48 protein-coding genes and 1 pseudogene are annotated in these 48,861 nt (G+C 70.7%); 26 read left to right on the top strand and 23 right to left on the bottom strand.

The features are described 5' to 3' along the window. Positions 1-421 (bottom strand): annotated as a pseudogene (locus tag F0L46_RS01145) (hypothetical protein); the annotation flags it as partial. A gap of 130 nt (positions 422-551) precedes the next feature. Continuing rightward, on the bottom strand, positions 552-1,193 hold the full coding sequence (locus F0L46_RS01140; protein WP_188311809.1) for a polysaccharide deacetylase family protein: 642 nt from the start codon (positions 1,191-1,193) through the stop codon (positions 552-554). Between the two features lie 217 nt (positions 1,194-1,410). On the opposite strand from F0L46_RS01140, the gene F0L46_RS01135 reads away from it, so the two are divergent. Further along, the gene (locus F0L46_RS01135; protein ID WP_149815183.1) at positions 1,411-2,382 is read left to right on the top strand and encodes a glycosyltransferase family 2 protein; all 972 of its coding nucleotides are present in this window, start codon (positions 1,411-1,413) and stop codon (positions 2,380-2,382) included. A gap of 249 nt (positions 2,383-2,631) precedes the next feature. Further along, positions 2,632-2,904 (top strand): hypothetical protein, encoded by a 273-nt coding sequence (locus tag F0L46_RS01130; protein ID WP_149815182.1) that lies wholly within the window; start codon positions 2,632-2,634, stop codon positions 2,902-2,904. A gap of 17 nt (positions 2,905-2,921) precedes the next feature. Here the strand turns inward: F0L46_RS01130 and F0L46_RS01125 are convergent, their stop codons facing one another. From F0L46_RS01125 to F0L46_RS01105, 5 genes are all read right to left on the bottom strand, one after another. Continuing rightward, complete coding sequence (locus tag F0L46_RS01125) at positions 2,922-3,230, bottom strand: vWA domain-containing protein (RefSeq protein ID WP_149815181.1); 309 nt, start codon at positions 3,228-3,230, stop codon at positions 2,922-2,924. A 481-nt stretch (positions 3,231-3,711) separates the two neighbouring features. After that, positions 3,712-5,118, bottom strand: coding sequence for an FAD-containing oxidoreductase (locus tag F0L46_RS01120; RefSeq protein WP_149815180.1), 1,407 nt, complete (start codon positions 5,116-5,118; stop codon positions 3,712-3,714). A gap of 91 nt (positions 5,119-5,209) precedes the next feature. Continuing rightward, on the bottom strand, positions 5,210-5,584 hold the full coding sequence (locus F0L46_RS01115; RefSeq protein WP_149815179.1) for a cupin domain-containing protein: 375 nt from the start codon (positions 5,582-5,584) through the stop codon (positions 5,210-5,212). A gap of 80 nt (positions 5,585-5,664) precedes the next feature. After that, positions 5,665-6,147 carry a DUF6130 family protein gene (locus F0L46_RS01110; protein WP_149815178.1) on the bottom strand — a complete coding sequence of 161 codons (483 nt, stop codon included), beginning with the start codon at positions 6,145-6,147 and terminating at the stop codon, positions 5,665-5,667. A 38-nt stretch (positions 6,148-6,185) separates the two neighbouring features. Then, positions 6,186-6,836: a VOC family protein gene (locus F0L46_RS01105; RefSeq protein WP_149815177.1), complete on the bottom strand. Its 651-nt coding sequence runs from the start codon at positions 6,834-6,836 to the stop codon at positions 6,186-6,188. Positions 6,837-7,222: 386 nt separating this feature from the next. Between F0L46_RS01105 and F0L46_RS01100 the strand changes: the two genes are divergently transcribed. Continuing rightward, positions 7,223-7,957: a hypothetical protein gene (locus F0L46_RS01100; RefSeq protein WP_149815176.1), complete on the top strand. Its 735-nt coding sequence runs from the start codon at positions 7,223-7,225 to the stop codon at positions 7,955-7,957. Positions 7,958-8,192: 235 nt separating this feature from the next. On the opposite strand, the gene F0L46_RS01095 is transcribed toward F0L46_RS01100, so the two are convergent. Continuing rightward, on the bottom strand, positions 8,193-9,383 hold the full coding sequence (locus tag F0L46_RS01095; RefSeq protein ID WP_188311807.1) for a CaiB/BaiF CoA transferase family protein: 1,191 nt from the start codon (positions 9,381-9,383) through the stop codon (positions 8,193-8,195). A 121-nt stretch (positions 9,384-9,504) separates the two neighbouring features. Here F0L46_RS01095 and moaD point away from each other — a divergent pair, with 121 nt between their 5' ends. After that, positions 9,505-9,756 (top strand): molybdopterin converting factor subunit 1, encoded by a 252-nt coding sequence (gene moaD / locus F0L46_RS01090; RefSeq protein ID WP_188311806.1) that lies wholly within the window; start codon positions 9,505-9,507, stop codon positions 9,754-9,756. Here the strand turns inward: moaD and F0L46_RS01085 are convergent. The 7 genes from F0L46_RS01085 to F0L46_RS01055 form a co-directional block, all read right to left on the bottom strand. Further along, positions 9,684-10,520 (bottom strand): HesA/MoeB/ThiF family protein, encoded by an 837-nt coding sequence (locus F0L46_RS01085; RefSeq protein WP_149815173.1) that lies wholly within the window; start codon positions 10,518-10,520, stop codon positions 9,684-9,686. The genes moaD and F0L46_RS01085 overlap by 73 nt on opposite strands. Then, on the bottom strand, positions 10,498-11,001 hold the full coding sequence (locus F0L46_RS01080; protein WP_210247584.1) for a SufE family protein: 504 nt from the start codon (positions 10,999-11,001) through the stop codon (positions 10,498-10,500). Before F0L46_RS01080 ends, F0L46_RS01085 begins: the two co-directional genes overlap by 23 nt. Positions 11,002-11,027: 26 nt before the next feature. Beyond that, on the bottom strand, positions 11,028-12,158 hold the full coding sequence (locus F0L46_RS01075; RefSeq protein WP_149815172.1) for an anhydro-N-acetylmuramic acid kinase: 1,131 nt from the start codon (positions 12,156-12,158) through the stop codon (positions 11,028-11,030). A gap of 87 nt (positions 12,159-12,245) precedes the next feature. After that, positions 12,246-12,452, bottom strand: a complete 207-nt coding sequence (locus F0L46_RS01070) for a hypothetical protein (RefSeq protein WP_240539799.1) — start codon at positions 12,450-12,452, stop codon at positions 12,246-12,248. Beyond that, complete coding sequence (locus F0L46_RS01065; RefSeq protein ID WP_149815170.1) at positions 12,437-13,210, bottom strand: radical SAM protein; 774 nt, start codon at positions 13,208-13,210, stop codon at positions 12,437-12,439. The genes F0L46_RS01070 and F0L46_RS01065 overlap by 16 nt, the downstream gene beginning before the upstream one ends. 338 nt (positions 13,211-13,548) lie before the next feature. Beyond that, positions 13,549-14,580 (bottom strand): DegT/DnrJ/EryC1/StrS family aminotransferase, encoded by a 1,032-nt coding sequence (locus F0L46_RS01060; RefSeq protein ID WP_149815169.1) that lies wholly within the window; start codon positions 14,578-14,580, stop codon positions 13,549-13,551. Then, on the bottom strand, positions 14,577-15,758 hold the full coding sequence (locus F0L46_RS01055) for an acyl-CoA dehydrogenase family protein (protein WP_149815168.1): 1,182 nt from the start codon (positions 15,756-15,758) through the stop codon (positions 14,577-14,579). The genes F0L46_RS01060 and F0L46_RS01055 overlap by 4 nt, the downstream gene beginning before the upstream one ends. Before the next feature lie 218 nt (positions 15,759-15,976). Between F0L46_RS01055 and F0L46_RS01050 the strand changes: the two genes are divergently transcribed. Continuing rightward, complete coding sequence (locus F0L46_RS01050) at positions 15,977-16,987, top strand: Rossmann-fold NAD(P)-binding domain-containing protein (protein ID WP_149815167.1); 1,011 nt, start codon at positions 15,977-15,979, stop codon at positions 16,985-16,987. A gap of 251 nt (positions 16,988-17,238) precedes the next feature. Beyond that, positions 17,239-18,105: a GntR family transcriptional regulator gene (locus tag F0L46_RS01045; protein WP_210247583.1), complete on the top strand. Its 867-nt coding sequence runs from the start codon at positions 17,239-17,241 to the stop codon at positions 18,103-18,105. Positions 18,106-18,168: 63 nt separating this feature from the next. On the opposite strand, the gene F0L46_RS01040 is transcribed toward F0L46_RS01045, so the two are convergent. From F0L46_RS01040 to nagA, 3 genes are read right to left on the bottom strand one after another with little or no spacing between them, the layout of a single operon-like run. Next, on the bottom strand, positions 18,169-19,653 hold the full coding sequence (locus tag F0L46_RS01040) for a ThiF family adenylyltransferase (protein ID WP_149815166.1): 1,485 nt from the start codon (positions 19,651-19,653) through the stop codon (positions 18,169-18,171). Then, the gene (locus F0L46_RS01035) at positions 19,650-19,910 is read right to left on the bottom strand and encodes a hypothetical protein (RefSeq protein WP_149815165.1); all 261 of its coding nucleotides are present in this window, start codon (positions 19,908-19,910) and stop codon (positions 19,650-19,652) included. The genes F0L46_RS01040 and F0L46_RS01035 overlap by 4 nt, the downstream gene beginning before the upstream one ends. 3 nt (positions 19,911-19,913) lie before the next feature. Continuing rightward, on the bottom strand, positions 19,914-21,089 hold the full coding sequence (gene nagA, locus F0L46_RS01030; protein ID WP_149815164.1) for an N-acetylglucosamine-6-phosphate deacetylase: 1,176 nt from the start codon (positions 21,087-21,089) through the stop codon (positions 19,914-19,916). Between the two features lie 89 nt (positions 21,090-21,178). Between nagA and murA the strand changes: the two genes are divergently transcribed. From murA to F0L46_RS01010, 4 genes are all read left to right on the top strand, one after another. Further along, the gene (gene murA, locus F0L46_RS01025) at positions 21,179-22,438 is read left to right on the top strand and encodes a UDP-N-acetylglucosamine 1-carboxyvinyltransferase (RefSeq protein ID WP_149815163.1); all 1,260 of its coding nucleotides are present in this window, start codon (positions 21,179-21,181) and stop codon (positions 22,436-22,438) included. Between the two features lie 5 nt (positions 22,439-22,443). After that, positions 22,444-23,316, top strand: coding sequence for a glucosamine kinase nucleotide-binding domain-containing protein (locus F0L46_RS01020; RefSeq protein WP_149815194.1), 873 nt, complete (start codon positions 22,444-22,446; stop codon positions 23,314-23,316). Positions 23,317-23,583: 267 nt separating this feature from the next. After that, a complete protein-coding gene (locus tag F0L46_RS01015; RefSeq protein ID WP_149815162.1) occupies positions 23,584-24,480 on the top strand; it encodes an N-acetylmuramic acid 6-phosphate etherase in 897 nt (298 codons plus the stop codon). 8 nt (positions 24,481-24,488) lie between these two features. Next, entirely contained in the window at positions 24,489-25,490 is a 1,002-nt protein-coding gene (locus F0L46_RS01010) for an SIS domain-containing protein (protein WP_149815193.1), read from the top strand. Between the two features lie 3 nt (positions 25,491-25,493). On the opposite strand, the gene F0L46_RS01005 is transcribed toward F0L46_RS01010, so the two are convergent. From F0L46_RS01005 to F0L46_RS00995, 3 genes are all read right to left on the bottom strand, one after another. Next, on the bottom strand, positions 25,494-26,309 hold the full coding sequence (locus tag F0L46_RS01005; protein WP_149815161.1) for an ABC transporter permease: 816 nt from the start codon (positions 26,307-26,309) through the stop codon (positions 25,494-25,496). 230 nt (positions 26,310-26,539) lie between these two features. Next, positions 26,540-27,490 (bottom strand): ABC transporter permease, encoded by a 951-nt coding sequence (locus F0L46_RS01000; RefSeq protein WP_149815160.1) that lies wholly within the window; start codon positions 27,488-27,490, stop codon positions 26,540-26,542. Between the two features lie 84 nt (positions 27,491-27,574). After that, positions 27,575-29,095, bottom strand: a complete 1,521-nt coding sequence (locus F0L46_RS00995) for an ABC transporter substrate-binding protein (protein WP_149815159.1) — start codon at positions 29,093-29,095, stop codon at positions 27,575-27,577. A 271-nt stretch (positions 29,096-29,366) separates the two neighbouring features. Here F0L46_RS00995 and F0L46_RS00990 point away from each other — a divergent pair, with 271 nt between their 5' ends. From F0L46_RS00990 to F0L46_RS00980, 3 genes are all read left to right on the top strand, one after another. Further along, on the top strand, positions 29,367-30,332 hold the full coding sequence (locus F0L46_RS00990; protein WP_149815158.1) for an ABC transporter ATP-binding protein: 966 nt from the start codon (positions 29,367-29,369) through the stop codon (positions 30,330-30,332). After that, positions 30,329-31,336: an ABC transporter ATP-binding protein gene (locus F0L46_RS00985; protein ID WP_240539798.1), complete on the top strand. Its 1,008-nt coding sequence runs from the start codon at positions 30,329-30,331 to the stop codon at positions 31,334-31,336. The genes F0L46_RS00990 and F0L46_RS00985 overlap by 4 nt, the downstream gene beginning before the upstream one ends. Before the next feature lie 97 nt (positions 31,337-31,433). Beyond that, positions 31,434-32,345 (top strand): NAD-dependent epimerase/dehydratase family protein, encoded by a 912-nt coding sequence (locus F0L46_RS00980; RefSeq protein WP_210247582.1) that lies wholly within the window; start codon positions 31,434-31,436, stop codon positions 32,343-32,345. A gap of 48 nt (positions 32,346-32,393) precedes the next feature. Here F0L46_RS00980 and F0L46_RS00975 read toward each other — a convergent pair whose 3' ends face one another. Beyond that, positions 32,394-33,377 (bottom strand): sensor histidine kinase, encoded by a 984-nt coding sequence (locus tag F0L46_RS00975; protein WP_188311805.1) that lies wholly within the window; start codon positions 33,375-33,377, stop codon positions 32,394-32,396. Positions 33,378-33,681: 304 nt separating this feature from the next. Here F0L46_RS00975 and hisD point away from each other — a divergent pair, with 304 nt between their 5' ends. The 8 genes from hisD to F0L46_RS00935 all read left to right on the top strand — a co-directional run bounded on the left by hisD (position 33,682) and on the right by F0L46_RS00935 (position 41,795). After that, a complete protein-coding gene (hisD, locus tag F0L46_RS00970; RefSeq protein WP_149815154.1) occupies positions 33,682-34,989 on the top strand; it encodes a histidinol dehydrogenase in 1,308 nt (435 codons plus the stop codon). Then, positions 34,986-35,750: an SDR family NAD(P)-dependent oxidoreductase gene (locus tag F0L46_RS00965; protein WP_149815153.1), complete on the top strand. Its 765-nt coding sequence runs from the start codon at positions 34,986-34,988 to the stop codon at positions 35,748-35,750. The genes hisD and F0L46_RS00965 overlap by 4 nt, the downstream gene beginning before the upstream one ends. Then, positions 35,747-36,805 carry a LacI family DNA-binding transcriptional regulator gene (locus F0L46_RS00960; protein WP_149815152.1) on the top strand — a complete coding sequence of 353 codons (1,059 nt, stop codon included), beginning with the start codon at positions 35,747-35,749 and terminating at the stop codon, positions 36,803-36,805. The genes F0L46_RS00965 and F0L46_RS00960 overlap by 4 nt, the downstream gene beginning before the upstream one ends. Positions 36,806-36,822: 17 nt before the next feature. Next, positions 36,823-37,806: an ester cyclase gene (locus F0L46_RS00955; protein ID WP_149815151.1), complete on the top strand. Its 984-nt coding sequence runs from the start codon at positions 36,823-36,825 to the stop codon at positions 37,804-37,806. Positions 37,807-38,125: 319 nt separating this feature from the next. Further along, positions 38,126-39,148 (top strand): cupin domain-containing protein, encoded by a 1,023-nt coding sequence (locus F0L46_RS00950; protein WP_149815150.1) that lies wholly within the window; start codon positions 38,126-38,128, stop codon positions 39,146-39,148. After that, a complete protein-coding gene (locus F0L46_RS00945) occupies positions 39,145-40,290 on the top strand; it encodes a cobalamin-independent methionine synthase II family protein (RefSeq protein ID WP_149815149.1) in 1,146 nt (381 codons plus the stop codon). The genes F0L46_RS00950 and F0L46_RS00945 overlap by 4 nt, the downstream gene beginning before the upstream one ends. Positions 40,291-40,293: 3 nt before the next feature. After that, a complete protein-coding gene (locus F0L46_RS00940) occupies positions 40,294-40,995 on the top strand; it encodes an alpha/beta fold hydrolase (protein WP_149815148.1) in 702 nt (233 codons plus the stop codon). A 32-nt stretch (positions 40,996-41,027) separates the two neighbouring features. Then, complete coding sequence (locus F0L46_RS00935; protein ID WP_149815147.1) at positions 41,028-41,795, top strand: HpcH/HpaI aldolase family protein; 768 nt, start codon at positions 41,028-41,030, stop codon at positions 41,793-41,795. Here the strand turns inward: F0L46_RS00935 and F0L46_RS00930 are convergent. Continuing rightward, positions 41,792-42,826 carry a nuclear transport factor 2 family protein gene (locus F0L46_RS00930; protein ID WP_149815146.1) on the bottom strand — a complete coding sequence of 345 codons (1,035 nt, stop codon included), beginning with the start codon at positions 42,824-42,826 and terminating at the stop codon, positions 41,792-41,794. The genes F0L46_RS00935 and F0L46_RS00930 overlap by 4 nt on opposite strands. Before the next feature lie 140 nt (positions 42,827-42,966). Between F0L46_RS00930 and F0L46_RS00925 the strand changes: the two genes are divergently transcribed. The 5 genes from F0L46_RS00925 to urtA all read left to right on the top strand — a co-directional run bounded on the left by F0L46_RS00925 (position 42,967) and on the right by urtA (position 48,831). Further along, positions 42,967-44,094 carry an ABC transporter ATP-binding protein gene (locus F0L46_RS00925; RefSeq protein WP_149815145.1) on the top strand — a complete coding sequence of 376 codons (1,128 nt, stop codon included), beginning with the start codon at positions 42,967-42,969 and terminating at the stop codon, positions 44,092-44,094. Continuing rightward, the gene (locus F0L46_RS00920; protein ID WP_149815144.1) at positions 44,091-45,305 is read left to right on the top strand and encodes an ABC transporter substrate-binding protein; all 1,215 of its coding nucleotides are present in this window, start codon (positions 44,091-44,093) and stop codon (positions 45,303-45,305) included. The genes F0L46_RS00925 and F0L46_RS00920 overlap by 4 nt, the downstream gene beginning before the upstream one ends. A 52-nt stretch (positions 45,306-45,357) precedes the next feature. After that, positions 45,358-46,386, top strand: coding sequence for a carbohydrate ABC transporter permease (locus F0L46_RS00915; RefSeq protein WP_149815143.1), 1,029 nt, complete (start codon positions 45,358-45,360; stop codon positions 46,384-46,386). Positions 46,387-46,395: 9 nt separating this feature from the next. Further along, positions 46,396-47,325 carry a carbohydrate ABC transporter permease gene (locus F0L46_RS00910; protein WP_149815142.1) on the top strand — a complete coding sequence of 310 codons (930 nt, stop codon included), beginning with the start codon at positions 46,396-46,398 and terminating at the stop codon, positions 47,323-47,325. Between the two features lie 267 nt (positions 47,326-47,592). Beyond that, positions 47,593-48,831 carry an urea ABC transporter substrate-binding protein gene (gene urtA / locus F0L46_RS00905; protein WP_240539803.1) on the top strand — a complete coding sequence of 413 codons (1,239 nt, stop codon included), beginning with the start codon at positions 47,593-47,595 and terminating at the stop codon, positions 48,829-48,831. Positions 48,832-48,861 lie beyond the last annotated feature (30 nt).

Raw genomic sequence — 48,861 nt, 5'->3', positions numbered from 1 at the left:
GGCGCAGGTTGGCGGCGTTGCGCGCCATGAGGGTCGACCAGGTCTCGACCACGAAGGCCACCTTGGTCCGGCAGCGCTCGCGCCAGCCCTCCAGCCGCTCAACCTCGGCAAGCCCGGCCTCGAACTGGCAGACCCAGAACAGGAGGTCGTAGTCGCGGGTGAGGGGCGTGGGCTGCATGGTGGGGGCCGCGGGCCGGCCCAGGCCCGCGCGCAGGCGGGTGATGCCGCGGCGGACGATCTCCTGGGCGAGGTAGGCGTTGCTGGCGGGGCCTGCCCGGAAGGCGGGGGTGGCCTCGGGAGCGAGGAGGTCGGCGCCCTCGCAGGCCGCCACCACGGAGCAGAACTCGTAAGCCTGGGCCGAGAACGGGTACTTGAGCGTGTTGTAGTTGGAGGCCACCAGGACACGGCGCTCTTGGACCATCGATTCCACCCTTCCCGAATGCGGCCTCGCGCAGCCCCTTAGAAGATTCCGCTCACCTTGGCGAATGCGATTGCGCCGTGCGGCGTCGCTGCCCCGCAGCCTGGCCGCAGCCGCGCCGCATGAGGGCCGATCAGTACTGGAAGCGGGACAGGCCGAGCGACCGGCACGCCGCGTCCCAATCGTCGAGGTGCCCGTGGCAGAGAGCGCCGAAGGTCCAGACAGGATCGCCGTGCTCGATGTTCAGCCGTGGGACCGCAAGCGGATCGACGCCGGGCGTGACGGCCCCCATCTGGGAGGTGAAGGCGATGGAATAGCCGGCCGCCTCCAGGGCGCTTCGCGTCTCGGGGGAGATCGACTGCTTGTTGCCGTAGGGGTAGGCGAACATCTCGACAGGGGAACCCGTGATGTCCTGCAGGATGCGCCGGGACAAAGCCGCCTCGCTCTGCAATTGCTCGGCGTCGAGCTTTGCCATGTGAGGGTGGCTCCGCGAGTGCGAGCCGACGACGAAACCCTGATCGACGCTCGACTTGAGTTGCGCCGCCGTCATGTGATTGTCCGACCCGATCCGATCCGTGATCGCGAACAACACGGCTTCGACGCCGTACTTGCGGAGAATCGGCAGGGCGACAGCGTAAACGCTTGGGTCGCAATCGTCGATCGTGACGATAATCCCGCTAGTTCGGCCGGCGCTTCCGTTGAGGACACCGGCGACGGATTCGGGCGAGATGAAAAGATCTTCCTTCGCGGCCCATGCTATCTGTTTCTCGAACACGTCCGCGGATATGGTCCATGGATCCGTGTCGTCGCCGAAGCGGTGATATGTCAGGACCCTTATGTTGGCTTGACTGGGGCGAAAGCTCGTTCGCGCGGACAAAGCGAGACGAAGGGCCTTTTTTGCCATCCAACGCATATTATTTATTTCGGATCCACCAGCCGGCACGCGTATCCTCGCAATCTGTTGAACCGGAAAAGTTCACGCTCTATAAGGCATGATCGTGATTGCTTCGGCAACGTCGCGGGCGGGAGAGATGACCGTGGATTCGCTGGTTTCGGTCGTCGTGCCGGTCTACAACCGAGGCACCGAACTCCTGGCGGCTGTCGACTCCGTTCTCAAGCAGTCCTACACCTCCATCGAGATCGTCGTCGTCGACGACGGCTCCACCATCGATATCGGAGCGCTCGTCCGGGACGCGTTTCCGGACGCGCCGATCAGGGTCGTCAGGCAGGCGAACGCGGGAGCGGGCGCGGCACGCAATCGTGGGATCGACGAAGCACGCGGCGTCTACACCGCGTTCCTGGATTCCGATGACGTCTGGCTCCCCTGGCATCTCGAGAACGCCGTCGGCCTCCTCGCCGGGAAGCGCCCCGCGGAAGGCACCTGCGCGGCCTTCGCCCCCATCATAGCGGACCGGGGCGGCGACTGCAGCCTCGTGCGCCCGCATCGTGCCCCCCGCGCGGGCGAAAACCTGTCGACCTATCTGATGTGCGACCGGGGCTTCGTCCCGACGAGCACGCTCGTGCTGCCGACGGAGTTCGCGCGACGGGTCCGATACGAGCCGATCGCGCGCTATGGCGACGACACCGACTTCGCCATCCGCCTCCATCTGGCCGGATGCACGTTCGTGATGTGCGAGCAGCCGGGCGCCCTCGTCTACGACCAGAACGGCAGCGAGCGGCTGTCGCTCTCCCGGTACGAGATCGCCGATTTCAGGTGGCTGGAGAACATCAAGGACAGCATCCCGCGCTCGGCCTATCTGGGTTATCGGGGCTGGCACGTCGCCAAGATGGTGGCGAGAACCAAGCCGTGGATGGCCGCGCGCATGTTCGCCGTCGCGGTCGCCGGCCGAGCCTACCGGCCGACGCTCGCCGTCGCCATCGCGGCGCAGATCATGCTGCCGGCCCGGCTCTATCGAAAGGTCTCCGACCTCATCATCTCACGGCTCCACGTCAGCCGCCTGTGAGGTCCGACGACCGGGCCTGCCGGTCGCTCCACGCGCCTGGCATCCCGACCGGACGGCGCGAGGCACCTTGAAACGTCGCCGAGACGGGGACGTCAGGGCTGCGTGGCGGGGCTTGGACACGTGGCGGACGAGCTTATCGCTGTCTCGGCGCGTCGAAAACGGCACCGGCTGCGTTGTCCTCGTGCGAGGGATCCCGGACGAAGCTGGCGGTGACGCCTGACGGGACGCGTTCCCCTCGGGAGATGCGTCATGGTCCCCATTTTGCTCGCCGCCTTCGCCACCGGTCTCGGCACGGCCGGCGTGCTCGCCTGGCATCATGGGCTCTGGATCGGGGCGCTGAGCCTGCCCTTGGCCGTCCTCCTGTGGGCCTTGGCCCTCATCCGCCTCGCAGCCCGGCACAGGCGCAAGGGCGGCATCGACCGGGAGATCGACAGGATGATTGCCGAGATGCGAAGAGCGTCCGCGACCGCTGGGCGCCTCGAGCCGCGCCCGCCCCGGGGCAAGCCCCCGGAGGCACCATAGGCGCGGCGCCACGCGCCTTATCCGGGCCGCGTCCGGTAGGCGAGCGCCGCCCGCGCCCGCAGGAGATCGTCCTGGAACATCCGCGCTTCCTCCGCCGACACCCCGAGACGCCTCGCGAGGGCGTCGCGGGCCGCCTCGCTTTGCGCGATGTCGAGAGCGGCCAGGAGCACCCGCTCGCGGGCGCGGATCGTCCTTCCCGGAACGGTGGGAATGCGCTTCGCGACGAACAGGATCAAGCTCACGAGTTCCGTCGCCTCCCGCGACCAGGCAGGCAAACCCATGCGGCCGGTGAGCCTGTAGGCCCATCGCCGGGCCTCAAACCACATGACGTTCCCCGGCCGTCGTGGCTCGCCGCCAGGCGGACGGGTTGGTGGCGATCAGCGCGCGGCGACACGCGACGAGCGCCGGGAGAAAGCGCTTGAAGAGGGGCATCCCAAGATCCCGAAACGAGCTCGCGCCCGACCTTGCGGCCGGCTTGACATCGGTTCAGATCGGGATGGGCTAGGTCGGGCTGACGGGAACGCGACGTTGCCCGTGCCGGCTGGCGATCCGCGTCACGCGGCTCGCGGCGGGACGGGGGCGGCAGAGGCGAATGCGGGCGATCCCACTCCGCAGGCTGCGGCGGTCCTGGCATGCTTCAGGGCGATGGGACCGCGAACGCACGACGCTGCCTCTCCCGGCGGAGCCCCGATGCCTGGCCCGTGCCACGCCATCAACGCCCATGCCCCATGGTGACCTGACTGACGCGCCGATGCAAGGCGGGCCGAAGCCCGGGAAGGCGCGGGGGCCCTCCCCTGCCCGGGGCCGCTAGGCGTTCGCGAGGGAGGGCTCGGCCGCGACGGCGGGCTTCAGGCCGCCGAGGAGCGTCGGGATCAGCTCGGAGACCGTGGGATGGATCGGCACGGCCCATTGCAGGACCGGGTAGGGCACGCCGGCATGCATGGCGTCGAGGATGCCGTGGATCGCCTCGTCGCCCGAGGCGCCCAGGATGGCGGCGCCGAGGATCTGCTGCGTCTGCGCGTCCGCCACCACCTTCATGAAGCCCTTGGTCTCGCCCCGCTCGATCGCGCGTCCGACCCGGCTCATCGGGCGCTTGGAGACCAGGATCGTCCGGCCCGTCCGGCGCGCCTCCGTCTCGCTCAGGCCGACGCGCGCGAGCGGCGGGTCGATATAGAGCGCGTAGCCGGGGATGCGCTCGCTCACCCGCCGCGACCCGCCGTCGAGAAGATTCGCCGCGACGATCTCGTGGTCGTTGTAGGCCGTGTGGGTGAAGGCGCCCCGCCCGTTGCAGTCGCCGAGGGCCCAGATGCCCGGAACGTTGGTCGCAAGGGTGTCGTCGACGGTGACGTAGCCCCGCGCATCCACCGCGACGCCGGCGCGGTCGAGGCCGAGATCGTCCGTGTTCGGCCGGCGCCCGACGGCGAGGAGGACGTGGGAGCCGACGACAGTGGGCTCGCCCGAGTTGCAGTCGACCGTGACCTCGATGCCCTCCGCATGGGGCTTGAAGGCGATGCAGGTGGCGTTCGTGCGCACCCTGATCCCCTCGTCGGCCAGGATGGCCCGCACGGCCTCCGACACGTCCTCGTCCTCGCGCGCGATGAGCCTCGGTCCCATCTCGACGACCGTGACCTGCGCACCGAAGCGGCGGTGCATCTGGGCGAACTCGAGCCCGATATAACTCCCGCCGATCACCACGAGGTGGCGCGGGACCGTATCGAGTTGCAGCATCGCGGTGCTGGTGAGGACCTCGACGCCGCCGATGCCCGGCATGTCGGGCACGTTGGCGCGGGCCCCGACATTGAGGAAGATGCGCGGCGCAGTCAGCAGATCGTCGCCGACCCGCACCGTGGTCGGGCTCTCAAACCTCGCATGCCCCTCGATGATCGTGAGGCCTTTCATCCCCCGCAGCCAGGTCTCGACGTTGATGCGCGCTCTTGTCGAGACGCCCTGCGCCCGATCCCTGACCCGCACCATGTCGATGCCGATCTCCGGGCCGACCTCGACGCCGTATTCGCGTCCGCGGCGGGCGATCTGCGCCGCATAGGCGCTGGCGACGAGGGTCTTCGTCGGGATGCAGCCGATGTTGACGCAGGTTCCGCCGAGCCGCCCCCGCTCCACGAGGGCGACCCGCATCCCGGCTTCGGTCAGCCGCCCGGCGAGCGCGGGGCCCGCCTGCCCTGCCCCGATCACGATGGCGTCGAAGGACTGGTTCATGATCGTTGCCTCCAGAGGGGAACCGGGCCGGGATCGTGCGCGCCCGCCGGGATGCGGCATTGGCGATGCTGTGGGGGGTCCTGCGGCGGGCTCAGGGCATATCGACCGCCGGCGGAGCCTCGGGCGGGCTCAGCTGGAAGATCACGAGGCGAACCGGAACCGAGCCCTTGTTGGCGCCGCGAAGCACGGTGTCGACCGGCTCCACGAATCCCTCGCCGGCCCGAAAGGTCTTCGGCGGACCGTCTCGGAACTCCACGGTCACCGTTCCTTCGGCGACATAGACCACGGGATGGTTGGGATAGGTGTGCCAGCGCCCCACCGCGCCGGGCTCGATCGTGGCGGTGGACAGGCGCGCCTCGATCCGGTCGCCCCGCGGCGGCATCGCCAGGAGCTCCTTGACGAGCGGATCGGCGCCTGCCGGAAAGGCGAGCCCACCGAGGGCCAGGGCGAGGACGAGAGGTCTCATGAGGTTCTCCTAGACGCATGGAACCAGGATGCGGGACTCAGGCCAAGCGACGCCCGGCAAGTCCCGCATGTCGCGTGGGCTCAGTTCGCCGAGTGCCCGGCATGCCCGCCATTGTCCGCCCGCTGGCGCGCCGGGATGGTGAAGTTCAAGGTCACCTCCTGGCCGGGGAACACCCGGTGGTTCGCGTCGACGAGCTGAAGCCTGACCTTGTGCGGGCCGGGCGGCAGGTTGGCGATGTCGATGGTGTTGTTGCCGCTCGCCTCCGCCCACCACCAGGGCAGGTCGTCGACGGTGATGTGCAGGTGGCCGATCCGCGGCGACGTGGTCAGCGCGCCCGCGCCGAAGACCGGAACCACGCGAAGGTTCTCCACGCGGTACTGGGCCCAGAAGATGCCCTGCGCCAGGCCTTCCGGGATCGGCGGGTCCACGGTGAGCTTCGGCGCCGGCTCGTTCTCGACGGCGATGTAGGGCGAGGCTTCGCGGGCGTGGTCGTGGGCGAGGGCGCCGGTCGCGAAGAGGGGGCCGGCGACGAGCCCGGCGAGGGCTTTGACGAGCGTGTTCATGGATTTCTCCTTCGATGACGGGTGCGTCGGGCTCACGCTCACGCGGGCCGGTCCGCCCCGGATTGCTCCGCGGCCATGTGCTCGGCGTACCAGTCCGGCCAGTTCGCATGGGCGGTGCCGAGGCTTTTCTCGTAGGTGTCGTGGGCCGCCGAGGCGCGGCGCATGGCGGCGGCGAGATCGGCCGTGGAGGCGAAGCTCGTGGCCGTCGCGTCGATGCGGCCGGGGAAGCGGGTCGTGATCTCCTGGAGCAGCCATTGGTTGCCGTCGGGATCGCTGAACGTGGCGTAGGAATGGTAGCTGCGCCGGCTCGGGTCCGGGCCGGGCATGGGCGTCTCGCCGACCCATTGGTGGAAGATCTCGCTCACGTCGGCGCCGCGCCGGATGAGCTCGGCCCGGGCCGCCTCGATGTCGGAGACCACGAGATAGAGCCCGCGCGCCGAGCCGGGCGCCGCCGGGGTGATGCCATGACCGATATGGATCGAGCACGGGGACCCAGGCGGGGTGAACTGGATGAGCCGGAAGTCATCGCCGACGACGAAATCGGAGTCGAGCCGCCAGCCGATGTCGCGATAGAACTGCTTGGCGCGGTCGACGTCCGACACCGGGATGACGACGACCTCCAGCTTCATGTCGATCTGCCCCTGCGATGCGAGGGCTGGTCGGTCGAGCACCGTGTCGAGTTCGCTCATGGGGATCTCCTTTCGCAGGGTTTCGGCGGGCCTAGACGCCCCCAGCCCGGATCGTACCGCCGCTCACGAGCCGCAGGCGTGGCCAGCGCGGGCCGTGAGCGGGGTTTTGGACGCTCGACGACCGTAGAATGTTCAGAGGCGGCCGGCTTGCAGCGTGCGCCCGGGAATTGCACGGGCTTGCTCGCAAAGGTCTGGCCCGGAACGGCGGCCCCCGTGCGGAGGCGGCCCGCGCAGTCCACCCCCGAGCCCTCGTCGTCCTTCGGCGAACCGCCCTTGGTTGCGCGCCGCCGTTAGCTAAACCGTAACGGATGGATGCCTAGCGTGGCGTCGTAACCTACGGCGTAGCTTGGCGTTCTTGGGGCCGCGTCATGACGGAAGGACGTTCCATGATGAGCATCGGGACCCTCAGCTCGAGCAGCATCGCGCTCTCCCTGATCCAAAGCGCGAGCGCCACCGCCGCGTCGCAGACGGCGCCCGCAGGGGCGGCTCCGGCTAAGCCGGCGGGCAGCCCCGGGGTGGGTCTCTCCGGCAACTCGCAGTCGCTGCTTGCCCGCAACAGCGAGGCCATGGCCACGATCATGCGTCTCGTCGAGCAGGGCACGGCCGCCAAAAGCGAGGCGCCGCAGAAGGCGGTCTTGCAGGAAGGTGACCTCCCCTCCTCGGCACGGTGGGCGGCCCACGCGAACGCCGACAATCTCGGGCTCCTCAAGGCCAGCCTTGGCAATAGCGGCAAGTGGATTGCCTTCGCTCGCGAGTTGCGGTCGGGTCAGACTGTTCAACTCACGCCTGGCCGGATCCCGAGCGATGACGAGAGCTTCCAGAACTCGGTTCGCCTGGACATCGCAAGGCGGATTGTGGATTTCGAAGCCAGCGGTCAGACCGAGAAGGCGAAAGCGCTCCGAAGCGCGATGGACAACGGCACCATCCGCTTTCAGAAATCATCGGAAGTTCCCGACTTGAACCTTCGATACGAGATAACCCACTTCGCCGACGCCGGCGGGGGTGGCACCAAGAGTTCATGGAACTGGAATCCGGTCGGCGCGGTGAAAGCGGCACTCGACAGCGGCGACGCATTCGCGTTCGGCGCTGTGGATCGTGGCGCATTTTACGTGTCCTGGTGATTGCAGCTCGCAGGGTGGTGAGGGCGGTGGAGCAGCCCTCGCCCGGTCACCATTCGGTGCTCCGGCGGACGGTTAGGAGATCGACTGCCTGGATGAATGGCCGGCGGAGCCTGTCGGGGAGGGCCCGTCAGCACCTCGACGACACGGGAAGACCGCCTCATCCCCCACCAACAACGTCTGCCTCGGCGCAACGCTCGACCGCACCAAGCGACGACGGACCCCAGCGGAACGCCCCCTAGATCGTGCCGGCGGCCTGCATCGCGGCGATCGCGGCCGCGTCCATCGCGAGCCAATCAGCGAGGATCTCGGCGCTGTGCTCCCCTAGGCCCGGCGCGCCGCGCCGGATGGCGGGCGGCGTCTCGTGGAGGCGCAGGGCCGGGCCGGGGAACGGGACGGACCCCAAGACCGGGTGCGGAACGTCGACGATCTGGCGCCGGTGCCGCACCTGCGGGTTCTCGACGATGTCGGCCATGGACGCGACGCGCTCGCAGGGCACGTCGGCTGCCTGGAGACGGGCCAGGATCTCGCCGGAATCGAGCTCGGCCGCCCAGGCGTCGATGATCGCCTCCAGGGCGTCGATGTGAGCGTTGCGGCCGACGAAGGTCGAGAAGCGGGGATCCCCGGCGAGGTCCGGGCGGCCCATCGCCTCCGCGAAGCGCGGGAAATGCGCGTCGTTGCCGGCCACCACGTAGACCCAGCCCCGGTCCCGGCCCCGCAGGCAATGCGAGGGCGAGAGGTAGCGGTCGCGGTTGCCGAGCCGCGGGGGCTCGCGCCCGAGGAGGATGCGCTCCGTCAAAGCCGTCGTGAGAAGCGACAGGCCGCTCTCCATCAGCGTCGCCTCCACGACTTGCCCCCGCCCCGTCGCGTCCCGCGCCCGCAGCGCAGCGAGCGCCGCGATCACAGCATAGAGCGCTGTCGAGTAGTCGCAGACGAAGACGCCCGCCATGGTCGGCGGGCCGCCGGGCTGGCCGTTCATGGCCATGATGCCCGTCTGGGCTTGGGCGGCGCCGTCGAAGCAGGGATGCTGCGCGAGCGGGCCGTCCTGGCCGAAGCCGGAGATTCGCACGAGGATCAGGCGGGGATTGGCGGCGCTGAGGGTGTCCCAGCCCAGGCCCATGCGCTCCAGCGTGCCGGGACGGAAGTTCTCGACGAGGATGTCGGCCGTGGCCGCGAGGCGGGCCAGCAGCTTCTGGCCCTCGGGATCCCGGAAGTCGAGGGCGAGGCCGCGCTTGTTGCGGTTCGCCGAGAGGAAGAACAGGCTGTCCCCCGCCACCGTCTCGCCGACCCTGCGCCCCTCCTCGCCGCCGTCGATGCGCTCGACCTTGACGACGTCCGCGCCCAGGTCCCCGAGGATCTGCCCGCAGAAAGGGCCCGCAATGAAACGGGACAGATCAAGCACCTTGATGCCGTCAAGTGCACCTGCCATGGCAATCTCCATTTCTGGCAATGTCATTCGGGCGTCTACCGCCCCGCGTTCACTCTTACGGCTTGACAAAATACGTTATGCGACGCGACAATTCGGCTATTGTTACTGACGGATGACGATCATGAAAGTGTCTTATTTCTCATGGCTCCGGCTCAAGACGGGAACGGCGGCGGAGGAGATCCAGCTGCCTGAGGATTGCCGCACCCTGTCCGAGCTCGTGACCCACCTCACCGGCCGCCACCCCGCCCTGGGCGAGATCGCCGACGCCCGGGGCGCCATGCGCTTCACGGTCAACCGCCGCTACGTCGAGGGCACGCATGTGCTGTCCGCCACCGACGAGGTGGGCCTGTTCCCGCCCGTGACGGGAGGCTGAGGGATGCCGCCGCAGGCCGGGCAGCCGGTACGGCACGGCAGCGCCACCGCCTGGAGATCGCAGCTCCAGGCGTCGTACATCATCAGCGTTCCCGACAGGCCCGGCCCGATGCCGAGGATCTCGCGCAGGACCTCCGTGGCCTGGAGCGCGCCGAGCGCGCCGACGGCGGGGCCCAGCACCCCAATCTCGGCGCAGCTCGGCGCGAGCCCCGCGGCCGGCGCCTCCGGGTAGAGGCAGCGGAAGCAGGGATGGGGCGGGCCCTCATAGGCCTTGTGGGTGGTGAGCGTGCCGCTCGTCATCTGGGCGCCCGCGCTCACGAGAGGGATGCGGGCGCGAAGGCAGGCGGCGTGGACGGCGTCGCGGGTGGGGAAGTTGTCGCTGCCGTCCGCCACGATGGTGTAGCCGGCCACCACGCGGTCCGCGGTGTCGGCGTTGACGGGGCCGTCGTGCCGCCGGACCGTCACGTGCGGGTTGAGCCCCGCGAGCGTGCGGGCGGCGCTCTCGGTCTTGAGCATGTCGAGGCGGTCGACGCCGTGCAGGATCTGGCGGTGCAGGTTCGATGTCTCGACGCAGTCGAAATCCGCGATGCCGATCGTGCCCACCCCCGCCCCGGCGAGATACATGAGGAGCGGCGAGCCCAAGCCCCCCGCGCCGATCACGAGCACCCGGGCCGCCTTGATGCGCGCCTGCCCGGCCTCGCCGATCTCGGGCAGGGCCATCTGGCGGCTATACCATTGTCGCTCATCGGGGCTGAGCGGCGTCATACGTGCCTCCCTCGGCTGACAGGTGGCCGCCCGGCGCGTCGAGAGCCGCGGCGTGGATGCGCTTGATCACGAGGTGGAGCCCGTTGGCGCGGTTGGGCGCTAGGCTCTGGCTCACCGCCAGACGATCGAGCACGTCGGCGGGGTGGGCGAGGATCTCGCCCGGCCCCCGGTCGTCGTAGAGACGCAGCACCACGGCGAGGAGGCCGCGCATGAGAAGCGCGTCCGAGTCTGCGGCAAGGCGCAGGCGCCCGCTCCTCGGATCGTGGTCCACCCGCAGCCAGACCTGCGACTGGCAGCCCTTGACCTTGTGGTCCTCCGTCCGGAAGGCCGGGTCGAGGGCGGGCAGGGCGCGCCCGAGCGCGAGCACCCGGGCGATCCTGGCGTCCCAGTCGCCCAGCTCCGCGAACTCGCGCTCCAGGCCAGCCGCGACATCCGCGATGGAGCCCGGGGGGCCGTCGGGGGTCGGGGCGGGCCTGTCCACGGGAAGCCTCCCTGGGTGGAGCCGTCTCAGGCGGCCTGGGCGTGCGGGGCGAGCCGCCCGCCGCCCATGGGCTCGGGGACGCCCGTGGTGAGGGGCCAGCTGATCGGCATGCCGCGCAGCGCCCGCACGGCCAGATAGGCGAAGCACTCCGCCTCCACGGCGTCGCCGCGCCACCCCACCGCCTCGGCCGGCACGGGCTCCGCCCCCGCCCGCTCGCGCAGGGCCGCCATGATGGCGGGGTTCTTGCGCCCGCCGCCGCAGACGATGAGCCGGGTCGGCCGCTGCGGCAGGAGGTCGAGGGCGCGTCCCACGGTGCCGGCCGTGAAGGCCGTGAGGGTCGCGGCGCCGTCCTCGGGCGAGAGGCCGTCCGCCATGTCGGCCGTGAAGTCGTATCGGTCGAGGGATTTCGGGTAGGCCGCCGTGAGGTAGGGATGGTCGAGGAGCCGCGCGAGGCGCTCCTCGTCGACCCGCCCGCGCGACGCGACGGCGCCGTCGACGTCCATCTCGCCCAAGGCCTGGCGCTTGATCCAGTCGTTGATCGGGCCGTTGGCGGGCCCGGTGTCGAAGGCGACGAAGCTGTCGCCGCCGCCCCACCAGGTCACGTTGGCCACGCCGCCTAAATTGAGCGCCGCCGTGTCGGGCCCCGCCCCGATGCGGCGCAGGAGCGCCACGTGGTAGGAGGCCGAGAGAGGCGCGCCGTGCCCGCCGGCCCGCATGTCGGCGGTTCGGAAGTCGTAGACCACGTCCACGCCGAGGCGCCGCGCCATCAGGCCGCCGTCGCCGAGCTGCCGGGTGTCACCGTGGCGGCCGGGCTCGGGGGCACGGTGCAGCACGGTCTGGCCGTGGAAGCCGACCGCCGCCACGTCGGCGGGCGTGAGGCCGTTCTCGGCCAGGAAAGCCGCGACCGCGTCGGCCTGGGCGACCGTCAAGGCCTCCTCGGCGCGGGCGAAGATCGCGGGTTCGGGCCCCTCGAAGCGCCAGGCGAGGGCCGCCTCGACGGCCTCCTCCAGGAGAGTTCGCAGGGCCGGCGGATAGGGCGCAAGGGTCCAGGCGCCGAACTCGGCGACCTCCACCCCGTCCGTCCGGATGGACGCGATGTCGATCATGCCGTCGAGAACGGTCCCGGTCATCAATCCTATGGCCCACTTCGGCTGCATCGTCCCATCTCCCTGCTCGTCTCGTCCCGGTGAAGCTCTCGGCACGGGCGCCGACCGGGCCTGAACGGCGCCCGCGATCCTTGGGGCTCAAGCCACCTGCAGGCGGCGCTGGTGCTTGGCGTAGACGCTGCCCTCGGGCTTGCGGCAGGTGCTGCAATGCCCCACCCGGCAGCGGCCCTCGGTCTCAAGCCTGCGGCGGAACGCGACGCCGCGGGCCACCACGGTCTCGGCGGGCTCGTCGAACAGGTTGCCGATCACGCCGTGCCGGCCGTGGCTGATCACGCAGATGGACACGTTGCCGTCGGGGGCGAGGCACAGGACGTGCCCGGCCCAGAAGCAGGCGCCCGCCGGCACGGGAAGCGCGGGTTCACGTCCTGGTTCATCATGCGATGAAGCTCCTCCTCGCTCTCCAGGCCCGACGGGTCGGGGAGCGCCTGATGCAGGCCGCCCGGCAGGAGGGGCGTGACCTTCACGTGGTCGTCGACCCGCTCCAGGAGTTCCAGGAAAGTCGGATCGTAGGCCTCGAGCGGCTCGCCGAGGTCAATCTGGTAGACCCCCACCTTCACCCACGGATCGCCCTCGGCGAGATCGAGGAGGGTGCGCAGGCCCCGCATGCTGCGGTCGAAGGAGCCCTCGCCGCGGTTGAGGTCGTGGCTGAGCCGGTTGCCGCCGTCGATGGACACGAAGATCTTGTGGCGGTGGCGCACGGCGAGCACCTCGCGGAACCGCTTCTCGGTCAGCATGGTGCCGTTGGTGTGCCATTGCAGCTGGATCCCGGGCATCTCGTCCCGGGTCACGGCGAGCAGCTCGGCGAAGTGCGGGTTCATCAGGGGTTCGCCGCGCCAGTTGAGATGAATGGTCTTCACCTCGATTGTGGGCGAGGACGTCAGCTTGCGCAAGCTGCGACGCAGATCGTCGGGATCCATGTCGAGCTTGCCGTGGCTTTGCTTGGTGTAGCACAGCCGGCAGGCTAGATTGCAGCGTGTCGTCGGGTCGAGCCAGAGCCAAACGGGCCTGACATCTTGCGAATAGGCGGCAACAGAGTCGAACATGATCCGACCTCCGAAGATGAATGAAAATGTTTTTCTACGAGGCTCCGAACGCCTCGAAAGTTAGCGGGACGGCAAAACCCGCTGCCGTAGACAAATTATCAAAAAGTCTCGCCGGCTCTCTGACATCGGCGATGAGGGTTGAGACGATTTCAGGTCGACGACAAAACGGTTCGACCATTCGATCTAAACCAAACACAGGACCGCCGATGGCCGGCCCGCTTTAGCTTCGCTTTAAATCAGGATATCCCTCGAGTGACGGGAGCAATGCAACGGCAACTGACAATACCAGTTCAATAGCACGTCAATACCATTCGGTCTACACCTTTCGGCTGATGCTTTCAATCGGCGGCAACCAAGCCGCCGCTCAGGGCGGCGCTGCGGGCCTCGGCGTCCCGGGAATAATAGATCGGCACGCACCAATGGTTGGCCGCAACCCAATCGGTGTTCGGCAGGTCGACGGGGTCGCCCGCGATCTTGTGGCAGGGCAGCTCGTAGACCCGGCCCGTCGATTTCGGGATCGGGTCGAAGACCACGTACTTGTAGTAGCCGCTGGTCATGCCCTCGGGGAACCGCACGCGGTTCGGGTAGGCCGGATCGAGCACCTCCCGGGCATAGGCCTGCTTCCAGGCGACGATCTCGGGCAGGCGCCGGGTCTGCACCACCCCGAAGGCGGCGCGGAACTCGTCCAGGCGGTGATTGAGCCCCTGGATCCGGTAGCCCGAGCCGCGCCCGTAATCGCGGTACGAGCGCAGGTGCCGCAGCAGGGCGGGATCGGACGAGACGGCGACGCCGCCCTCCCCGATCGACACCGTCTTCGTGGGATAGAACGAGTAGATCCCAGCGTCGCCGAAGCTGCCCGCCCGGCGGCCGTTCCAGGCGGCCCCGTGGGCATGGGCGCAGTCCTCCACGAGCCGGATGCCGCGCTCCCGGCAATAGTCCGCGATCCGCTCCACGTCGAAGGCGATATGGCCGCCGATATGGACGATCCAGGCGAGCTTGGGCCGGGTCGCCTCCGCCTTCGCGACGAAGTCGTCGAAGGAGCCGCACAGGTCGGTCCTGTTGCAGTCGTAATAGACCACCCGCGCGCCAGACAGCGCCGACGAGCGCGGGGTCGCGAGGAACGTGTTGGCTGGGCAGAGCACGGTCTCGCCGCGCACGTCGACGTAGTCGAGGACGGCGAGCGCGGCGCCAGCCCAGTTGTCGAAGGCCACCGCCCGCTCCTCGCCCGCGCTCCACAGGGCCTCGAACTCCTCCAGCTGGGCGCCGTGGCTCCAGGTGTCGGAGCGCAGCACCGTCCGCCAGCGCTCGAAGAGCTCCGCCTCGTCGCGGGGGTCGAAGGCGATGGTGAAGGGCAGAGGGGGCGGGGTCATAGCAGCATGTCCTGTGCCGGGATGCCGAGCATGGCGGCGCCGAGCGCCCGGCCGTGGCCCTCGTATTGGTTGGCGGCGTGCTGGCGGCCGGCCTGGATGTCGGCGAAGATCCGCCCGAACGGCCGCGCGCGCGACAGGCCCGACGCCCCGCTCGCCTTGAACAGGCGGACGGCAAGGCGCAGGCACCGCTCGGCCACCATCGTGGCGTGGAGGCGCATGACCATCCGCTCCTGCAGCGGCGCGTCGGCTCCCGCCCCCGCGAGGCCAGCGAGGCGGGCGAAGTTGCGCGCCTGCGTCGCCAGCATCTCGTCGATCTCCGCCGCGGCCTCGGCGCAGGCGAGCTGCGCCACCGGATCGCGCGCCACCGGGTGCCCCGTGACCGCGACGCGGCTCGTGCTGTGGTCGACGAAGGCCTCGAGAAGGCCCTGGAGGGCGCCGATCGCCGGGGCCGAGATCGAGCGGAACAGCAATTGCGGCAGCGGGATGCGGTAGAGCGGCGCCGTGTTGACCGCGAGGCCGGGGCTGCGGTTGTGGAACCGGTCCTCGTGGCGGTGGGTGCGGTGCACGGGCACGAAGGCGTCCTCCACCGAGACATCGTGGCTGCCGGTGCCGCGCAGCCCGGACGAGTCCCAGCTGTCGTGGACGACCGCGTCGCGCCGGGGCACGAGGAATACCCGCAGGTCCGCGGGGCCCGAGCCGTCGGACACGCTCCCGCCGAGGAGCAGCCAGTCGCAATGATCCGAGCCGCTGGCGAAGCCCCAGCGCCCGCTCAGGCGGAAGCCGCCGTCCACGGGCACGGCGCGGCCCACGGGCATGTAGCTGGAGGCGAGCAGGGCGTCGGGTCTGCCGCCCCAGACGTCGTCCTGCGCCCGCTCGTCGAACAGGGCGAGGTGGAACGCGAGCACGCCCATGACGCCGTGCACCCAGCCGGCCGACATGTCGCCCGAGGCGAGGATCGCCTGAACGGTGAAGAACTCGTTCGGGTCGGCCTGCGCACCACCGTACCGGGCGGGCTGGAGCAGGCGCATGAGGCCGCTCGCGCGCAAGGCGTCCATGACCCGGGGAGGCGCCCGGCGCAGGCGCTCGCCCTCTTCGGCTCCCTCACGAAGCGCCGGGACGAGAGTCGTCGCGGTATGCAGGCTCGGCGTGTCGTGGGAGCCTGGAAAAGCGGCGGCCACGGGCCTCGAAACGGGTTGGTCCAACTCCGGCATGGGAAAACCCCCGGGATGGTCTATGCTTCGATGAATTGGCTCTAGTAACGCGTGAGTTGCGAAAAACGGCATTCGACTCGAAAAACGCGATGAGGCTACCAGCCGTCGTTGCAATTGACAATCACCCCGACCCGGCCGCGGCCGATCGCAGGCGCCCGGCCGGCCGTTTCTGAAGGCAGGACGCCATGCCCAGCTTCGCGCTCAAAGGGGCCCTGATCGACGTCGCGCAACTCGACGCCCGGGCTGCGGGGCTCGCCCGCATGGGGCTACCCGTGCGGCTGGAGCTGCACACGTTCGGCGCCCGGGACATCGATACCCCCGAGGGCCAGCGCGCCGCGCGCGCGGTCGTGGCGCGCCTCAAGGACTATCACCCGGTCGAGTCGCTCGTCGTCCACGTTCCCGTCCAGTCCGTGCCCGTCGTGACCTCGCAGGCCTTCGATGTCGGCCAGTGCGAGCGGACGATCGCGTTCGCGCAGGACATCGGGGCGGGAGGCGTCGTCCTGCACCGCTATTACGGGCTCGTGCTCGGGGACGCGCCGGCCCGCATCCGCGACCGGAGCGAGGCAACGGCTGCCTTCAACGCGATCGTGCGAGCGCTGGCCCTGGCGGCCGGACCCGTGCGGCTCCTCGTGGAGAATATCGGCCATTACTGGATCCTGCCCGGCGGCGAGCGGGATTTCCTGTCGGGTCCCCTCGACCATTTCTTCCCGTGGGAGATCGCCGCGTTCCGCGCCTTCTTGAGCGGTGAGCAAATCCACAACGTCGAGCCCTTCGTGGACGTGGCGCACGCCACACTGACCGCGAACCTGTTCAACCGCCGCAAGCGGCGCCCCGACCGGACCGCGGGCGATCCGCGCTTCGCCTGGATCACGGACGAGGACCTCGAGCGTGCGGACCGCCTCGGGCCGCTCGATTTCGTCGATCCCGCCATGACCTACCTGCACGTGTCCGACGCCCTTCGGCTCACGGACGCGCAATGCCAGCAGGACGACCTCTCGGCGGCGGAGCTGCGGCGCGGGATCACCTCGGAAGGGCTGGAGCTTGGCCAAGGAAACATTCCTATCCGGGACCTCCCGGCACACGTGGGCGGGAGCGCGACGCTCGTGCTGGAGGTGGATCCCGGCCCCGGCGAGAGTCACGTCGCCAACGGAGCCCAGCTCCGATCGCTCGCGGCCCTGACCGCCTGCTTCACGTAAAGGCGTGATAAATCAGGGTCACGCCCCTAGGGTGCACCGCCGCCGGGCTCGGTCGGGCTCGGCGCAGGCAGGCGACACCCGTCGCTTCGACCGCTACGGCGGGCCTGCCGGAAATCGCATGCCCAACCCTAGGAAAAAGCGTTACATTCGAACATGGCTCGCCCCCGTGATACGAGGGGCGACAGCGGGAGATGGTGCGATGAGCGATCGATTCAGCCCGGCCGGGCCCAACCCTCGCGCGGCAGGCGCCCGTGAGTGACGACGCGTCGGCTCAGGCCGCCCGGGATCCGTTCCGCCCGGGCCGTTCGCGCGCCGGATCCGCCGCACCGCCGTCGCCGCCCCGTTACGACGTCCGGGCCGAGATCCTCGCCTTCATCGATCCGGACGCGTCCACGCCGCGCTACCACCAGCTCGCCGAGGCGATCCGGTACCTGATCCAGCGGGACGTGTTCCGCCCTGGCGAGGCGCTCGTCTCCGAGCGCGACCTCGCCCAGATCACGGGTTTCGCCCGCATCACCGTGCGCCGCGCCGTCGAGGAGCTGCTGCGCGAGGGGATCCTCACGCGCAAGCACGGCTCGGGCACCTACGTGACCCGGCGCATCGAGCAGCCCCTGTCGGTGCTGGCGGGCTTCACGGAGGACATGCAGTCGCGAGGCCGCCGGGCCGGGTCGGTGTGGCTGTCGAAGGAGATCGTGCGCCCGACCCCGGGCGAGGCCCTGGGCCTCGGCGTCGGCCCCAGCGAGCCCGTGCTGCGGCTGTCGCGGGTGCGCACGGCGGACGGAGAGCCCCTCGCCCTGGAGGTGGCCGCGGTGCCCGCGTCCGTGCTCGCGAGCCCCGGCCTCGTCACGACGTCCCTCTACGCGGCTCTCGCCGAGGCAGGCGCGCGCCCGGCGGCGGGGGTCCAGCGCCTCCACGCCTCGCTCGCGACCTCCGAGGAGGCGCGCCGCCTCCTCATCGCGCCCGGCGCCGCGGTCCTGCGCATCGAGCGCCGGGCCTTCCTGGCGAGCGGGCGCCCCGTGGAGTTCACCGTCTCGACCTATCGGGGCGACCGCTACGACTTCGTCGCGACGCTGAGCGGCATGCCCTCGGAGGGCGCGGACGGCACGGGCTCCCGCTAGAGGCCGCCAGGGTCTACGCCCCAAGAACCCGGGGTTCGCAGCGCCCCAAGGCGCGGGCGCTTCTCAAGCGAGCCGGCGCGGCTCGGGCCAGTGCGGCGGCGGCTGGACCGGGGGCGGGTCGATGGCCTGGTCGGCTTGGCCCCGCACGCGTCCGCAGGCGCAATCGGGGCGCCAGCGCTGCGGACGGTCCACGGCGCCGAGGCTCTCGGCCACGAGATCGAGCTGGAGCCGCTCGAAGCGGGGGTCGAAGCGCCCCGTCAGCCAGCCCACCACATAGCCCGCGGCGAGCGTCCCCGCCGTGGTGGTGATGTAGCCCACCGTGTCGATCTGCGGGATCGCGGTGGCGATCGGGTCGGGGCGCTCGCCCCGGGCGATGGCCTCGGCCGCCTGCTGCGCGGCGGTCAGCCGCTCCTCGGGGGAGAGCAGCTCCTGGCGCAGGCGGACGGTGCTGATCATGCCCCGGCAGGCGGGACAGGGGTCGGCGGCGAGGAAGCGTACGAGCTGGATGATCTGGCCCGTGACGACCCCGTCCCGCCCCTCGATCAGGCCGCCGCAATCGATCGCCGGCAGCGCATAGCGCGCCGCGACGTCCGCGACGGCGAGCCGGCTCGAATGCTGGTCGGTGCAGCCCATGAGGACGTCGGCCTGGAGCACGGCGTCGAGGATCTCGGGCTGGGGCAGGCGGCCGAACCAGGCCTCGACGGTCACATCTGGCGCCATCGATGCCACGTGGCGCCTGGCGATGGCTACCTTCGGGACGGCGTCGGCGGCGTCCCCTGGCGTGCTGCCGTGAAGGCGCTCCAGGTTCGATTCGCTGGCGTGGTCGGCATCCACCACGATCAGCCGCCCGACGCCGGCGCGGGCGAGGATCGGGATCGCGGCGGAGCCCGTGCCGCCCGCGCCGATGAGGGCCACGGTGGAGCGCTGCAGGCGCTGGTAGGCCTCGCGGCCGAAGGCGCTGGTGAGGCGCGCGACGCGCTCAGGGGGCATCGGAGCGGGGGCCGGCCGCTCGCCCCCGGGCCAAGCCCGGATGTCGGGTCGCCGCTCGGCCGACACGCGCTCGATCCCGTGCCAGGATCCATTCAGGAAGACACGCCCCGACAGGGCGATCTCGCCCTCGACCCGCGACAGGATAAGGCTCGCGAAGGGGCGCCCGGGGGCGAAATCCGCGACATAAGCCGCGAGATAGGCGTCCATCTCGTCGTCGAGGGCGCTCGGCCGGGGCGCGGCCTCGTCGGGATGGGAGTGGACGAGACCGACCGCGAGGGGATGGCTCTCGGCCGCGAGCGCGATCCGGCGCAGGTAGGGCGCCGCGATCTTGATGTCGCGGATGCCCTCGTCGAGATCGCCGGGCTCCGGCGGATCGAGGGCGGCAAGGGTAAGGACGAGCCCCCGGGCGGTCTCCCGCCAGCCGAACCGGGCGAAGGTGGCCCATTCGGCGCCGGGCGCACGGCGAAGGACGAGCCGGAGGAGATCGTCGAGCTCGGGGGCGGCGAGCCGCAACAGGGGGCCACCCGCGCCCTCGGCGTCCGGGCGGGCGGGGCTCATCTCGCGGCCTCCCGGTCTCCCCGCCCGCCCATCACGAACTGGCGGGTCACCAGGACCTGCATGCCGGTCTGGAGATCGACGATGTCGCTCATGCCGATCTCGCGCCAGTCGCCGGCCTCGGTCGCGATCTCCACCACGGCGTTGTCGGCCGGCACGCCGAGAAGGGCCGCGAGGCTCTCGCCGGTCATGCGGGGCAGGATGCCGTGGGCGCCGTCGAAGCGGCGACGGTTGACGAACACGTGCAGGCCCTCGCCCATCGCTCAATCCTCCATCGTCTCCGCCCGGTATCGCCCGGCCACCCACGTGGCCCGGACCTGGAAGCTGGAATCGAACGCCACGAGGTCGGCGACGAAGGCGGGCCGGATCCGGCCCCGCTCGTCGTCGAGCCCCAGGAACGACGCCGGGCTGCGCGACGCCATGGCGAGCGCCGCCTCGAGGGGGATCCCGGCCATCGCGACGGCGCGCTGCACGGACGCGATCATCGTGACGTGCGCCCCCGCCAGGGTCCCGTCCTCGACCGTGAGCCGGTCGCCGACGAGGCGCACCTGGCGGCCCATGAGGGTGAAATCCGGGCTCGCGGCGCCGACCGACGACATGGCGTCGCTCACGAGCCCCAGCCGCTCCGGGCCGATCTGCCGGAAGGCGATGCGCAGGTTCACGGGGTCGACGTGATGCCCGTCGGCGATGATGCCGACATGGAGCCGGGCATCGTCGAAGGCGGCGCCCACGACCCCGGGCTCGCGGGGGGTGATCTGCGACATGGCGTTGAACAGGTGCGTCACCCCGGACAGGCCCCTGTCGGCGGCGCGCCGGACCTCCGCCGCCGTGGCGGCGCTGTGGCCGACGGACACCCGGATCCCCGCTCTCGCCAGAGCCTCGATCGCGCCCTCGGGCGCGCGCTCCGGGGCGAGCGTCACCACCGAGCGGCCGAACCGCCCGAAGGACGCCAGGAGCTCCAGGTCGGCCGGCCCCATCGCCCGAATGGCGGCGGGCGGGTGGACGCCCTTGCGCTCGGGGTTGATGAACGGGCCTTCGAGATGCACGCCCAGAACGCCCGGCGGGCGCTCCCCCAGTGCCCCGGCGAGGCGCTCCATGATGGTGGGCGCGTCGGTGATCAGGGTCGGCAGGAGGCCCGTGGTGCCGAAGCGGCGGTGGGCGTCGGCGATGGCCGCCATGCCGGCCGCGTCGGGGGCATCGTTGAGGAGGACGCCGCCGCCGCCATTGACCTGCCAGTCGATGAAGCCGGGCGCCAGCGTGCAGCCGTCCAGGCGGCGGACCGGCGCCGTCCCGGCGGCGATCTCGCCCACGCCGGCGAGGCCCGCGATGCGCCCGTCCTCGATGATCAGGGCCTGGCCTTCGACGAAGCGCTCACCGTCGAAGACCCGGTCCGCGAGAATCACCTCACGGGGGGACGATGCGGCAACCCGCTGAGCCATTAACAAAAAATCCTCAAATCAACGGTATCGTCTTGACAGTACCAGAGCACGACCATTTAGTCACCAGGGCGCTTGAGGCGGGAAACGCGATGGATCAGCTCGTCGTCAGGGGCGGCAGGCGGCTCGAAGGGTCCGTGAGCATCGCCGGCGCCAAGAACGCCGCCCTGCCCCAGATCGCCGCTGCACTCCTCAGCGACCGCCCCGTGACCCTGTCGAACCTCCCGCGGGTCTCGGACGTGGCGAGCATGCTCGACCTCGTGGCAGGCTACGGCGTGCACGTCGAGGCGATCGGCGCCCACCAGGCGCGGCTCGATCCGGGATCGGCGCAGAACGGCGCCGCCCATTACGAGCTGGTGCGCCGGATGCGGGCGAGCGTCCTCGTGCTCGGCCCGCTTCTGGCCCGCTTCGGCGAGGCCCGCGTGTCCCTCCCCGGCGGCTGCGCCATCGGGGCGCGTCCCATCGATCTGCACGTGAAGGCCCTCGCGGCACTCGGTGCCCAGGTCGACATGGAAGGCGGCTACGTCGTGGCCTCGGCGCGGGGCGGGCTGAGGGGCGCCCGCATCGTCCTCCAGAACCCGAGCGTGGGCGCGACCGAGACCGCCCTCATGGCGGCGACCCGGGCGCGGGGCGAGACCGAGATCCTGAACGCCGCCCGCGAGCCCGAGGTGGCGGACCTCTGCGCCCTCCTCCTCGCCATGGGGGCCCGGATCGAGGGCGCGGGCACGCACCGCATTCTCGTCCAGGGCGACCAGCCCTGGCGGGCGGCGTCCCACGAGATCATCCCCGACCGGGTGGAAGCCGGCACCTACGGCATCGCGGCGGCGATCACGGGCGGGCGGCTGGAGCTCGAGGGCGCGCGCCTGGAGCACATGGCCTCCGTGTGCCAGGTCCTGGAGAGCGTCGGGGCGCGCATCTGGCCCGGCGACCGGGGCCTCATGGTCGAGCGGGCCGGCGCCCTCAAGGCCGCCGACATCACGACGGAGCCCTATCCGGGCTTCCCCACGGACCTCCAGGCCCAGTTCATGGCCCTCATGGCCATCGCGGAGGGCGCCTCGATGATCCGCGAAACGGTGTTCGAGAACCGTTTCATGCACGTGCCCGAGCTCGCGCGGCTCGGCGTGGACGTGACCCTGCAGGGCACCACCGCCTTCGTGCGCGGCGGGCGCCGGCTCAAGGGCGCGCCCGTGATGGCGACCGACCTGCGCGCCTCCGTGTGCCTGCTGCTCGCCGGCCTCGCGGCCGAGGGCGAGACGGTGGTGGGCCGCGTCTACCACCTCGACCGCGGGTACGAGGCCCTGGACCGCAAGCTCGTGCGGTGCGGCGCGGATATCGAGCGCGTCGGAGCGTGACCGCGATGGAGAGGGGACGGCTGTTTCTCGGGGTCGACGGCGGGGGCACGGGCTGCCGCGCGCGGATCGAGGACGAAGCCGGCACGGTGCTCGGCATCGGCCTTGCAGGCCCCGCCGCCACGCGCTTCGGCATCGAGCGCTCATGGGACGCGATCCGCACCGCCTTCGAGGGCGCCATCAGGGAGGCGGGGCTCGGGCGCGACGAGATCGCCGCGCTGTCCGCCGGCATCGGCGTGGCGGGGCTCGGGCGCAAAGGCGCCCTGGAGGCGTTCCAGGCCATTCCCCACCCCTTCGCGCGGATCAGCATCGCCACCGACGGCCTCGTGGCCTGCCTCGGCGCGCATGGGGGCGCGGACGGGGCGATCGTCATCGTCGGGACGGGGTCCTGCGGCATCGGCCGGGTCGGCGGGCGCGACATGAAGGTCGGCGGCTACGGCTTCCCGATCTCGGACGAGGGCAGCGGCGCCGACCTGGGGCTGAGAACCCTACGCCTGGCGCTGCGGGCCTCCGACGGGCGGCATGAATCGACCCCGCTTCTGCGCGAGGTGATGAGCCGCTTCGATGACGATCCCACCGAGGTGGTGGCCTGGATGGACAAGGCGACGGCCACGGACTACGCGACCCTCGCGCCCCTCGTCTTCCGTCACGCCGACCAGGGCGATCCGGCCGGCCGCCGCGTCGTCCAGGTGGCGGCGGCGCATGTGGACGGGCTGGTGCGCGCGCTCGCAGAGCGCGGCGCGGCGCGGGTGACCCTCATCGGCGGCCTCTCCAGCGCGATCGAGGCCTGGCTGTCCCCCGACGTGCGGCGCCGCCTGTCGCCGGCCCTCGGCGACGCGGTCACGGGCGCGATCATCCTGGCGGGACGGGCGCCCCTTTGAGGGTTTCGGCCCCGGAGCGACTTGCGCCGCTGTCAAGAGGTACTAAAGTGGTTTCTCTCACCTGAGAGGCTGGCGCGAACGAACCGTGCCTCCCTCGTCCTCATGCTGAGGTGCCCACCGCAGGTGGGTCTCGAAGCACGCACCACGTCTCCGCCGCGGTCCGGAGATCCATGGAGCGCCCTTCGAGGCCCACTTCGTGGGCACCTCAGGACGAGGGTCACACCAGGGATGAATGGCCCCTTCCGAGTCAGCCTTCGAGGACCCGCGATGCCTACCGAAGACGTCAGCCCACGGCACGTCCATCTCGACGAATGGCCGATCCTCGATGCGGTCGAGAGCATGTGGGAGGGGCAGATGTCGGCGGTGGCGGCGGTGCGCCCTGCCCTCCCCGCGGTCGCGGGCGCCGTGGCGGCCGCAGCGGCGGTCCTGGGCGACACGGGGCGCCTCGTCTATGCGGGGGCCGGCACCTCGGGACGGGTCGCGGTTCAGGACGGGGCGGAGCTGCCGCCCACCTTCGGCTGGCCTCTCGAGCGGCTGGTCTTCGCCATGGCGGGCGGGATGGACGCGCTCGTGGCGAGCGCCGAAGGGGCGGAGGACGACGAGGACGACGCCGCCCGGCAGATCGAGGCGGCGGCCCTCGGCCCCGCGGACGTGCTGATCGCGATCGCGGCAAGCGGCACCACGCCGTTCACGGTCGCCGCCGCCCGTGCGGCCTCTGCGCGCGGCGCCGTCACCATCGGCATCGCGAACAATGCCGGCGCGCCCCTTCTGGCGAGCTGCCGTCATCCCATCCTGATCGAGACCGGCAGCGAGGTGATCGCGGGCTCCACCCGTATGAAGGCCGGCACCGCCCAGAAGGTGGTGCTCAACCTGATCTCCACGGGCATCATGACCGCGCTCGGCCGCATCCATGCGGGCCTGATGGTCAACATGCACCTCGCGAACGCGAAGCTCAGGCTGCGGGCCGAGCGCATGGTGGCCCACATCGCGGGCTGCGACGCCGAGCAGGCGGCGGCCGCTCTCGCGCGGGCCGGGGGCGACATCAAGCGGGCCGTTCTCATCGCGCTCGGCGCGGACGAGCCCACGGCGCGGGCGGCGCTCGACCGCAGCCGGGGCAACCTGCGCCGGGCCCTCGTCGAGGTGCCCGGGAGCGCCCGTTCGTGACCACGGCGATGCTCCGCGAGGTGAGGGAGATCCCCGCCGCACTCACGGCCGCGCTGGCAGGCCGCGCGGGGCGCTTCGCCGAGCTCGCGGAGCGCTACCGGGCGGCCCCGCCGCGGCTCCTGGTCTTCTGCGGCCGGGGCAGCTCGGGCCATGCCGGGATGCTCCTGCGCTATCTCGCCGAGACCAGGCTCGGCATCCCGGTGAGCGCCTCGGCGCCCTCCGTGGTCACGAGCTTCGACCGGGTGGCGCGGCTCGACGGGGCCTGGTTCGTGGTGATCTCGCAGTCGGGCGGCAGCCCCGACCTTGTGGCGGCGACCCGGGCCGCCCGCGCCGGCGGGGCGCTCACCATCGCGATTCTCAACGACACGGCCTCTCCCGTGGCCGGCGAGGCCGAGATCGTCCTGCCGATGGGCGCGGGGGCCGAGGTCTCGGTCGCGGCGACGAAGAGCGTGGCGACGTCGATGGCGATCTCGGCCGGCCTCGTCGCGGCGATCGCGCGGGACGAGGCCCTGGACGCGAGCCTCGACCGGCTGCCGGAGCGGGCGCGGGCGGCGCTGGCCCTCGACTGGCCGGCCCTTGTCGACGATCTCCAGGGGGCGCGCTGCGCCTTCGTCACGGCCCGGGGCTTCGGGCTCGGCTCCGCCCGGGAGCTCGCCCTCAAGATGGCCGAGACCCTGCGCCTGCCCGCGCTCGCCTACAGCGCCGCCGAGCTCCTGCACGGCCCCCGGGCCGCGATCGCCCGGGACACGCCCGTCCTGGCGCTCCGGGTCGAGGACGCCACGGCCCCGGCGGTCGACACCCTGGTCGAGGCCCTGCGGTCCGCCGGCGTCCCCGTCCATCTGTGCGGCGGGGCCGCGGGCTCGCTTTCCTGGATCGGCGACGACCATCCCGTCACTGATGCGATCGCGATGCTCGTGCCCGCCTACCGGGCCATCGAGGCCGGGGCGCGCCGCCTCGGCTTCGATCCGGACCGCCCGCCTTATCTGAGCAAGGTGACCCGCACCCTTTGAGCCTCAACGCTCCCCGCGCAGCCGCGGGTCGAGGGTGTCGCGCATCACGTCGCCGAGCAGGTTGAGGCCGAAGGCGAGGACGAGGATCGCGACGCCGGAGAACACGGCGCTCCACGGCGACAGCAGGAGGAAGCCGCGCCCCTCCGAAAGCATCATCCCGAGCGAGGGCGCGGGCGGCTGCGTGCCGAGCCCGAGGAACGACAGCGACGCCTCCACCAGGATCGCCGTGGACAGGAGCAGGCTCGTCTGGACGAGCACCACGCTCGCGAGGTTCGGGAGGATATGATGAAAGATGATGCGCCCGTCCGAGGCCCCCGCGGAGCGCGCCGCGAGCACGAAGTCGCTGCCTCCCAGCACCAGGGCCGGGCCGCGCAGCACCCGGGCGAAGATCGGCGTGTAGACGAGGGCGATGGCGATGGCCGTGGTCGTGGCGCCGGGCCCGAGCGCCGCGATGATGCCGATGGCGAGGAGCATCACGGGAAAGGCGAAGAGCACGTCCATGAGGCGCATGACGATGCGGTCCACCCAGCCGCCGTAATAAGCTGCCGCGAGCCCCAGCGATCCGCCCACCAGCAGCGCGCCCAAGACCGCCGAGACCGAGACGCCGAGCGACGCGCGCAGGCCATAGATGATGCGGGAGAGGACGTCGCGGCCGAACTGGTCGGTCCCGAGCCAGAACGCGGCGCTCGGCGCCTTCAGCCGCTGCAGGATGTTCTGTCCGAAGGGATCGTGCGGCGCGACCACGGGCGCGAGCGCCGCGACGGCGACGAGGATCGCCACGAGAGCGGCTGCGAAGACGAGGAGCGGCGGGATGCGCATGGTCGCTTCACCTCACGATCTGCATCGGATTGAAAGGGCTCCCCTCTCCCTCATGCTGAGGAGCCCGCCGAGGGCGGGCGTCTCGAAGCACGCAACACGCTGTCCACGCCGTCCTGTGATCCCTGGAGCGCCCTTCGAGGCCCCGCCTTGCGGGGCACCTCAGGACGAGGGCGGAGGATAGGGCGTGGGTCGGGTGGACCTCGCCTAGCGACGGCACACGGCCGGACGCTTTAGGAGCCGACACGGGGATCGATGAAGGCATAGAGAAGGTCGACGACGAAGTTCACGAGCACGAAGACGAAGGTGACGACGAGGATCGTGGCCTGGAGCAGGGGATAGTTGCGCTCCGCGATGGCGCCGAGCAGCAGCCGTCCGAGCCCCGGGACGGCGAAGACCTGCTCGACCACAATCGCGCCGCCCAGAAGATAGCCGGTCAGGATGCCGACATTGGTCACGAAGGGGATGAGGGCGTTGCGAAGCGCATGCTTGAACAGGATGAGGCGCTCCGGCACGCCCTTGGCGCGCGCCGTGCGCACGTAGTCCTGCTGGAGCGCGTCGAGCATGGCGGAGCGCACCACCCGGGCGAGGCTCGCGAGGATCGGCAGGGCGAGGGCGACGGCGGGGAGCACGAGGCGCGAGAGGTTGCCCAGCGGGTCCTCGAAGAACGGCACGTAGCCGAGCATCTGCAGCTCGGGCGCGAAGGCGGAGAGCGTCAGGATCATCATGATCCCGAGCCAGAAGGACGGGATCGTGAGCCCGACCACGGAGCCCATCTGCATCGCGCTGTCCCACACGCCCCCGCGCAGGCGCGCCATGAGGACACCGAGCGGCACGGCGAGACCTGCGCCGAGGACGAGCGAGAGCGTGGCGAGCTGGAGGGTGGGCCAGATGTGCTGCCCGATCTCGGCTGCCACGGGGCGCCCGGTCCAGAGTGAGTTGCCGAGATCGCCCCGGAGCACACCGGAGATCCAGTGGACGTACTGGACGGGCATGGGCTGGTCGAGGCCGATGCGCGCCCGCAGCTCCGCGATGCGGTCGGGGGTCACCTCGGTGTTGGCGCCGAGCATGATGGCCACCGCGTCGCCCGGCACGAGCCGGATGAGCAGGAAGGTGATCACCGAGACGCCGAACAGGACGATGACGAGGTCCATCAAGCGGACCCGCAGCAGCTTCAACGGCATCGAACCCTGCCCCCCTGCCCTTCGCTCCCCAGCGTCCAGAGGCCCGTCCCGTGCGTCACCCCGCGTGGGACGAGCCGATCCCTGTCAGCGCCCGGCGGCCGTCGTGCGGGCGAGGCTGCCCAGCGAGCGGTTCGGCATGATCTCGAACTCCTTGACCCCGTTGCGGACCGCGGAGAACAGCTGACCATAGGCCAGGAAGGCGGCGGGGCCGTCGCAGGCGAGGATCGTCTGCACCCGGTCGTAGGCCGCCTTGCGGGCCTCGGGCTGCGTGCTCACCCGGCCCTCGTCGAGGAGCTTGTCTACCTCCGGGTTGGCGTACTTGAACACGTTCGTGGAGCCGCCCGAGCGGAAGGTGCGGTAGAGATAATCGTCCGGATCGACGGCGCCCGCGTTCGTGGAGGCGAAGACGTCGAAGTTGCTGTTGCGCCAGTCCTGGATGAACTGGCCGAGCTCGGGGATCTTGAGCTCGAGATCGATGCCCACCGATTTGAGCTGCTGCTGCACGACCTGCGCCATGTCCTTGATATCCTGCCGGGGCAGGACGAGCATCGTGGCCTTGATCGGCGCGGGGACCCCGGCCTCGGCGATGAGCGCCTTCGCCTTGGCGGGATCGGTCTTGTAGCAGGGGAAGCGGTCGACGTTCACGGCCCAGGCGGTCAGGGCCGGGGAGATCGGCCCGCCGGGGACGCCCGACCCGAACAGGGCCGCGTCGATGATCTCCTTGCGGTTCAGGGCGAAGCTCACCGCCTGCCGGACCTTCGCGTTGTCGAAGGGCGGCTTCGACGTGTTGAAGCCGATGAGCGAATAGGCGAGCTCCAGGGTCTGCGCGAGCTGGACGTTCGGGCGCCCTTTGAGCTGGAGCGCGGTCGCCGCATCGATGTTGGGCAGGATCGCGTACTGGCCGCTCGCCACGCCCACCTGCCGGGTCGCGGACTCGGGCACGATGTTGAAGCGCACGCTCTCGACCTTCGGCTCGCCCTTGGTCCAGTAGCCCTCGTGGCGGGTGAGGTCGATGAAGCCGTTGGGCTGCCATTCCTTGAACTTGAAGGGCCCCGTGCCGACGGGCTGGCGCTGGAGCCCGTCCTTGTCGGCGAGGAAGCCCCGGGGCACCACCGCGATCGAGGACAGGCCGGCCAGCAGCGGCGCCGAGGGCTCCTTGAGGGTGAGCGTCACCGTGGCGTCGTCGGCGGCCGTGATGGCGTCGACCGCGGCGAGGCGGCTTGCCAGCGGCGAGGCGATGTCCTTGGAGCGGACGCGCTCGAGGCTCGCCACCACGTCGGCCGCCTGCATCGGGGCGCCGTTGTGGAAGGTCACGCCGGAGCGGAGCTTGAATGTGTAGGTCTTGCCGTCGGGCGAGACGGCCCAGGACTCGGCGAGACCGGGCACCACGCGCAGGTCCTTGTCCACCGAGGTGAGGGACTCGTAGATCGTGCCGTTCACGATCTGGAACGAGGCGAACGCGGTGATGATGTGGGGATCGAGGCCCGCCGGGGACGCGTCGACGGCGACCTGCAAGGCCTGCGCGAGGGCCGGGCGCGCCCCTGCCCCGCCCAGGAGCGCCACCGCTCCGGCCATCAGAATCGTCCTGAGCTTCGAAACCCTCATCTCGTCCTCCTCGCGGCTGCGGCTGCGCGCGCCTTGGCCGGGCTCAACCCTGACGGCGCGTCATCAAGCCCATTATAGGACCACCTTAAAGCATATTGCTCCGCTCGCAACAGGCTCCCGCATGGGAAAGCCCCCTCTGCGGCCGCCGGCTGTGGACGGCGGCGAGGGACGCCGGCACGCCCGCCCTGGGGACCAGGTGGTAGAGACCAGTTGCGCTCCTCGTACATCGCACGATAGCATCCACCTTCCCCGATCCTGAGGAGAAAGTCGCGTGCCGGTGACGAACAGCGCTCTCCTGAGCGTCGAGGCTCTCACGCTCGAGGTCAACGGGCACCGGCTGACGGACGAGGTCTCCTTCGAGATCCGGGCCGGGGAGATGCTCGCCCTCGTGGGCGAGTCCGGGTGCGGGAAGAGCGTGACGGCCCTGTCCATCCTGCGCATCCACCCCGATCCGCCGATCAGCCTCTCGGGCGGGCGGATCGTGTTCGACGGGCGGGATCTGGCCGCGCTGAGCGCCGACGAGATGCGGGCGGTGCGCGGCGACGACATCGCCATGATCTTTCAGGAGCCGATGACGTCGCTCAACCCCGTGCTCACGGTCGGCGACCAGATCGCCGAGGCGCTGATCCTCCACCGGGGCATGTCGCGCCGCGCCGCCCTGGCGCGGGCGGGCGAGCTCATCGAGCTCGTCGGCCTCCCGAACGGGCGCCGCCAGGTCGACCGCTACCCGCACCAGCTCTCCGGCGGGCAGCGCCAGCGCATCATGATCGCCATGGCGCTCGCCTGCGAGCCGAAGCTCCTGATCGCCGACGAACCCACCACCGCCCTCGACGTGACCGTCCAGGCCCAGATCCTCGCCCTCATCGACACGCTTCGCCGCGACGCCGGGATGGCGTGCCTCCTCATCACCCACGATCTCGGCGTCGTGGCCGAGGTCTGCGACCGGGCGGCCGTGATGTATGCGGGCAAGATCGTCGAGACCGGCCCCGTCGACGTCCTGCTCGGCGCCCCGCGCCACCGCTACACCCGGGCCCTCGTGGACACGATCCCGGCCATGAACCCGCCCGGCCAGCGCCTACCCTCGATCGCGGGCACTGTTCCGCCGCCGGGGAGCCGGGCGCCGGGCTGCCCGTTCGTGGATCGCTGCGACGCCCCGACCTCGCAATGCCGTACCCTCATGCCGCCGCCGGAGGAGCAGTCCGGCCACATCGTCCGCTGCTGGAATCCCGCACAGTGACCGCGCTCCTCGACGTCCAGGATCTCGTCAAGGACTACCGCGACGCCGCGGGCGCCCCCTTACGGGCGGTCGACGGGGTGAGCTTCACCCTTGCGCCGGGCGAGGTTCTGGGGATCGTGGGCGAGTCCGGATGCGGCAAGTCCACCTTGGGCCGTATGCTGATGCGCCTCGTGGAGCCCACGAGCGGGCGCATCCTCGTGGACGGGAGCGACCTCACCAAGTTGGGTGGCCGGGCGCTCAAGCGGGAGCGGCGCCAGCTGCAGATGGTGTTCCAGGACCCCTACGGCTCCCTCAACCCGCGCCACAAGGTCGGGACGATCATCGGCGAGCCCCTGGTCATCCACGGGATCCCCAACCGCCGCGAGCGCGTGGCCGAGCTTCTCGACCTCGTCGGGCTCCCCCGCGAGGCGGTCGACCGCTACCCGCACGAGTTCTCCGGCGGCCAGCGCCAACGCATCGCCATCGCCCGCGCGCTCGCCCTCGAGCCGAAGGTGATCATCGCGGACGAGCCCGTCTCCGCCCTCGACGTCTCGATCCAGTCGCAGATCATCAACCTCATCACTGACCTGCGGGCGCGGCTCGGCCTGTCGATGATCTTCATCAGCCACGACCTGTCCGTGATCCGCCACGTCAGCGACCGGATCGGGGTCATGTATCTGGGCCGCATGGTGGAGATCGCGCCGACGGCCGCCCTGTTCGCCGCGCCGCGCCATCCCTATACGGGCGCGCTCCTTTCCGCGATCCCGCGCCCGCCCTCGCGGGACGGGACGCCGCAGCGGACCCGGCGAATCTTCCTCAAGGGCGAGCTGCCCGACCCCACGAACCCGCCGCCCGGCTGCGTCTTCCACACGCGCTGCCCCGTGGCCGTCGAGCGCTGCCGCGAGATCGTGCCCCGGCTCGACCCGATCGGCGCCGATGGGCAGCGCGCGGCCTGCCTGCGGGCCGACGAGATGCCCGGCATCCTCGACGCGCCGACGCGGCCCGAGACGGCGGTCGCGACCTGAGCCGGCCGGAGGCGCCGGCAACAGGCGCGCGAAGCGTCTCGACAGGCTGCCTGGATCGAACCAGGATGGCACCCGACCCGGCAAGCAGGCCTCTCCCGTGCCCCAGACCTCCGATCCCGTCCCCTCCCCCATCCGCTCCGTTCTCGTCACGGGCGGCTCGGGCAATCTCGGCGGCAAGCTCGTCCGCCACCTGATCGCGGCGCCGTGGTGCCAGGCGATCGTCAGCCTCGACGTGCCGGGGCAGGAGGCGCCGGAGGCGGGCCATCCCAAGGTGACGGCCGTCGCGGTCGATCTCGCCGACCCCGCGGATACGCGCTGGCGCGAGGCGCTTGCGGGCGTGGACGCGGTGGTTCACCTCGCGGCGCAGAACCCCTACCCGGACGCGCCCTGGCCGGACGCCGCGGCCTCCATGGACATGACCCTCAACCTGCTCGCCGCCGCGCAGGCCACAGGGCTTCGCCGCTTCGTGTTCGCGTCGTCGAACCACGTCATGGGGCAGTACAAGGACGAGCCGCTTGCCGGCACGATCGGCCCGGGCAGGCTCACGCCCGAGCTCGCGCCGGGGCCCGGCACCCGGTGGTTCGACGGGCAGCGCATGGTCCAGGGCGTGGCCTACGGCGTCTCGAAGCTCGTGGGCGAGCGGGCCTGCGTCGCGGCGGCCGCGGCCACGGGCGGGCGGCTCACGGCGGTCGCGGTGCGCATCGGCTGGTGCCAGCCCGGCGAGAACCGCCCTGAGACCCTCAACGCGGCGGGCCTGCCCGGCGCGCCCCCACGGACGGACCCGGACGCGGAGCGGGACCTGCGCTGGTTTCGGGGCATGTGGCTGTCGAACCGCGACTACGCGCACCTCATGGAGCGGGCGCTGGTCGCGGCGCCGGACGGCTGGCCCGCGCCGGGCATCGTGGTGAACGGGATGTCGGCGAATGGCGGCATGGCCTGGAGCCTGGAGGCCACGCGCCGCCATCTCGGCTACGCGCCGCAGGACGACATCGCCCGCGAGCCCGCCTGAGCGGGGCTCAGGCTCCGCCGCGGACGCCCCGGCAGCCGGCCTCGTGCGTCAGGCGGCGAGCACGGCGAGGGGCAGCCGGATGTCGAAGGAGGTTCCGCGCGCGTTGGACGATTGCGAGAGGACGCCGCCGAGCTGGCGCACGAACATCGACACGTAGCGCGTCCCGAAGCCCGTGCCCTTGGTCGAGGCCGCGGACGCCATGCCGATGCCGTCGTCGGACACCGTCAGGCGGACCTCGTCGGCGCTCCGACGCAGGGCGACCCGGATCGAGCCGCGGCCGTCCGGGAAGGCGTGCTTGATGGCGTTCGTCGTCAGCTCGTTGATCAGGAGCCCCACGGGCACCGAGCAATCCTTGTGGATGCTCAGGGGATCGGCTTCCACCGCGATGTCGATGGACGAGTTGCGTCCGAGCAGGCTCGCCGTGAGGTTGACCGCGATCTCGGCCAGGTAGGTGTCCCCGCGCACCGCCTCGCCCCGCTCAGAGCGGGCGATCAGGTCGTAGAGTTGGGCGACCGCCGCGATTCGTCCCTGGATGGCCTGCAGCACCTCGGTGTCGCCCGTGCCCGCCCGCCGGACCTCGTGGGCCACGAAGCTCATGATCACCTGGAGGCTGTTCTTGACCCGGTGATAGATCTCCTGCGTCGCCTGCTCCCGGTCGCGCTCGCGCTGCACCCGGTCCGTGATGTCCTCGAACGCGAGGAGGAGCCGCATGGTGTGGTTGCCGGGACGGAAGACCTTACGGGCGTTGAGGCACATGACCCGGTGCCCGATGACGGGAAACTCGGTCTCGACCTCGAAGTCCTCGACCACCGAGTTCGTCGGGATCACGTCATGAAGGAGCTCACGCAGGCGGGCGATGTTCCATTGCCCGTCGCCCAGGTCGTAGATCAGCCGGCCGATCGTGTCGTCCTTGTGAACCTGGAAGACCCGCCGGAACGCGCGGTTGGCGAAGACCACCCGGAGGTCGGGGTCCAGGATCAGGACGGGGTTCCTGATCGTCTCGACGATGTCGAGGGGGCTAAGTCCATCCATGACGCCTCTCACGTCGTGGGCGACCGCGTCCGGGACATCAGGGCATCGAGCGGGGCTCACCGGTGCAGGTTTAGCGGGCCTCCTGCCGGAACGATAACCCTTTTCCACCTGATAGTGGTTGTACGCACGCCTCTTTGGATGGCCTATGGTCCCACGGCCTCCGGAGGGCTCCGCCCGCGCTCGCGCCGGGACGGGACGGACGGTTGACGACGGGCCGTTCCGCGCCCTATGCATACCTATGCAAATCCTGGCTCCGGCCGCGTGGGTCGGGCCGTCCGGACGGGCGAACCTTGGAGGGATACGCGTGGCCACATATCTCAAGCGCGGCCGGGACGCCGGCGCCATCGCGGACGACGACGCCAAGGTTCGCGCCGTCGTCGAGGCGGCCCTCGCCGACATCGCGGCGCGCGGCGACGACGCGGTGCGCGAGATGTCGGCCCGATTCGACGGCTGGGACCGGAGCGACTTCCGCCTCACCGACGCGGAGATCCGCGCCTGCCTCGCGGAACTGCCGGCGCGCGCCCTCGACGACATCCGCTTCGCCCAGGAGCAGGTGCGGGTCTTCGCCGAGCATCAGCGCGCCTCGCTCAAGGACATCGAGGTCGAGACGCTGCCCGGCATCGTGCTGGGCCACAAGAACATCCCCGTGAACTCGGTGGGCTGCTACGTGCCCGGCGGCAAGTACCCGCTCCTCGCCTCCGCCCACATGTCGGTGATCACGGCGAAGGTGGCGGGCGTGCCCCGGGTCGCCACCTGCGCGCCCCCGTTCAAGGGCCGCCCGGCGCCCGCGATCGTCGCGGCGCAGCACCTGGCGGGCGCCGACGAGATCTTCTGCCTCGGCGGCATCCAGGCGGTCGGCGCCATGGCTCTCGGTACCCAGTCCGTCCCGCCTGTCGACATGCTGGTGGGCCCGGGCAACGCCTTCGTGGCCGAGGCCAAGCGCCAGCTCTACGGGCGCGTCGGCATCGACCTTTTCGCAGGTCCCACCGAAACCCTCGTGATCGCGGACGAGAGCGTGGACGCAGAGATGTGCGCCACCGACCTCCTGGGTCAGGCCGAGCACGGGCCGAACTCGCCTGCGATCCTGCTCACCACCTCCGAGCGGCTCGCCCGCGAGACCATGGCGGAGGTGGAGCGCCTGCTCGGCATCCTGCCCACCGCCGAGGTGGCGCGCCGGGCCTGGGAGGATTTCGGCGCCGTGATCGTCTGCGAGTCCGACGAGGAGATGGTGCGCGAGGCCGACGTCATCGCCTCCGAGCACGTGCAGGTGATGACCCGCGATCCGGACTACTTCCTCGCCAACATGACGAATTACGGCGCCCTGTTCCTCGGCCCGCGCACCAACGTGGCCTATGGCGACAAGGTGATCGGCACGAACCACACCCTGCCCACCAACAAGGCGGCGCGCTACACGGGCGGCCTGTGGGTGGGCAAGTTCCTAAAGACGGTCACCTACCAGCGGGTCCTCACCGACGAGGCCTCGGCCATGATCGGCGCCTATTGCTCGCGGCTGTGCATGCTGGAGGGCTTCGCCGGCCATGCCGAGCAGGCGAATGTCCGGGTGCGCCGCTATGGGGGCCGCAACGTGCCCTATGCCGGCGCCGCCGAATGAGCCTCCCCCAGCCCCCCTCCTTCCGCCTCGACGGCAAGCGCGCGCTCGTCACGGGCGCCGGGCGCGGCATCGGGCTTGCCGCCGCGGCGGCCTTGGCGGCGGCCGGCGCGCACGTGACGCTCGCGGCCCGCAGCCGCGACGAGATCGAGGCGGGCGCGCACGCGATCCGGGAGGCGGGCGGGGAGGCCTGCGCCCTGGCCCTCGACATGACGGATCTCGCGGCGGTCGCCCGCGCACTGGGCGAGGCCGAGCCCTTCGAGATCTTCCTCAACAACGCGGGCATGAACCGGCCGAAGCCCTTCCTCGACGTGCCCGTGGAGGATTTCGACGCCATCATGGGGCTCAACGTGCGGGCCGCCTATTTCGCGGCGCAGGCCGTCGCGCGCCGGCTCGTCGCGGCGGGGCGGCCCGGCTCGATCATCAACGTGTCCTCGCAGATGGGGCATGTCGGCGGGGCGGGGCGCACGGTCTATTGCACCTCGAAATTCGCGATCGAGGGCCTGACCAAGGCGATGGCGATCGAGCTCGGGGCCCACGGCATCCGGGTCAACACGCTCTGCCCCACCTTCATCGAGACGCCGATGACGGGCCCGTTCCTCGCGAACCCGGCCTTCCGGGAATCGGTGCTCGCCAAGATCAAGCTCGGGCGCCTGGGCCGGGTGGAGGATCTCACGGGCGCCGTGGTGTTCCTCGCGAGCGACGCCTCGGCGCTGATGACCGGCTCGGCCCTGATGGTCGACGGCGGCTGGACCGCCGAATGAGGAGGCTCCCGTCACGCCCGATCACGGCCACGGACGTGGCGCGCGCCGCCGGGGTCTCGCAATCGGCCGTCTCGCGCACCTTCACCCCCGGCGCGAGCGTCGCGCCCGCGACCCGGGCGAAGGTGCTGGAGGCCGTGAAGCTCCTGGGCTACCGGCCGAACGCCCTCGCCCGCTCGCTCATCACCGGGCGCTCCCGGATCGTGGCCGTCGTGATGGCCTATCTCGACAACCAGTTCTATCCGGACGTGCTCGAGGAGCTCTCGGGGCGGCTCCAGGAGCGCGATCACCAGGTCCTGCTCTTCACGGCCAAGAACGGCTCGGCCTCCGACCCGCTCCTCGACCAGGTGATGCGCTACCAGGTCGACGCGGTGGTGCTCGCCTCCACGACCCTCTCCTCCGCCCTGGCGCGGGAATGCCGGGCGGCGGGCGTGCCGGTGGTGCTCTTCAACCGCACCACGGACGACCCGGACGTCTCCAGCGTGACGGGCGACAATCTCGGCGGGGCCGAGCGCATCGCCGCCTTCCTGGCCGCGGGCGGCCACAGGGCCTTGGCCTTCATGGCTGGCAGCGAGACCTCGTCCACCAACCGCGACCGCGAGCGCGGCTTCCTGCGCGGGATCGCGCGGGCGGGTCTTCCCAAGCCGACGCGGGTGGTCGGCCATTACACGCTCGCGGGCGCGGCGGAGGCCACACGGGCGCTGCTCTCCGGGCCCGCGCGCCCCGACGCGATCTTCTGCGCCAACGACCACATGGCGATCGCCTGCATCGACGTAGCGCGGCATGCGTTCGGCCTGCGCGTGCCCGAGGACCTCTCGGTCGTCGGCTTCGACGACGTCGGCGCCGCCGCCTGGCGGGGCTACGACCTCACCACCTTCAGCCAGCCCCTGCAGCCCATGGTGGAGGCGACCGTCGGCACGCTCATGGACCTCCTGGAGAACCCCGAGGAGCCACCCCGCGCCGCCGTGATCAAGGGCGAGCTCGTGGTCCGCGGCTCGGCCCGCCTGCCCGCGGGGGGCTTCACGACGCACGAGGGACGCCGCGTCTGGCGGCCCTGATACGGGAGAGGACTGGCATGGCCATGAAGGGCTTCGATCCGGACTTCGCGGATCTGCCGGACTACATCGTCAAGATCACCGAGCGGATCTGGGAGGGGCGCGGCATCGGGCTCATCCGGCGCTGGTACTCCGAGGATTGCCCGATCCACACCACGATGGGCCCCGCCGCCGGCGCCGAGGCGACGATCGCGGGCACCCTGGAGACGCTGAACACCCTGCCCCAGCGCCGCCTCCTGCCGGAGGACATCATCTGGTCGGGCAACGAGGACGACGGCTTCCTGTCCTCCCACCGCCTGATCTGCCCCGGCGTCCACAAGGGGGACGGGCGCCTCGGGCCCCCGACCGGGCGCTCCGTGGTGGTGCGCGCCATCGCGGATTGCTTCTGCGTCGAGAACCGGATCGTCGAGGAATGGCTCATCCGGGACACGGCGGGCCTGGTGCTTCAGATCGGCGGCGATCCGGTCGCCTATGCTGCCGCCCTCGCGGCGGCCGACCGCGCCGCCGGCAAGGGGCCCTGGCACCTGGAGGAAGCCGCGAGGCTTCGCGCCGAAGGAGGCTTCCGGCCGCCGGTGCACCAGGATCACCCGGCGGCGGCCCTGGTGCGCGATACGATGGCGGCCATCTGGCGGGCCGACCTCCACGTGGTCGGCGAGCGCTACCACCCGGCCTGCAGCGTCCATCTGCCGGGCTTCCGCACGGCCTACGGCCACGAGCAGCTCTACGAGTTCCTGTTCGGCTATCTCGCGGCCTTCCCCGACCTCACCATCGCGATCGAGCACTCGATCGCGCGCGAGGATCCGGGCCTGCCGACGCGGGTGGCGACGCGCTGGTGGTTCACCGGCACCCATACGGGCTACGGCGCCTTCGGCCCGCCGAGCGGCGCCACGGTGCTGGGCCTCGTCGTCAACCACGCCCACGTGGTGGACGGGCGCATCCGGGAGGAATGGATGCTCGTGGACGAAGTGGCGATCCGCAAGCAGATCGCGCTGCAGCGGATGTGAGGGGAGAGCATCGACGCCCCCCGGCCGGGGATGACAGCGGCCGCGCACTCGCCCTGTCATCCCCGGCCGGAAGCAGCGTCAGCTGCTGGAGGGGAAGGGGATCCAGCACGGCTTGATGTCGCGAAGCAACGCCTTGTGCCCGTCCAGGGCCCTTGGCGGGCCACAGAGAGCCGCGACGCGGCTGCATCATTGCGCTGGATCCCCTTCCCCTCCGGCGGACAAGCCGCCTCCGGCCGGGGATGACGGCGTCGCCTTCCGTCTCTTGCATACGATTGCAAACACGCTAGAATCGCGAACCGATCAGAAAGGCAGCCCCGTCATGGATCTCGCCAAGCGTCTCGTCCGCTATGCGGACCTCGTGCCCTGCACCAACGCCTTCGTGGACGCCCGCACCCCCGGGTCCGACCGCAAGGAGAACTTCACGATCGTGGGCCCGGGCGTGTCGGAGAACCCGAACCAGCATGTCCACGTCCCCGAGCCGCACGGGTTCAACATCGGCGCGGCCCGGCAGCCGGGCGGGTGCCTGAACTCGCAGCACAGCCACGAGACCGCGGAGGTCTTCGTGATCCATTCCGGGCACTGGCGCTTCCTGTTCGGCGTCAACGCGGGTGACGACGGCCACCTCGACGCGGGGCCCGGCGACGTGGTCTCCGTGCCGATCCACATGTTCCGCGGCTTCAAGAAGCTCGACGACGAGGTCGGCTTCCTCTGGGTGGTGCTCGGCCAGGACGACCCGGGCAAGGTCCTGTGGGCGCCGAAGGTCTTCGAGCTCGCCCGGCAATACGGCCTCGTGCTGCTGAAAGGCGGCCGCCTCGTCGACACCACGCTCGGCGAGACGGTGCCCGAGGGCGCCCAGCTCGAGGACGTGCCGAGCGACGAGCTGATCCGCCGCCTCGCGACCCCCTCCCTCGACAAGCTCGCCCAAGGCCACGTGCCCTTCTCGGCGATGCGCGGCAACGCGCGCTCGCCGCTCGCGGGACCAGGCGTCGAGGAATGCCCCGTCATCACGCCGACCGCGACCCGGGACGGCTTCGAGCCCGGCCCGATCGTCGGCTGGTGGCCGCACGGCTTCAACCTGCGCTGCCTGCGCATGAGCCCCGGCGCCTCGGTCCCGCCCCACGAGCGCGACGAGGCGGAGGTGATCTTCGTCCATAGCGGGACCCTGGAGGTCGCGACGCCGCAGGGCACGCTCGTGATGGGGGCCGGCGACACCTTCACGACCCCGAAGGGTCTCGCGCGCGCCTTCCGGGCGCTCTCCTCGGACGGCGTGGTGGCCTATGTGGTGCGCGGCGGCGACGAGGCGGGCGAGGTCCGCTTCCCCGAGAGGCTTGCCGCCGCATGAGCCGGATCCGCACCACCCATGTGGGCAGCCTGCCTCGCAGCCAGGCGGTGGCCGACTGCCTGTTCGCCCGCGAGAAGGGCCTGCCCATGGACGCGGCGGCCTACGACGCGATCATGGCGGACGCCACCGCCGCGATCGTGCGGCGCCAGCGCGAGACCGGGATCGACATCCCCTCCGACGGCGAGACGTCCAAGATCTCCTACGCCACCTACATCCAGGACCGGCTGACGGGATTTGCGGGCGATTCGCCCCGCAGCCCCCCCGCCGATCTCGCCGACTACCCGGGCTTCATGGAGCGCCTGGCGCGGGCCGGCGGCACGCCGACCTATCGCCGCCCGCGCTGCGTCGGCCCGATCGCGGTGAAGGACCTGGAGCCCCTGCGCAAGGACATCGCGGCCCTGCGGCGCGGCGCGGACAGCGCGGGCTACGCCGACGCCTTCATGAACAGCGCGAGCCCCGGCGTGATCGCCCTGTTCCAGCCCTCCGACCACCACGCGCATCTCGACGACTATCTCTCCGATCTCGCCGAGGGCATGCGGGCGGAGTACGAGGGCATCGTCGAGGCGGGGCTCATCCTCCAGATCGACGCCCCCGATCTCGGCCTCGGCCGGCACATGATGTACCGCGATCTTTCCGAGGACGACTTCGTCCGCCGGGCCGAGATCCACGTGGAGGTGCTCAACCACGCCCTGCGCAACGTGCCGGGCGACCGGGTGCGCATCCATGTCTGCTGGGGCAATTACGAGGGCCCGCATACCCGGGACATCGCCCTGGAGCGGGTCCTGCCGGTGCTCCTGAAAGCCAAGCCCCGGGGGCTCCTCTTCGAGGCCTCCAATCCGCGCCATGCCCACGAGTGGCGGGTCTGGACCCGTACCCGGATCCCCGACGACTACGTCCTGATCCCGGGATGCCTCGACTCCACCACCAACTTCGTCGAGCACCCGGAGCTCGTCGCCGACCGCATCGAGCGCTTCGCCGACATCGTCGGGCCCGAGCGGGTGATCGCCGGCACGGATTGCGGCTTCTCGACCTTCGCGGGCTTCGGCGCCGTCGATCCGGAGATCGCCTGGGCGAAGCTCGCGTCGCTCGTGGAGGGCGCCGCGCTCGCAAGCCGCCGCCTCGCCCGCTCGTCGGCCGCCTGATCCATGCGGGCGCCGCTCGTCCTCCTGCCGGGGATGATGTGCGACGCCCGCCTCTTCGCGCCCCAGGTCTCCGCCTTGAGCGACGTGGCGGAGCCCTGGGTCGGCGACATCGGCGGCGCCGACAGCATCGAGGCCCTGGCAGGAGACATCCTGGCCCGCGCGCCCTTCGACCGTTTCGCGCTCGCGGGCCTCTCCATGGGCGGCATCGTCGCCATGGCGATCCTGAGGGCGGCGCCCGAGCGGGTGGAGCGCCTGGCGCTCCTCGACACCAATCACCGCGCCGAGACGCCCGAGCGCCGGGCCCTGCGCGGGCCTCAGATCGAGCGGGCGCGGGCGGGCGAGCTGCGCGTCCTGCTCGTCGACGAGATGAAGCCCGCCTATCTCGGGCCGGCGCACCGGGCCGACGCCGGCCTCCTCGACCTCATCCTCGCCATGGGCCTCGATCTCGGCCCCGCAATCTTCGAGCGCCAGTCCGTCGCGCTGCGCGACCGGCCGGACGCAACGGAGGCGCTTCGCGCCTATGGCGGCCCGAGCCTCGTCCTGTGCGGCCGCCACGACGCGCTCTGCCCGCCCGAGCGGCACGCGGAGATCGCCGGCCTCCTCGGCAACGCGCGCCTCACCGTGATCGAGGGCGCGGGCCACCTCCCCACCCTCGAGGAGCCTGAGGCGGTCACGTCCGCCCTGCGGCTCTGGCTCGCCCGCTGACCCGGCCCCCCCGTCCACGAAAGGCTCCGCCCATGACCGAGTCCCTGAAGCAGCGCCTCCAGGCGGGCATGCCCACCATCGGCACCTTCCTGAAAACCCCCTCTCCCATCGTGGCGGAGGTGCTCGGCCTGACCGGCCTCGACGTGCTGTGCCTCGACGCCGAGCACGCGCCTTTCGACCGGGGCGCGATCGACCTGTGCGTGATGGCCTGCCGGGCGGCGGGGAAGCCCGTCCTGGTGCGCACGCCCTCGCCGGCCGCGGAGCACGTGCTCTCGGCGCTGGACATCGGGGCGACGGGGGTCGTCGTCCCCCACGTGACGAGCGCGGACGTCGCGCGCGATCTCGTGCGCGCCGCTCATTACGGCCCCGGCGGGAGGGGCTATGCGGGCTCGTCCCGCGCGGCGCGCTATACCATGCGCCCCATGGCCGAGCACATCGTGGGGTCGGCCGCCGAGACCGTCGTGATCGCCATGATCGAGGACGTGGAGGCGGTGGAGGATATCGAGGCCATCGCCGCCGTGGAGGGGATCGACGCGCTGTTCGTGGGCCGAGCGGACCTCACCGTGGCGTTCGGCGAGCGCGACCCGCAAAGCCCCGTCGTCGTGGAGGCGGTGGAGCGCGTCTGCCGCGCCGCGCAGGCAGCGGGCCGTACGGTGGGGATGTTCGTGCCCCGGGTCGAGGAGGTGGCGCGCTGGCGCCCCTTGGGCGCGAGTCTGTTCCTGCTCGATTCCGATCACGGCTTCCTGCTGAAGGGCGCGGCGCGCCTCGTCGCCGATTTCCGTGCGGCGCAAGGCGCCTAGGGCAGCGCGCCGCGGCGGAAGAAGGTCTGCATCCGGGCGAGCACGTCCACGTCCATCTGCAGGAGCAGGTTGAGGATGTCGAGGGGCACCCAGTTCTCCCGGATCAGCCCCTCGTGGTGCAGGTAGAAGTCCATCACCCGCATGGTCACGTCCCGGCCCGTGGGCGCGACGCCGAGGAAGCCGCCCCCGAGATGCTGGGCGAAGACGCTGGGCCAGCCGCCCGTCGCCGAATAGGCCCCGTCGCCGATGCGCACGTAATGGTTCCCGCCGCGGCGGTTGGGGAAGGCGATGCGGAACGGAAGCTGGTGGTAGTCGACGAAGCCCTGGAGCCCCCGCGTGGTGCCGATGCCCGCCGGGCCGTACCACATCATCTTCGGGTGCCAGTGGATCTTCTGGGGCATCTCGAGAAGCCCGTCGCGTCCCCGCCCGCTGCGGTCGTCGTAGTCGCCGAGGGAGCGATGCATGGCGAGCGTCTGGGCGATGCTCGCGGCCGAGACGGCCGGGTCCTGCTCGGTGAGCACGACGCCGTCGGCGGTGATCGGCCCCGGCCATTGCTCCTCCGTCCCGAGGCTCGGCGCGACCGGCCAGAAGCCCGCCTGCCGGATGACGTCGAGCACGTCGATGAGCACCGTGCTCTGGACGATCCGCCCCTCGTCGACGCGATGGAACTCGCCGTAGCGCAGGTAGATCGGGCGGCCCGTGGCGGGGATCGTGAGCCAGTCGCGCCGGAAGGTGCCGCAATAATGGCCCACGGCCCCGACGAGCGTGGCCCCGTTCGTATCGCCGCCGATGAAGATCACGTCGCGGCGCTCGAGATCGGGGAACGAGGTCAGGAGCGGACGCCAGACCCGCTCGGCGATCGCCTCGACGCCGCGCATCTCGTTGAGCGGGTGCGAGCCGCGCCATTCGGCATCCGGGTGGTAGATCGCGGCGAGCCGTTCGGCCACCGTGTCGGGCCTGGCCTCGGCGATGGCGCGCAGGGCCGGCAGGAGCGCTTTCTTCGTCCCGACGAGGGAAGCTGCATCGACCATGACCGTCGCTCCGGCACGCCCCGCATCGGGCTCGTTCGTTGGTTGCATACGTAGTCAAAACGTGTCAAGCCTTACGCGAGGCCGCCTTGGGACCGCTCGCCGGGACCCTGCGCGACCCGGATCGGGGAGGCGTCGCGGTCATGGTCGGTGTCGTCTTGCGCAACGTCACCAAGCGCTGGGGCAGCTTCACCGGCGTCCACGCCGTCGACCTCGTGATCGGCGATCGCGAGTTCGTGGTGTTCCTGGGCCCCTCGGGCTGCGGCAAGACCACGACCATGCGCATGATCGCGGGGCTCGAGGACCCGAGCGACGGCGAGATCCTCATCGGCGACCGGGTCGTGAACGATCTGGAGCCCAAGGATCGCGACGTCGCGATGGTGTTCCAGAACTACGGGCTCTACCCGAACCTCACGGTCTACGAGAACATCCGCTTCCCCCTGAAGGTCCGGCGGGTCGACGCCTCCACGCACGACGCGCGGGTGCGCAAGGCCGCCGCGATGGTGGAGCTCGGCGACCTGCTCCATCGCAGGCCCAAGGAATTGTCGGGCGGCCAGCGCCAGCGGGTGGCGCTCGCCCGCGCCATCGTGCGCGAGCCTGCCGTCTTCCTCATGGACGAGCCTCTGTCGAACCTCGACGCGAAGCTGCGCGTCTCGACCAGGGCCCAGATCAAGAACCTCCAGCACGAGCTGAAGGTGACCACGATCTACGTCACCCACGACCAGATCGAGGCCATGACCCTCGCGGACCGGGTCGTGGTGATGAACAAGGGCCGCTTCCAGCAGGTCGGCACGCCGACCGAGATCTACGACCGGCCGGCCAACACCTTCGTGGCGGGCTTCATCGGCTCGCCCGCCATGAACCTCATGGACGGTGCCGTCGCCGCAGGCGTCTTCGAGGCGCCCGGGGTGCGCGTGCCTGGGCTCGTCGGGTACCCGGACGGCCCGGCGACCTTAGGGTTTCGCGCCGAGGACGCCGAGGTGGCGGCGGGCCCCGGCGGCGAGATCGCGGCCCCCGTCTACAGCATCGAGCTTCTCGGCGACGCCACCCTCGTGAGTGTGCGCGTCGGGCCGGCCCTCGTGGCCGCGCGGGCGCCCAAGACCTTCCGGGCCGAGATCGGCGACCCGGTCTCGTTCAGGATCGGCGCCGCGGGGTGCCACGTCTTCGACAGCGCCAGCGGGGAACGGATCGAGCCGGCCCCCGCCATGGCGTCCCCGGGGCCAGCCCGGGCGGATCTCGGCTCGACGATGCCAATAGGGGCGACAGCATGATCAGGACCATTCTCGCGGCGGCGTCGCTGTCGCTTCTCATGTCGGCGGGCGCGCAGGCGGCCTGCGCCTTCCGCAACGAGGTGCCGCTGAAGTCGCTGACCGGGTCCTTCGAGGCCTGGAAGGCGGTGACCGGCGCCATGAACGAGTGCGGCAACGTCCAGGCCGAGCTCGACGCCAATTTCCGCCAGAAGCAGCCGCCGGCCTTCGCGGCCAATCCGTCGCTCTACCACATCGGCGGCGTGGCGAACGGCACGCTGACGCCGCTGATGAACGCGGGCACGATCCGCCCCCTCGACGACCTCGTGGCGAAGTACGGGCAGAACCTCTCGCCCAACCAACTCATCCGCAACGACGGGCGCATCATGGCGGTGGCCATGATGGTGAACTCGCAGCACCTGATGTACCGCGAGGACATCCTCCAGGAGCTCGGCATCCCGGCGCCCAAGACCTGGGACGACGTCCTGGCGGCTGCCGAGAAGATCAAGGCCTCGGGCAAGCTCCAGTATCCCTTGAGCGGCACCTACAAGGCTGGCCTGGATCTCGCCCTGGAATTCATCAACATGTATCTCGGCTTCGGCGGCCAGTTCACGAAGGCGGACAACACGCCCGCCGTGAACTCGGAGGCGGGCCTCAAGTCGCTTGCCATGCTCAAGCGCATCTCCGGCTACATGGACCCGGAATATCTCGTCGCCGACTCGACCTACGTCCAGAAGCAGTTCCAGCAGGGCAAGATCGCGATGGCGAACCTGTGGGCGTCGCGCGCCGCCGCCCTCGACGACCCGAAGGAGAGCCAGGTCGTCGGCAAGGTCGCGATGGCTGCGGCGCCGCTCGCGATGGCCGGCGGCAAGCCCGCCACGACGATGTGGTGGGACGGCATCGTCGTCGCCAAGAACATCAAGGACGCCGAGGCCGAGGCCGCCTTCCGGGTGGCCATGGAGGGCATCGACACCGAGATGGTGAAGGCGAACAACGACACCGCCGTCTGGCTGATCAAGGGCTTCGAGCCGGGCCGCTTCGCCAAGGGCGTCGTGGCCTCGGCCATGGGCGGGGCGCCCAACTACCCATCCACCACCGCCATGGGCCTGATGCAGACGGCGCTCGGCGAGCGCCTGCCGGACTTCATGACGGGCAAGGCCACCGCCGAGCAGACGCTCGCCGCCATCGAGGCGAGCTACCTCGCCCGCGCCCGCGAGCAGGGGCTCGTGCGCTGATCCTCCCACGGCGGGGCCGCGGCCCCGCCTCTCCACTCCCGGGAGCCGGCCCATGAAGGCGCGCACCTTCGCCCTGTTCATCGCCCCCTCGGTCGTGCTGATGATCCTGTTCATCGCGCTGCCGCTGGCGAGCGTGCTGGTCCAGAGCTTCTACAACACCCGCCAGGTCTTCGAGGTGGTGCAGGTCGAGAACTGCACCCCGGGCTTCCTCACCTCCGTCTGCACCACCGAGGAGCGCTCCCGCCCGAAGCTCGACGCCGCCGGGCGGCCGGTGCTGGAGACCACCTTCGTCGGCCTCGACACCTACCGGCTGCTGCTCCAGCCCGAGGCCGTGGCGCAGGCCCTCTCGGCGGGCGGGGGCGGCCTCCCGGCCCTGTTCAACCTCGACTTCTACCGGGCGCTGCGCTTCACCCTCACCTTCACCCTCCTCACGGGCCCCTTCGTGATCGGGATCGGGCTTGCCGTGGCGCTCGCCGTCAACGGCATCGTGCGCTCCCTGCGGGGCCCGGTGATCTTCATCATGCTCCTGCCCTTCATCATCACGCCCGTGATCGGCGCCCTGTCGATCCGCTGGCTCTTCATCGGCGACGGCATTCTCACGGTCGCCCTCGAATGGCTGCTCGGACGGGACCTCTCGCTCTTCGCGGAGGGCTGGACGCTCGAGATCCTGATGATGCTCTACCGGGTCTGGCACGTGGCGCCCTTCGCCTTCGTGGTGTTCTATGCCGGCCTCCAGACGGTCGATCAGGACACCCTGGAGAGCGCGATCGTCGACGGCGCGTCCCGCTTCGAGCGGCTGCGCTACGTGGTCGTCCCGCACCTGATGCCGCTCATCGTCTTCGTGACGCTGATCAATCTCATGGACAGCTACCGGGTGTTCGAGGAGGTGATCGGCTTCTCGAGCCAGGCGCACCGCATCTCGCTGCAATACCTCACCTACAGCTACCTCACCCCCGACGAGACGGGAAACCGCGCCATCTCGCGCGCCTCCGCCTCCTCGATGCTGACCATGATCGGCATCGTCTTCATCCTCATCCCGCTCCTGGTCCGCACCTGGCGCGACCACCGCGTGACCCGCTAGGAGCGCCGCATGGCCGAGACGAAAGCCCTCCGCGCGCCGCTTGGGCTCAAGCTCGGCAACGCCGCCTTCCTGGCGGTCTGGATCGTGGTCGCGCTCTTCCCCCTCGCCTGGACGGCCCTGATGTCGTTCAAGGCACCCGTCGACGCGCTGTCGGCCAACCCCTTGCGGGTCATCTTCGGCCCCGTCACGTGGGAGCACTACAAGGCGGTGTGGATCACCCACGGCTTCTACCGCAACTTCCTCAACTCGCTCCTCATCACGGCGGGCGTGGTCACGATCTCGCTCACGGTGGGCACCCTGGCGGGCTATGCCCTGGCGCGGGCGCGCAGCAACCTTGCGTTCTGGATCCTCATCACGGCGCTGGTCTTTCGCGCCCTGCCCCATTCCGTGCTGGTGACGGGCTACCTCCCGCCCTTCCTCAACTCGCGCGAGCTCCTGATGCCGCTGTGGGACGCACCCATCCTCGGCTGGATCCTGCACCTCTTCGCGCCGGTGCCGCCGACCCTCTACGGCCAGCCCTGGGCGATCATCCTGGTTCTCGTCTCCATCAACCAGCCCTTCACGATCTGGATGATGCGCTCCTTCTTCATGAACGTGCCCCACGAGCTCGACGAGGCGGCGCGGGTGGACGGCTGCACGCATTTCGGCGCGTTCTGGCGCGTCATCATGCCCGTGATGTGGCCCGGCGTGATCACGACGGGCCTGTTCTCCTTCCTGCTCGCCTATAACGACTACCTCGTCACGGCGCTCCTGCTGGACGCGCAGTCCCAGACCATGGTGCCCGCCATCTCGCAGTTCCTGAACCGCGACACCCGGGCCTCCGATCAGATCGAGGCGATCGCGGCGGCGGTCTCCATCACGGCTCCCCTGTTCGTGCTCGTGCTGGTCTTCCAGCGCCAGCTCGTCTCCGGGCTCACGGCGGGCGCCGTGAAGGGCTGAGGCGGGCGGGGCGACCCCGGCCCGCCCTCCGAGGGCGGCGCGCAAAGCATCGCCATCTGCCCTTGCGATAGGCAGGCCCGGGCCGCGGGCCGCCGAAGCCCCCGGTCGCTCCACAGGCCGCCTACGCACAAAACCGGACCCGGCGGGTCTGGCGCGCAACTTGCGGAGGTCCCCGCGAGGTCCACCAGGGCCTCACAGCAGGGGGAGTCCAACAACATGATCTTCTCACGTCGCAGCTTCATCGGCGCGGCGCTTGCCGGCGCCACCATGCTGGCCGGCACCGCCGCGCTCGCCCAGGACACCATCAAGGTCGGCGTCCTGCACTCGCTCTCGGGCACCATGGCCATCTCCGAGACGACCCTGAAGGACGTCATGCTGATGCTCATCGAGGAGCAGAACGCCAAGGGCGGCATCCTCGGCAAGAAGCTCGAGGCGGTGGTGGTCGACCCGGCCTCCAACTGGCCCCTCTTCGCCGAGAAGGCCCGCGAGCTCATCACCCGGAACAAGGTCGCAGCAACCTTCGGCTGCTGGACCTCCGTGTCGCGCAAGTCCGTGCTCCCGGTCTTCGAGGAGCTGAACTCGATCCTGTTCTACCCCGTGCAATACGAGGGCGAGGAATCGTCGAAGAACGTGTTCTACACCGGCGCCGCCCCGAACCAGCAGGCGATCCCCGCCGTCGACTACCTGATGGAGACGGAAGGGGTGAAGCGCTGGGTGCTGGCGGGCACCGACTACGTCTATCCGCGCACCACGAACAAGATCCTCGAGGCCTATCTCAAGGCCAAGGGCGTGAAGCCCGAGGACATCATGATCAACTACACGCCCTTCGGCCATTCCGACTGGCAGACCATCGTCTCCGACATCAAGAAGTTCGGCTCGGCGGGCCAGAAGACGGCGGTAGTCTCCACCATCAACGGCGACGCCAACGTGCCCTTCTACAAGGAGCTCGGCAACCAGGGCGTCAAGGCGAAGGACATCCCCGTGGTCGCCTTCTCGGTGGGCGAGGAGGAGCTCGCGGGCGTCGACACCAAGCCGCTGGTGGGCCATCTCGCGGCCTGGAACTACTTCCAGAGCGTCGACACGCCCGAGAACAAGGCCTTCATCGAGAAGTGGAAGGCCTTCACGAAGAACCCGAAGCGCGTCACCAACGACCCCATGGAGGCCCACGTCATCGGCTTCCAGATGTGGGTGAAGGCGGTCGAGAAGGCTGGCACCACGGACTCGGAGGCCGTGATCGACGCCATGGTGGGCATCACCGTGCCGAACCTCACGGGCGGCTACTCGGCCATGATGCCGAACCACCACATCACCAAGCCGGTGCTCATCGGCGAGATCCAGGGCGACGGCCAGTTCTCGGTGGTCTGGCAGACGCCGGGCCTCGTGGCCGGTGACGAGTGGTCGGACCACCTCGAGGGCTCGAAGGAGCTCATCGCCGACTGGCGCAAGCCGATGTCCTGCGGGAACTTCAACGTGAAGACCGGCAAGTGCGGCGGCCGCTCGTCGTGACCTGAGGCGCCCTCCCCTCTCCCGGGTGGG

Source organism: Salinarimonas soli (genome assembly GCF_008386575.1).
GTDB classification, from domain to species: domain Bacteria; phylum Pseudomonadota; class Alphaproteobacteria; order Rhizobiales; family Beijerinckiaceae; genus Salinarimonas_A; species Salinarimonas_A soli.
The sequence above is the reverse complement of the archived record's forward strand: the minus strand, read 5'-3'. Positions and strand labels throughout refer to the sequence as shown.

Excerpts from the sequence above, each read along its gene's own strand:
- F0L46_RS01135 (WP_149815183.1), top strand. The coding sequence starts at position 1,411 with ATGATCGTGATTGCTTCGGCAACGTCGCGGGCGGGAGAGATGACCGTG.
- F0L46_RS01130 (WP_149815182.1), top strand. The coding sequence starts at position 2,632 with ATGGTCCCCATTTTGCTCGCCGCCTTCGCCACCGGTCTCGGCACGGCC.
- F0L46_RS01125 (WP_149815181.1), bottom strand. The coding sequence starts at position 3,230 with ATGTGGTTTGAGGCCCGGCGATGGGCCTACAGGCTCACCGGCCGCATG.
- F0L46_RS01120 (WP_149815180.1), bottom strand. The coding sequence starts at position 5,118 with ATGAACCAGTCCTTCGACGCCATCGTGATCGGGGCAGGGCAGGCGGGC.
- F0L46_RS01115 (WP_149815179.1), bottom strand. The coding sequence starts at position 5,584 with ATGAGACCTCTCGTCCTCGCCCTGGCCCTCGGTGGGCTCGCCTTTCCG.
- F0L46_RS01110 (WP_149815178.1), bottom strand. The coding sequence starts at position 6,147 with ATGAACACGCTCGTCAAAGCCCTCGCCGGGCTCGTCGCCGGCCCCCTC.
- F0L46_RS01105 (WP_149815177.1), bottom strand. The coding sequence starts at position 6,836 with ATGAGCGAACTCGACACGGTGCTCGACCGACCAGCCCTCGCATCGCAG.
- F0L46_RS01100 (WP_149815176.1), top strand. The coding sequence starts at position 7,223 with ATGATGAGCATCGGGACCCTCAGCTCGAGCAGCATCGCGCTCTCCCTG.
- F0L46_RS01095 (WP_188311807.1), bottom strand. The coding sequence starts at position 9,383 with ATGGCAGGTGCACTTGACGGCATCAAGGTGCTTGATCTGTCCCGTTTC.
- moaD (WP_188311806.1), top strand. The coding sequence starts at position 9,505 with ATGAAAGTGTCTTATTTCTCATGGCTCCGGCTCAAGACGGGAACGGCG.
- F0L46_RS01085 (WP_149815173.1), bottom strand. The coding sequence starts at position 10,520 with ATGACGCCGCTCAGCCCCGATGAGCGACAATGGTATAGCCGCCAGATG.
- F0L46_RS01075 (WP_149815172.1), bottom strand. The coding sequence starts at position 12,158 with ATGCAGCCGAAGTGGGCCATAGGATTGATGACCGGGACCGTTCTCGAC.
- F0L46_RS01065 (WP_149815170.1), bottom strand. The coding sequence starts at position 13,210 with ATGTTCGACTCTGTTGCCGCCTATTCGCAAGATGTCAGGCCCGTTTGG.
- F0L46_RS01060 (WP_149815169.1), bottom strand. The coding sequence starts at position 14,580 with ATGACCCCGCCCCCTCTGCCCTTCACCATCGCCTTCGACCCCCGCGAC.
- F0L46_RS01050 (WP_149815167.1), top strand. The coding sequence starts at position 15,977 with ATGCCCAGCTTCGCGCTCAAAGGGGCCCTGATCGACGTCGCGCAACTC.
- F0L46_RS01040 (WP_149815166.1), bottom strand. The coding sequence starts at position 19,653 with ATGAGCCCCGCCCGCCCGGACGCCGAGGGCGCGGGTGGCCCCCTGTTG.
- F0L46_RS01035 (WP_149815165.1), bottom strand. The coding sequence starts at position 19,910 with ATGGGCGAGGGCCTGCACGTGTTCGTCAACCGTCGCCGCTTCGACGGC.
- nagA (WP_149815164.1), bottom strand. The coding sequence starts at position 21,089 with ATGGCTCAGCGGGTTGCCGCATCGTCCCCCCGTGAGGTGATTCTCGCG.
- murA (WP_149815163.1), top strand. The coding sequence starts at position 21,179 with ATGGATCAGCTCGTCGTCAGGGGCGGCAGGCGGCTCGAAGGGTCCGTG.
- F0L46_RS01020 (WP_149815194.1), top strand. The coding sequence starts at position 22,444 with ATGGAGAGGGGACGGCTGTTTCTCGGGGTCGACGGCGGGGGCACGGGC.
- F0L46_RS01015 (WP_149815162.1), top strand. The coding sequence starts at position 23,584 with ATGCCTACCGAAGACGTCAGCCCACGGCACGTCCATCTCGACGAATGG.
- F0L46_RS01010 (WP_149815193.1), top strand. The coding sequence starts at position 24,489 with ATGCTCCGCGAGGTGAGGGAGATCCCCGCCGCACTCACGGCCGCGCTG.
- F0L46_RS01005 (WP_149815161.1), bottom strand. The coding sequence starts at position 26,309 with ATGCGCATCCCGCCGCTCCTCGTCTTCGCAGCCGCTCTCGTGGCGATC.
- F0L46_RS01000 (WP_149815160.1), bottom strand. The coding sequence starts at position 27,490 with ATGCCGTTGAAGCTGCTGCGGGTCCGCTTGATGGACCTCGTCATCGTC.
- F0L46_RS00995 (WP_149815159.1), bottom strand. The coding sequence starts at position 29,095 with ATGAGGGTTTCGAAGCTCAGGACGATTCTGATGGCCGGAGCGGTGGCG.
- F0L46_RS00975 (WP_188311805.1), bottom strand. The coding sequence starts at position 33,377 with ATGGATGGACTTAGCCCCCTCGACATCGTCGAGACGATCAGGAACCCC.
- F0L46_RS00965 (WP_149815153.1), top strand. The coding sequence starts at position 34,986 with ATGAGCCTCCCCCAGCCCCCCTCCTTCCGCCTCGACGGCAAGCGCGCG.
- F0L46_RS00960 (WP_149815152.1), top strand. The coding sequence starts at position 35,747 with ATGAGGAGGCTCCCGTCACGCCCGATCACGGCCACGGACGTGGCGCGC.
- F0L46_RS00955 (WP_149815151.1), top strand. The coding sequence starts at position 36,823 with ATGGCCATGAAGGGCTTCGATCCGGACTTCGCGGATCTGCCGGACTAC.
- F0L46_RS00950 (WP_149815150.1), top strand. The coding sequence starts at position 38,126 with ATGGATCTCGCCAAGCGTCTCGTCCGCTATGCGGACCTCGTGCCCTGC.
- F0L46_RS00945 (WP_149815149.1), top strand. The coding sequence starts at position 39,145 with ATGAGCCGGATCCGCACCACCCATGTGGGCAGCCTGCCTCGCAGCCAG.
- F0L46_RS00940 (WP_149815148.1), top strand. The coding sequence starts at position 40,294 with ATGCGGGCGCCGCTCGTCCTCCTGCCGGGGATGATGTGCGACGCCCGC.
- F0L46_RS00935 (WP_149815147.1), top strand. The coding sequence starts at position 41,028 with ATGACCGAGTCCCTGAAGCAGCGCCTCCAGGCGGGCATGCCCACCATC.
- F0L46_RS00930 (WP_149815146.1), bottom strand. The coding sequence starts at position 42,826 with ATGGTCGATGCAGCTTCCCTCGTCGGGACGAAGAAAGCGCTCCTGCCG.
- F0L46_RS00925 (WP_149815145.1), top strand. The coding sequence starts at position 42,967 with ATGGTCGGTGTCGTCTTGCGCAACGTCACCAAGCGCTGGGGCAGCTTC.
- F0L46_RS00920 (WP_149815144.1), top strand. The coding sequence starts at position 44,091 with ATGATCAGGACCATTCTCGCGGCGGCGTCGCTGTCGCTTCTCATGTCG.
- F0L46_RS00915 (WP_149815143.1), top strand. The coding sequence starts at position 45,358 with ATGAAGGCGCGCACCTTCGCCCTGTTCATCGCCCCCTCGGTCGTGCTG.
- F0L46_RS00910 (WP_149815142.1), top strand. The coding sequence starts at position 46,396 with ATGGCCGAGACGAAAGCCCTCCGCGCGCCGCTTGGGCTCAAGCTCGGC.
- urtA (WP_240539803.1), top strand. The coding sequence starts at position 47,593 with ATGCTGGCCGGCACCGCCGCGCTCGCCCAGGACACCATCAAGGTCGGC.